Annotated in this window: 50 protein-coding genes, 2 tRNA genes and 1 pseudogene (1 of these 53 only partly in view); 19 read left to right on the top strand and 34 right to left on the bottom strand. The window is 71.3% G+C overall.

The annotated features are described in order from the left end of the window. The 8 genes from H505_RS0120955 to dacB form a co-directional block, all read right to left on the bottom strand. A protein-coding gene (locus H505_RS0120955) for a nuclear transport factor 2 family protein (RefSeq protein WP_034519016.1) crosses the window boundary here: on the bottom strand, nucleotides 1–186 show its 5' end (the start). Its footprint begins 252 nt before the window's first position; 186 of the gene's 438 nt are visible here — the first part of the coding sequence; its start codon is at nucleotides 184–186; its stop codon lies off the left edge, out of view. After that, a complete protein-coding gene (gene folP, locus H505_RS0120960; protein ID WP_051300961.1) occupies nucleotides 183–1,085 on the bottom strand; it encodes a dihydropteroate synthase in 903 nt (300 codons plus the stop codon). Before folP ends, H505_RS0120955 begins: the two co-directional genes overlap by 4 nt. 200 nt (nucleotides 1,086–1,285) lie before the next feature. Further along, nucleotides 1,286–1,900, bottom strand: coding sequence for a GTP cyclohydrolase I FolE (folE, locus tag H505_RS0120965; RefSeq protein WP_034519018.1), 615 nt, complete (start codon nucleotides 1,898–1,900; stop codon nucleotides 1,286–1,288). A gap of 5 nt (nucleotides 1,901–1,905) precedes the next feature. After that, nucleotides 1,906–3,924: an ATP-dependent zinc metalloprotease FtsH gene (gene ftsH, locus H505_RS0120970; RefSeq protein ID WP_026403553.1), complete on the bottom strand. Its 2,019-nt coding sequence runs from the start codon at nucleotides 3,922–3,924 to the stop codon at nucleotides 1,906–1,908. Between the two features lie 364 nt (nucleotides 3,925–4,288). After that, entirely contained in the window at nucleotides 4,289–4,852 is a 564-nt protein-coding gene (gene hpt, locus H505_RS0120975; RefSeq protein WP_026403554.1) for a hypoxanthine phosphoribosyltransferase, read from the bottom strand. A gap of 76 nt (nucleotides 4,853–4,928) precedes the next feature. Next, nucleotides 4,929–5,963 carry a tRNA lysidine(34) synthetase TilS gene (tilS, locus tag H505_RS0120980; protein WP_026403555.1) on the bottom strand — a complete coding sequence of 345 codons (1,035 nt, stop codon included), beginning with the start codon at nucleotides 5,961–5,963 and terminating at the stop codon, nucleotides 4,929–4,931. Continuing rightward, nucleotides 5,964–7,076 carry a zinc-dependent metalloprotease gene (locus tag H505_RS0120985; RefSeq protein ID WP_026403556.1) on the bottom strand — a complete coding sequence of 371 codons (1,113 nt, stop codon included), beginning with the start codon at nucleotides 7,074–7,076 and terminating at the stop codon, nucleotides 5,964–5,966. A gap of 201 nt (nucleotides 7,077–7,277) precedes the next feature. After that, complete coding sequence (gene dacB / locus H505_RS0120990) at nucleotides 7,278–8,597, bottom strand: D-alanyl-D-alanine carboxypeptidase/D-alanyl-D-alanine endopeptidase (RefSeq protein ID WP_245592591.1); 1,320 nt, start codon at nucleotides 8,595–8,597, stop codon at nucleotides 7,278–7,280. A 221-nt stretch (nucleotides 8,598–8,818) separates the two neighbouring features. Here dacB and H505_RS0120995 point away from each other — a divergent pair, with 221 nt between their 5' ends. Next, nucleotides 8,819–9,310: an inorganic diphosphatase gene (locus H505_RS0120995; protein ID WP_026403558.1), complete on the top strand. Its 492-nt coding sequence runs from the start codon at nucleotides 8,819–8,821 to the stop codon at nucleotides 9,308–9,310. Nucleotides 9,311–9,410: 100 nt separating this feature from the next. Here the strand turns inward: H505_RS0120995 and H505_RS0121000 are convergent, their stop codons facing one another. After that, nucleotides 9,411–10,664 carry an NlpC/P60 family protein gene (locus H505_RS0121000; RefSeq protein ID WP_026403559.1) on the bottom strand — a complete coding sequence of 418 codons (1,254 nt, stop codon included), beginning with the start codon at nucleotides 10,662–10,664 and terminating at the stop codon, nucleotides 9,411–9,413. 108 nt (nucleotides 10,665–10,772) lie between these two features. Then, nucleotides 10,773–12,098: an RNA polymerase sigma factor gene (locus H505_RS0121005; protein ID WP_026403560.1), complete on the bottom strand. Its 1,326-nt coding sequence runs from the start codon at nucleotides 12,096–12,098 to the stop codon at nucleotides 10,773–10,775. Nucleotides 12,099–12,286: 188 nt separating this feature from the next. Between H505_RS0121005 and H505_RS51800 the strand changes: the two genes are divergently transcribed. Next, on the top strand, nucleotides 12,287–12,865 hold the full coding sequence (locus H505_RS51800) for a MerR family transcriptional regulator (protein WP_051300962.1): 579 nt from the start codon (nucleotides 12,287–12,289) through the stop codon (nucleotides 12,863–12,865). After that, on the top strand, nucleotides 12,862–15,186 hold the full coding sequence (locus H505_RS43370) for a VIT domain-containing protein (RefSeq protein WP_051300963.1): 2,325 nt from the start codon (nucleotides 12,862–12,864) through the stop codon (nucleotides 15,184–15,186). The genes H505_RS51800 and H505_RS43370 overlap by 4 nt, the downstream gene beginning before the upstream one ends. 175 nt (nucleotides 15,187–15,361) lie before the next feature. Here the strand turns inward: H505_RS43370 and H505_RS0121020 are convergent, their stop codons facing one another. Further along, on the bottom strand, nucleotides 15,362–16,810 hold the full coding sequence (locus H505_RS0121020; protein ID WP_026403561.1) for an MFS transporter: 1,449 nt from the start codon (nucleotides 16,808–16,810) through the stop codon (nucleotides 15,362–15,364). Nucleotides 16,811–16,897: 87 nt separating this feature from the next. On the opposite strand from H505_RS0121020, the gene H505_RS0121025 reads away from it, so the two are divergent. Further along, nucleotides 16,898–17,278, top strand: coding sequence for a MarR family winged helix-turn-helix transcriptional regulator (locus H505_RS0121025; RefSeq protein WP_026403562.1), 381 nt, complete (start codon nucleotides 16,898–16,900; stop codon nucleotides 17,276–17,278). A gap of 25 nt (nucleotides 17,279–17,303) precedes the next feature. Next, a complete protein-coding gene (locus H505_RS0121030) occupies nucleotides 17,304–17,546 on the top strand; it encodes a hypothetical protein (protein WP_026403563.1) in 243 nt (80 codons plus the stop codon). 52 nt (nucleotides 17,547–17,598) lie between these two features. Here the strand turns inward: H505_RS0121030 and H505_RS0121035 are convergent, their stop codons facing one another. Continuing rightward, on the bottom strand, nucleotides 17,599–18,438 hold the full coding sequence (locus H505_RS0121035; protein WP_026403564.1) for an SDR family NAD(P)-dependent oxidoreductase: 840 nt from the start codon (nucleotides 18,436–18,438) through the stop codon (nucleotides 17,599–17,601). A gap of 76 nt (nucleotides 18,439–18,514) precedes the next feature. On the opposite strand from H505_RS0121035, the gene H505_RS0121040 reads away from it, so the two are divergent. Continuing rightward, nucleotides 18,515–18,946: a winged helix-turn-helix transcriptional regulator gene (locus tag H505_RS0121040; protein ID WP_026403565.1), complete on the top strand. Its 432-nt coding sequence runs from the start codon at nucleotides 18,515–18,517 to the stop codon at nucleotides 18,944–18,946. Nucleotides 18,947–19,088: 142 nt separating this feature from the next. On the opposite strand, the gene H505_RS0121045 is transcribed toward H505_RS0121040, so the two are convergent. Next, nucleotides 19,089–19,484, bottom strand: coding sequence for a MerR family transcriptional regulator (locus tag H505_RS0121045; RefSeq protein ID WP_026403566.1), 396 nt, complete (start codon nucleotides 19,482–19,484; stop codon nucleotides 19,089–19,091). 67 nt (nucleotides 19,485–19,551) lie between these two features. Between H505_RS0121045 and H505_RS0121050 the strand changes: the two genes are divergently transcribed. After that, the gene (locus tag H505_RS0121050; protein WP_026403567.1) at nucleotides 19,552–20,736 is read left to right on the top strand and encodes an MFS transporter; all 1,185 of its coding nucleotides are present in this window, start codon (nucleotides 19,552–19,554) and stop codon (nucleotides 20,734–20,736) included. A 46-nt stretch (nucleotides 20,737–20,782) separates the two neighbouring features. On the opposite strand, the gene H505_RS49100 is transcribed toward H505_RS0121050, so the two are convergent. After that, nucleotides 20,783–20,962, bottom strand: a complete 180-nt coding sequence (locus tag H505_RS49100; protein WP_084550604.1) for a DUF1737 domain-containing protein — start codon at nucleotides 20,960–20,962, stop codon at nucleotides 20,783–20,785. Nucleotides 20,963–21,279: 317 nt separating this feature from the next. Between H505_RS49100 and H505_RS0121055 the strand changes: the two genes are divergently transcribed. The 5 genes and pseudogenes from H505_RS0121055 (at nucleotide 21,280) to H505_RS52910 (ending at nucleotide 25,410) form a co-directional block, all read left to right on the top strand. Continuing rightward, complete coding sequence (locus H505_RS0121055) at nucleotides 21,280–22,269, top strand: D-isomer specific 2-hydroxyacid dehydrogenase family protein (protein ID WP_051300965.1); 990 nt, start codon at nucleotides 21,280–21,282, stop codon at nucleotides 22,267–22,269. Next, entirely contained in the window at nucleotides 22,266–23,306 is a 1,041-nt protein-coding gene (gene vanA, locus H505_RS0121060) for a D-alanine--(R)-lactate ligase (RefSeq protein WP_026403569.1), read from the top strand. The genes H505_RS0121055 and vanA overlap by 4 nt, the downstream gene beginning before the upstream one ends. Then, nucleotides 23,303–23,911, top strand: a complete 609-nt coding sequence (gene vanX / locus H505_RS0121065) for a D-Ala-D-Ala dipeptidase VanX (RefSeq protein ID WP_026403570.1) — start codon at nucleotides 23,303–23,305, stop codon at nucleotides 23,909–23,911. The genes vanA and vanX overlap by 4 nt, the downstream gene beginning before the upstream one ends. A 34-nt stretch (nucleotides 23,912–23,945) precedes the next feature. Further along, complete coding sequence (locus H505_RS0121070; RefSeq protein WP_157433077.1) at nucleotides 23,946–24,554, top strand: hypothetical protein; 609 nt, start codon at nucleotides 23,946–23,948, stop codon at nucleotides 24,552–24,554. Beyond that, nucleotides 24,554–25,410: pseudogene (locus H505_RS52910) on the top strand (UDP-N-acetylglucosamine--N-acetylmuramyl-(pentapeptide) pyrophosphoryl-undecaprenol N-acetylglucosamine transferase). Before H505_RS0121070 ends, H505_RS52910 begins: the two are co-directional and overlap by 1 nt. A gap of 91 nt (nucleotides 25,411–25,501) precedes the next feature. Here H505_RS52910 and H505_RS0121080 read toward each other — a convergent pair. The 4 genes from H505_RS0121080 to H505_RS43380 form a co-directional block, all read right to left on the bottom strand. Then, complete coding sequence (locus tag H505_RS0121080; RefSeq protein WP_281173474.1) at nucleotides 25,502–26,587, bottom strand: sensor histidine kinase; 1,086 nt, start codon at nucleotides 26,585–26,587, stop codon at nucleotides 25,502–25,504. Between the two features lie 10 nt (nucleotides 26,588–26,597). Next, nucleotides 26,598–27,293 (bottom strand): response regulator transcription factor, encoded by a 696-nt coding sequence (locus tag H505_RS0121085; RefSeq protein WP_026403573.1) that lies wholly within the window; start codon nucleotides 27,291–27,293, stop codon nucleotides 26,598–26,600. A gap of 199 nt (nucleotides 27,294–27,492) precedes the next feature. After that, nucleotides 27,493–27,568, bottom strand: a tRNA-Thr gene (locus H505_RS0121090). A 63-nt stretch (nucleotides 27,569–27,631) separates the two neighbouring features. Then, nucleotides 27,632–29,134 (bottom strand): alpha/beta hydrolase, encoded by a 1,503-nt coding sequence (locus H505_RS43380; protein WP_034519024.1) that lies wholly within the window; start codon nucleotides 29,132–29,134, stop codon nucleotides 27,632–27,634. Nucleotides 29,135–29,352: 218 nt separating this feature from the next. Between H505_RS43380 and H505_RS0121100 the strand changes: the two genes are divergently transcribed. Together H505_RS0121100 and H505_RS43385 are read left to right on the top strand one after the other, a co-directional pair. Then, nucleotides 29,353–30,393: a ferredoxin reductase gene (locus H505_RS0121100; protein WP_026403574.1), complete on the top strand. Its 1,041-nt coding sequence runs from the start codon at nucleotides 29,353–29,355 to the stop codon at nucleotides 30,391–30,393. An 11-nt stretch (nucleotides 30,394–30,404) separates the two neighbouring features. Then, nucleotides 30,405–31,490: a fatty acid desaturase family protein gene (locus H505_RS43385; protein ID WP_051300967.1), complete on the top strand. Its 1,086-nt coding sequence runs from the start codon at nucleotides 30,405–30,407 to the stop codon at nucleotides 31,488–31,490. A gap of 3 nt (nucleotides 31,491–31,493) precedes the next feature. On the opposite strand, the gene H505_RS0121110 is transcribed toward H505_RS43385, so the two are convergent. The 11 genes from H505_RS0121110 to topA all read right to left on the bottom strand — a co-directional run bounded on the left by H505_RS0121110 (nucleotide 31,494) and on the right by topA (nucleotide 44,019). Next, the gene (locus tag H505_RS0121110) at nucleotides 31,494–32,351 is read right to left on the bottom strand and encodes an SDR family NAD(P)-dependent oxidoreductase (protein ID WP_051300968.1); all 858 of its coding nucleotides are present in this window, start codon (nucleotides 32,349–32,351) and stop codon (nucleotides 31,494–31,496) included. Next, nucleotides 32,348–33,313 carry an alpha/beta fold hydrolase gene (locus tag H505_RS0121115; protein ID WP_026403576.1) on the bottom strand — a complete coding sequence of 322 codons (966 nt, stop codon included), beginning with the start codon at nucleotides 33,311–33,313 and terminating at the stop codon, nucleotides 32,348–32,350. Before H505_RS0121115 ends, H505_RS0121110 begins: the two co-directional genes overlap by 4 nt. 101 nt (nucleotides 33,314–33,414) lie before the next feature. After that, nucleotides 33,415–34,251: a PSP1 domain-containing protein gene (locus tag H505_RS0121120; RefSeq protein WP_199747910.1), complete on the bottom strand. Its 837-nt coding sequence runs from the start codon at nucleotides 34,249–34,251 to the stop codon at nucleotides 33,415–33,417. Nucleotides 34,252–34,300: 49 nt separating this feature from the next. Next, the gene (locus H505_RS43390; RefSeq protein WP_051300969.1) at nucleotides 34,301–35,308 is read right to left on the bottom strand and encodes a hypothetical protein; all 1,008 of its coding nucleotides are present in this window, start codon (nucleotides 35,306–35,308) and stop codon (nucleotides 34,301–34,303) included. A gap of 70 nt (nucleotides 35,309–35,378) precedes the next feature. Next, the gene (locus H505_RS0121130) at nucleotides 35,379–36,245 is read right to left on the bottom strand and encodes a fructosamine kinase family protein (RefSeq protein ID WP_026403578.1); all 867 of its coding nucleotides are present in this window, start codon (nucleotides 36,243–36,245) and stop codon (nucleotides 35,379–35,381) included. Further along, nucleotides 36,246–36,725 (bottom strand): low molecular weight protein-tyrosine-phosphatase, encoded by a 480-nt coding sequence (locus H505_RS0121135; protein ID WP_026403579.1) that lies wholly within the window; start codon nucleotides 36,723–36,725, stop codon nucleotides 36,246–36,248. 19 nt (nucleotides 36,726–36,744) lie between these two features. Further along, nucleotides 36,745–37,356 carry a permease-like cell division protein FtsX gene (locus H505_RS47880; RefSeq protein ID WP_026403580.1) on the bottom strand — a complete coding sequence of 204 codons (612 nt, stop codon included), beginning with the start codon at nucleotides 37,354–37,356 and terminating at the stop codon, nucleotides 36,745–36,747. Continuing rightward, nucleotides 37,353–37,898, bottom strand: a complete 546-nt coding sequence (locus H505_RS0121145) for a SigE family RNA polymerase sigma factor (protein WP_026403581.1) — start codon at nucleotides 37,896–37,898, stop codon at nucleotides 37,353–37,355. Before H505_RS0121145 ends, H505_RS47880 begins: the two co-directional genes overlap by 4 nt. Before the next feature lie 65 nt (nucleotides 37,899–37,963). Continuing rightward, the gene (locus H505_RS0121150) at nucleotides 37,964–39,112 is read right to left on the bottom strand and encodes a DNA polymerase III subunit delta' (protein ID WP_026403582.1); all 1,149 of its coding nucleotides are present in this window, start codon (nucleotides 39,110–39,112) and stop codon (nucleotides 37,964–37,966) included. 28 nt (nucleotides 39,113–39,140) lie between these two features. Beyond that, the gene (tmk, locus tag H505_RS43400) at nucleotides 39,141–41,273 is read right to left on the bottom strand and encodes a dTMP kinase (RefSeq protein ID WP_064743685.1); all 2,133 of its coding nucleotides are present in this window, start codon (nucleotides 41,271–41,273) and stop codon (nucleotides 39,141–39,143) included. 28 nt (nucleotides 41,274–41,301) lie between these two features. Next, complete coding sequence (gene topA / locus H505_RS0121160) at nucleotides 41,302–44,019, bottom strand: type I DNA topoisomerase (protein ID WP_026403583.1); 2,718 nt, start codon at nucleotides 44,017–44,019, stop codon at nucleotides 41,302–41,304. Between the two features lie 246 nt (nucleotides 44,020–44,265). On the opposite strand from topA, the gene H505_RS0121165 reads away from it, so the two are divergent. Beyond that, complete coding sequence (locus H505_RS0121165; protein ID WP_021596264.1) at nucleotides 44,266–44,451, top strand: DUF5703 family protein; 186 nt, start codon at nucleotides 44,266–44,268, stop codon at nucleotides 44,449–44,451. A 144-nt stretch (nucleotides 44,452–44,595) separates the two neighbouring features. Here the strand turns inward: H505_RS0121165 and H505_RS0121170 are convergent, their stop codons facing one another. Beyond that, nucleotides 44,596–45,927, bottom strand: coding sequence for a M20/M25/M40 family metallo-hydrolase (locus H505_RS0121170; RefSeq protein WP_026403584.1), 1,332 nt, complete (start codon nucleotides 45,925–45,927; stop codon nucleotides 44,596–44,598). A gap of 147 nt (nucleotides 45,928–46,074) precedes the next feature. Here H505_RS0121170 and H505_RS0121175 point away from each other — a divergent pair. Beyond that, nucleotides 46,075–46,160 (top strand) — tRNA-Leu (locus H505_RS0121175). 380 nt (nucleotides 46,161–46,540) lie between these two features. After that, nucleotides 46,541–48,472 (top strand): serine/threonine-protein kinase, encoded by a 1,932-nt coding sequence (locus tag H505_RS51805; protein ID WP_245592593.1) that lies wholly within the window; start codon nucleotides 46,541–46,543, stop codon nucleotides 48,470–48,472. Nucleotides 48,473–48,606: 134 nt separating this feature from the next. Here H505_RS51805 and H505_RS0121185 read toward each other — a convergent pair whose 3' ends face one another. Then, nucleotides 48,607–49,416, bottom strand: a complete 810-nt coding sequence (locus H505_RS0121185; RefSeq protein ID WP_051300971.1) for an FHA domain-containing protein — start codon at nucleotides 49,414–49,416, stop codon at nucleotides 48,607–48,609. 417 nt (nucleotides 49,417–49,833) lie between these two features. Here H505_RS0121185 and H505_RS0121190 point away from each other — a divergent pair, with 417 nt between their 5' ends. Then, nucleotides 49,834–51,051, top strand: a complete 1,218-nt coding sequence (locus H505_RS0121190; RefSeq protein WP_026403586.1) for a hypothetical protein — start codon at nucleotides 49,834–49,836, stop codon at nucleotides 51,049–51,051. Beyond that, a complete protein-coding gene (locus H505_RS0121195) occupies nucleotides 51,035–51,802 on the top strand; it encodes an alpha-ketoglutarate-dependent dioxygenase AlkB family protein (protein WP_026403587.1) in 768 nt (255 codons plus the stop codon). Before H505_RS0121190 ends, H505_RS0121195 begins: the two co-directional genes overlap by 17 nt. A 74-nt stretch (nucleotides 51,803–51,876) precedes the next feature. Here H505_RS0121195 and H505_RS0121200 read toward each other — a convergent pair whose 3' ends face one another. The 3 genes from H505_RS0121200 to H505_RS49110 form a co-directional block, all read right to left on the bottom strand. Further along, the gene (locus H505_RS0121200) at nucleotides 51,877–52,479 is read right to left on the bottom strand and encodes a hypothetical protein (RefSeq protein WP_245592594.1); all 603 of its coding nucleotides are present in this window, start codon (nucleotides 52,477–52,479) and stop codon (nucleotides 51,877–51,879) included. A gap of 189 nt (nucleotides 52,480–52,668) precedes the next feature. Beyond that, the gene (locus H505_RS0121205) at nucleotides 52,669–53,019 is read right to left on the bottom strand and encodes a hypothetical protein (RefSeq protein WP_157433078.1); all 351 of its coding nucleotides are present in this window, start codon (nucleotides 53,017–53,019) and stop codon (nucleotides 52,669–52,671) included. 308 nt (nucleotides 53,020–53,327) lie between these two features. After that, nucleotides 53,328–53,588, bottom strand: a 261-nt coding sequence (locus tag H505_RS49110) for a transposase family protein (protein WP_026403590.1), incomplete at its 5' end; no start/stop codon positions are given.

Raw genomic sequence — 53,588 nt, forward strand, 5'->3', positions numbered from 1 at the left:
CCACGACCGCAGCACCTCCTCGCGTCCGCGCAGCATGGTCCAGCCGGGGTGGACGCAGGAGACGCCCGCGGCGTGCGCGCCGTCCGCCCAGACGGCCGCCATGCGGTCGTAGTCGCCCGCCTCGAACGCGGCGTAGAACTCGGCGTGCACCTCGCCGACGTCCGCGCGGTTCACCGCTGGGTTCATGGCCGGTCGCTCCCGAGGTCGGTGCCAGGACGGTCGTCGCGGTCGGCGCCCGCGGCCCGCACGGCCGCCGCGACGCGCACGGCGTCGGCGTTCGGACGGACGCGGTGCACGCGCACGCACCAGCCGCCGGCGGCGGCGACGAGCGACGTGATCGCGACCGTGGCGTCGTCGCATTCGCCGAAGGGACGCGGCGTCCCGTCGGCGTCGGTAAGGAGCCTGCCGAGGAAGCTCTTGCGGGACGCCCCGACAAGAACCGGATAGCCCGTGCCCGTGAACGCGTCCAGATGGGCCAGCAGCGACCAGTTGTGCCCGGCCGTCGGGTTCTTCGCGAAACCGAGGCCCGGATCCAGGATCACCTTGGCGGGGTCCAAGCCTTCCTGCAGGACGACGTCCACGCGCTGCAGCAGCTCGTCGCGCACTTCGCGGACGACGTCCTCGTACACGGCGCGGGTCTGCATGTCGTGGCTGTGCCCGCGCCAGTGCATCACGACGTACGGGACGTCCGCGCGCGCGACGGCGCGGGGCATGTCGGGGTCGGCGAGGCCGCCGCTCACGTCGTTGACGAGCCGGGCGCCCGCCTCGATCGCGGCCTCCGCGACCTCGGCGCGCATGGTGTCCACGCTGACCGGGACGCCCTCGGCGGTGAGCGCCTCGATGACGGGCACGACGCGGCGCAGCTCCTCCTCGCGGGACACGCGCTGCGCGCCCGGACGCGTCGACTCGCCGCCCACGTCGACGATGTCGGCGCCCTCGGCGACCAGGTTCAGCCCGTGGTGGATCGCCTTCTCGCGGTCGAACCAGGCGCCGCCGTCCGAGAAGGAGTCGGGGGTCACGTTGACCACGCCCATGACGAGGCACCGCCCCGGCGCGGGCAGTCCTGGAACATCGGCAGCGGTCATGGCATCAACCCTATGTCGTGGTCTCGGTGTTTCGATCTCGCGCCCCGTCCGCCGTACCGCCCGCCGTCCCGCGCGGCGCGCCCGTCCCGCCCGTCCCGCCGGTGGACGGCCTCCACGCCTCCCCGAAAGCGCCGGAACGGGCCTCAGCTCGTCGCTGAGGCCCGTTCCGGCGTCGATGCGGACTCGGTATGGGATCGAGGTCAGGAGCGGCCCAGAATCAGGCTCATCGCCTCGGCGCGCGTCTCGGGGTGATCGCGGAAGTCGCCGCGGACGGCGGACGTCACGGTCCGCGCGCCCGGCTTGCGGACGCCGCGCATCGTCATGCACAGATGCTCGGCCTCGATCACCACGATGGCGCCGCGCGGCTCCAGGACGTTCATGAGCGCGTCCGCGACCTGGCTCGTCAGGCGCTCCTGCACCTGCGGGCGCCGCGCGTACACGTCCACGAGCCGGGCCAGCTTGGACAGACCGGTGATCTGCCCCTTCTGGTTCGGCGTGTAGCCCACGTGGGCCACGCCGTGGAACGGGACGAGGTGGTGCTCGCACACGCTGTACACCCCGATGTCCTTCACCAGGACCATTTCCTCATGGTCGGCGTCGAACACCGTGGTGAGCGCCTCTTCGGGACGCTGCCGCAGGCCGGCGAACTGCTCGGCGTACGCGCGCGCGACCCGCGCGGGGGTGTCGCGGAGCCCGTCGCGATCGGGGTCCTCCCCGATCGCGAACAGGATCTCGCGGACGGCCTTCTCGATCCTGCCCTGATCGAACCCGGGGGGCGCGTCGGGCAGGGGGGTGTCGTCGAAGGGATCGGTCAACGGGGTCAGCCTTCGCCCTTGAGCGGGTCGGTCGTCTCCGGGCTCGGCACGCTGCTCTGCCCGTTGCCCTGGCCGTTCCCCTTGGTGAGGTCGGTGACCTCCTGGGGGCCCATCAGGGCCAGCTCCTTGGCCGTCAGCACCGGCGGGCGGTCCGACGGGAGGCGCTTGCCGTACCCGGTGTAGGAGTTCTGGTGCGGCCGCTTCTGGATCGGCGCGAAGATCTCGAGGACCTGCTCCTTGGAGAGGGTCTCCTTCTCCATCAGGTTCACGACGAGCTCGTCCAGGACGTCCCGGTACTCGGTGAGGATCTCCCAGGCGGTGTCGTGCGCCGACTCGATGTAGCGGCGGACCTCGTCGTCGATCGCGGACGCGATGTCCTCGGAGTAGTCGCGCTCGTGGCCCATGTCGCGGCCAAGGAACACCTCGCCCTGGCCCGAGCCGAACTTGCGGGCGCCCAGGCGCTCGCTCATCCCGTACTCGGTCACCATGTTGCGCGCGATCGAGCTGGCCTTCTCGATGTCGTTCGCCGCGCCGGTCGTCGGCTCGTGGAACACGAGCTCCTCCGCCGTCCGGCCGCCCAGCAGCATCGCGAGCTGGTCGGTCATCTCCGAGCGCGTCGTGAGGAACTTGTCCTCCATCGGCAGGGTCATGGTGTAGCCCAGGGCCCGGCCGCGCGGCAGGATCGTCACCTTGTGCACGGGGTCGGAGTTCGGCAGCGCGTGCGCCACCAGCGCGTGCCCGCCCTCGTGGTAGGCGATGATCTTCTTTTCCTTCTCCGACATCACGCGGGTCTTGCGCTCCGGCCCGGCCATGACGCGGTCGATGGACTCCTCGAGGGTGTCCATGTCGATCAGCTTGCGGTCGAACCGCGCGGTCAGCAGCGCCGCCTCGTTGATCACGTTGGACAGGTCGGCGCCGGTGAACCCGGGCGTGCGCCGCGCGATGACGTCCAGGTCGACGTCCGGGGCGAACGGCTTGCCGCGCCCGTGCACGCGCAGGATGCCCTTGCGGCCCTCCAGGTCGGGGCGGTCCACGGTGACCTGGCGGTCGAACCGGCCGGGACGCAGCAGCGCCGGGTCGAGGATGTCGGGGCGGTTCGTGGCGGCGATCAGGATGACGCCACCCTTGACGTCGAAGCCGTCCATCTCGACGAGCAGCTGGTTGAGCGTCTGCTCCCGCTCGTCGTGGCCGCCGCCGAGGCCCGCGCCGCGGTGCCGTCCGACGGCGTCGATCTCGTCGATGAAGATGATGGACGGGGCGTTGGTCTTCGCCTGCTCGAACAGGTCGCGGACGCGCGAGGCGCCGACGCCGACGAACATCTCGACGAAGTCCGAACCGGAGATCGAGTAGAAGGGCACGCCCGCCTCGCCGGCCACGGCGCGCGCCAGCAGCGTCTTGCCGGTGCCGGGCGGGCCGTACAGGAGGACGCCCTTGGGGATCTTCGCGCCGATCGACTGGAACTTCGCCGGGTTCTGCAGGAAGTCTTTGATCTCCTCGAGTTCCTCGAGGGCCTCTTCGGCTCCCGCCACGTCGGCGAACGTGGTCTTCGGGGTGTCCTTGGTGATGAGCTTGGCCTTCGACTTGCCGAAGTTCATCACCCGCGAGCCGCCGCCCTGCATCTGGTTCATGATGAACAGGAAGATCAGCACGATGATGACGATCGGCAGGAGGCTGAACAGCAGGCTGACGAACATGCTCTGCTGCGGGACCTCGATGTCGTAGCCGCCGGGGAGGTTGTTCGACCCGGCCTGCTTCTGCAGCTGGTTCTGGAGCTCGAGCCCCTGGCCGCTGACCCAGGAAGCCTGCTGCTGCTCACCGCTCTTGAGCGTGACCTCGATCCGCTGATCCTTGTCGATGATCTTTGCGGACTTCACCTGGCCCTGGGCGATCTCCTGGACCACCTTGGAGGTGTCGACCTTCTCGTACGAGCGGCCGGGGTTGACGCCCCACATGACGAGGGCGACCAAGAGGCCGAACAGCAGGATCCACAGCAGCGGCCCGCGAAAATAGCGCTTCACGTCCATTTATCCGGTTACCCCTTCGGGGCCCGTCCCTCCTGACCAACGTCTGTGTGCGATCCTCGCCCGCCCCGGAGGACGGACGCCACTGCGACCAACGACGGTCCCGCCGTGGCTCCGGACCACCGTGGCGGTCCCCCTTCTACGGCTCCCCGGCCTTGGGGCCCGGGACATCGACGGTACACCGCTGGGAGCAGAAGACGCAGCCAGCGCTGTCTCCTGGCCCTTTCCCTATACCCGTCAACGACCCTTGCAACGATCCGTCACGGCCGCTTGTTCCCTGACGGGCCGTTCCTACCGGTTCTCCCGGTGCTTCCCACCTGCTCGCCGTTCAGGCCGCCGGGCCCCGCCGGGCCCCCTCCCAGGGACGTCAGGACCCGTCGCCGCCGTAGACGTGAGGCGCGAGCGTCCCCACGAACGGCAGGTTCCGGTACTTCTCCGCGAAGTCGAGCCCGTACCCGATGACGAACTCGTTGGGGATGTCGAAGCCGATGTACTTCACGTCCAGCTCCGCCTGGACCGCCTCCGGCTTGCGCAGCAGCGCGCAGATCTCCAGGGACGCGGGCTTGCGCGAGCGCAGGTTGCTGACCAGCCACGACAGCGTCAGCCCCGAGTCGACGATGTCCTCCACGATCAGGACGTGCCGGTCGAGGATGTCGGTGTCGAGGTCCTTCAGGATCCGCACGACGCCGGACGACTTGGTGCCCGACCCGTACGACGAGACGGCCATCCAGTCCATCGACGCCGGGGTGTGCAGCTCCCGCGCCAGGTCCGCCATGATCATGACGGCGCCCTTGAGGACGCCGACGAGGAGCAGGTCGCGGCCCGCGTAGTCGGCGTCGATCTGCCCGGCGAGCTCCCGTACCTTGGCCTGCAGATCGGCCTCCGGGATCAGCACCTTCGCCAGGTCGTCGCCCAGGTCCTTCTCGTCCACAACCCCACCCTCATCGTCGTGATCGCGTCCGCCCGGCGCACGGCCCGCGCCGCGGCGCACCGGGCGTCAGCCGGGTTCAGGCCGGGCCGAACAGCAGCTTCCCATACCGCCTGAAGGCCCTCAGACCCCCGGGCAGGTCCACGTGCCGCTGGCCGCGCCAGGCCGTGACCAGCCGATCCACCGCATCGACATGGACGGCCGCGAGCGTACCGGGTGGACTGCCCGCTTCGACCGCGGACGTCCGGAGTACGCGCGTCCGGACGGCTCTCGGCAGTTCCGCGAGCCCGTCCAGGCGCACGGCGACGGGGTACCCGTCCTCGGGGGCTCGCAAGTCCGCGTAGGCGCGTGCGGCGAGATCGTCCAGGACGTCCGCGTCTTCGCGCAGCATGCGCGCCGTGCGGGCGAGGGCCTCCGTTACCCCGGGGCCGAGCGCCTTCTCCAGGGAAGGCAAAGCGTCGTTGCGCACACGCACGCGCGTGTAGGCGGGGTCGTCGTTGTGGGGGTCGTCCCAGGGTTCAAGTTCCATCGCCAGGCAGGCCCGGCGCGTGGTCACCCGATCGAGGTCGAGGAGGGGGCGCAGGTAGCGCACGCCTGCGCGGCGGGTGAAGGCGGGCGGCATCCCGGAGAGCGAACGCGTGCCGGATCCGCGCGCCAGGCCGAGCAGGACGGTTTCGGCCTGGTCGTTCAGGGTGTGCCCGAGGAGAACCGCGGCGGCGTCCAGACGGCGTGCGGCATCGTCCAGCGCCGCGTACCGGGCGTCGCGGGCGGCGTTCTCCATCCCGCCCTGTGTCCCCACGGTGACGGCGACGGAACCCGCCGGGTCCAACCCCAAGTCGGCGAGCGTGCGCACCACCGCGTCAGCGCGCGCGCCCGATCCTTCTTGCAGCCCGTGGTCGATCGTCACGGCCCCCGCCGGGATGCCGAGCCTCGGGGCGACGAACGCGAGCGCCCCCGCGAGGGCGAGGGAGTCCGCGCCGCCGCTGCACGCGGCGAGCACCAGGCCCGCCGGACGTCCGGCGGCGCCGTCCGCCGCCCCTCCCGGCGGCGGCAGGTCGGCCAGCACGCGCCGCACCGCCAGGCGGACCGCCGCGACGGCCGGATCAGGACCCACTCAAGCCTCGTTCGCCTCCGGCGGGGCGGTGTCGATGGCGCGCGGGCCCACGACGCGGTCCATCCACAGTTCGGGTTCCTTGATCTCCAGGTGCGTGGGCAGGCTCTCCGGAGAATCCCACACCTTGTTGAAGCCGCTCATACCGGCCTCGGAGACGACCCGCCGGACGAACCGCGAGCCCTCCGCGTACTGCTTCATCTTCAGGTCGATGCCGAGGAGCCGCCGGATCGTCTTGTCCATGCGGCCGCCGCCCTCGCGGCGCCCCTGGAAGCGCGACCGGATCTGCTGCACGGACGGGACGACCTCGGGCCCGACGGCGTCCATCACGTAGTCGCCGTGCCCCTCGACGAGCGTCATCACGGCCGTCAGCCGGTCGAGGATCTCGCGCTGCTCCGGGCTCTGGATGGCGTCGATGAGGTTCGAGTCCCCGCCCCGGACGGCGTCCGCGACGGCCTCGGCCGCGTCCTTGATCCGGTCGAGCATGGCGCCCGGGTCGAGATCGGACGCCAGGAGGAACTGGGTCATCTGGCTCTGCACGTACTCGCGCAGCCACGGGACGCCCGTGAACTGCGCGCGGTGCGTCTCCTCGTGCAGGCACACCCACAGGCGGAAGTCGCGCGCGTCCACGCGCAGTTCCTGCTCCACGTGGACGATGTTGGGCGCGACCAGCGTGAGCCGCCCCGTCGGCGCGCGTCCGTCCGGGTCGGGCGGGAGGAACAGCTCGTACTGCCCCAGGACACGGCTCGCCATGTAGGCGAGGATCGCGCCGACCTGCGCTCCGGTGACGCGCGACCCGACCGCGTCCACGACCAGGTTCCCGGCGCCGCCGAGCGGCCCCGGGCCGCGCTTCTCGGTCATCTGCTCCATGAGCGGCTCGAGCACCACCCGGAAGCCGTCCACGTTCGCCCGGATCCAGCCGGGCCGGTCCACGATCGTCGCCGGGTCGGGATCGAGTTCGGAGGCCATGCCGGTGAACTCGCGCACGTGCCCGTGCGCCAGCTTGGACAGTTCGCGCAGTTCGGCGACGACCGCACGGGCCTCCGCGTGGCTGACCTGCGGTCCCGGACGGACGAGCCGGGTCCCCGCCTGGACCGCCACATTCCAGTCGATCATTGAGGCGCTCATGTACTCCACCGTACGTTTCGACGCGGCGCCGCAGCGCCTCTCCACGATCGTTCAACGAACAACCGTTCTGGTTATCTCCCGTGGCGCACTCCCCACACGCTCACGTCCGCGGAGACCGCCCGGACGGACGCACCGGAACGCCGCGAACCGACGCGGGCGGACACGGGCGGACACGGGCCGGCGCGGGGTTCAGCAGCCGCAGCGTGCGACCTCGGCGGCCAGCCGGTCGAGCGTCAGCGGGTTCACGTACCCTTTCCCGTCGCCCAGCATGAACGCGAACGCCAGCAGCCGGCCGTCCGCGTCCCGCACCATTCCCGCGAGCGTGCTGACGCCCGCGAGCGTCCCGGTCTTGGCCCGGACGACCCCGGCGCCCGCGCGGCTGGCCTGCCCGGAGTAGCGGGGCGGGCCGAGCGTGCCCGAGAAGCCGGCCACGGGCATGCCCGTGATCGTGGCGCGCAGGTCAGGGTGCTCCGCGTCGGCGGCCAGCGAGACGATCCGGGCGAGCGCGACCGGCGTGATGCGGTTCGCGGGCGACAGCCCGCTCCCGTCGTTGACCACGACGCCCTGCTCGACACCGAGCTCGGTCAAAACCTGCGTCACCGCCTGCGCGGCGCCCTGGAACGACGCAGGAAGGCCCTTGTTCATCGCCACCTGCCGTGCGACGGCCTCCGCCACATCGTTGTCGCTCTCCGTCAGCAGGTACTCCACGAGCACCGACATCGGAGGCGACTGCACGGCGCCCAACTGCTCCGCACCGCCCGTCCCGGTGACCTTGCGCCCGGGCTTGGCGGGAACCCCGTGCTTGGTGAGCAGCTGCGCGAACTTCGCCGCGGCCACGGCGGCCGGGTCGGCGACCCTGGTCCGCTTGGTCGGGTCCTGCGGCGCGGCCTTCCCCTTGTCCACGGCCAGGGCGGACACGGGAGCGACCTCGCCGTCGGGTATGTAGTTGGGCTTCCAGGTAGGCGCCGCTCCCGACCCCTGGTAAGCGGACGCGTCGAAGTCCACCCGTACCTGGCCGATCCCGGCCGTCTTCAGCGCCGCCGCGGTCTGCTTCGCGAGGTCGTCCAGTGACGCGAACGGCGGAGAGCCGCCCTCCCGGCCCGCCGGAAGCGCCGTCAGGGTAGGATCCCCGCCTCCGACCAGTACGATGCCGCCTCCGGCGCCCCGCACGACCCGCGTCGTGATCCGGTGCTCCGGGCCGACCGAGGCCAGCGCCGCCACCGACGTCGCCAGCTTCGTCGTCGAGGCGGGCGTGGCCGGCCGGTCGCCGCGGTGCCCGAACAGCGTCCGCCCGGTGGCGACGTCGACGACGACGGCGCTGAGGTCGGCCCCGGCGCCGCCGATCGCCCCGGACAGCCGTCCCGCCAGGACGGACGCGTCCGGCATCGGGCCCGTCCCCGGCTCGGCGGCGGAAACCCCGGCGGGGGACCCGGCCGAGACCCGGACGACGTCCCGCACCGCCACGCTCGGCGGCTGCGGGGACAGATGCCTGGCCGGTGTGAGTTTCACCACTGCGAACGCCGCGGAGACAGCGAAAACGTTAAGGAGGGACAGTGACAACAAGACGAGGGCACGACCCCGTCCGGACACGTCGCCGCCCCTCTCCCACTCAGCACTCACCAACGTGCGACATCCTTATATAAGGGAACACCCACACCGTGGGGGCCGGCCTCGCCCGCACAGACCCCCGAAAGACTATTCACTGCGACGCGCAGGGAGCGGAGGACACCTTGGATTTCGACGTCACCATTGAGATCCCGAAGGGTCAGCGGAACAAGTACGAGATCGACCACGAGACCGGTCGCATCCGCCTCGACCGCATGCTCTTCACCTCGACGCAGTACCCCGCCGACTACGGGTTCATCGACGACACCCTCGGCGAGGACGGCGACCCCCTGGACGCGCTCGTCCTGCTGCAGGAGCCGACCTTCCCGGGCTGCCTCATCCGCTGCCGCGCCGTCGGGATGTTCCGGATGACCGACGAGGCCGGTGGTGACGACAAGGTCCTGTGCGTCCCCGCCACCGACCCGCGCATGGAGCACCTGCGCGACATCCACCACGTCCCCGAGTTCGACCGCCTGGAGATCCAGCACTTCTTCGAGGTCTACAAGGACCTGGAGCCCGGCAAGTCCGTCGAGGGCGCGAGCTGGGTGGGCCGCGTCGAGGCCGAGGTCGAGATCGAGCGCTCCCGCAAGCGCGCGGTGGAGCAGGGCGGGCACTGAGCCCGCCGGGGGCCGGCCGCCCCGCCCGCGGTACCGCTCGTCGCAGGCGATCGAGGACCCTTCCGTACGGGACGCGCCCTACGGGAGGGTCCTCGGCCGTTCAGCCGGACGGACGGGTCGCGCCGATCAGGTCGCTCCGGTGCACGCCCGCCACGCGCACCCGCGCCCCCGTGTACGGCGCCTCCACCATGCGCCCCTCGCCGATGTAGATGCCGACGTGGTGGATGGTGTCCGGGTCGGACGTGTCGTGGGCGAAGAACACGAGGTCGCCGCGGCGCAGCTCGTCCAGGGGGACGTGCGGCCCGGACGTCCACTGCGTGCCCGTCCAGTGGTCGAGCCGTACACCGGCCTTGTCCCACGCGTACATCGCGAGCCCCGAGCAGTCGAACCCGCGGACGCCCGAACCGTGCTCGATGCCGTAGCTGGGGCCGTCCACGGTGCCGCCGCCCCAGGAGTAGGGCGTCCCGAGCCATCTGAGCGCCGCCCGCGCCACGATGTCGCCGCGTGCGGTAGTGGACGGGACGGCCCCACCCGAGTCGGCTGGCGCGGAGTTCGCCTTCTGTGCGGCCTGCTCCCCCAACGCGCGTTCCCGCGCGCGCTGTAGTTCGGCGGCGCGCGCTTCGGCGACCCCCAGACGACGTTCCAGTTCCCGTTTGCGGGCCTCGATGCGTTCGACGGACGCCCGCTGCCGTTCCACGGCGTCCTCTGCACGGCGCCTCGCCTCATCTGCACGGCGGGCCGCTTCGCTCTGCTTGGCCAGAGCGTCCTCCGCTTGGCGCCGGAACAGGTCCTCCACGTTCCTGGACGCCTCGACCCGGCGCAGCATCCCGGCCCGCTGCTCGGCCAGCATCCGGGCCATCACGGCCCGGTCCATGAACCCCTGCGGGCCGCCCTCTCCCGCCACCACCGACGCCAGCCGGTCCCGCCCGCCGCCGCCCCGGTACATCCGCGCCGCGTACGACGCGAGATCGGCGCGCGTCTCGCCGACCCGCCGCCCGGCGTCCGCCAGCCGCCGCCGCGCGTCCTGGTGGGCCGCGCGAGCGCGCTCCAGCATCACCCGTTCGCCGTGGTACCGCTCCACGGCGGCCTGCGCGTCCGCGACGAGCCGATGCAGGGCGCCGTCCGCCTCGGCCAGTTCGGCCTGCGTCCGGCCGACCTCCGCGGCGCGCTCCCGCACGTCCTGCCGGCTCTGCCGCACGTCCCGCGCCCCGGGCGGCGGCTCGGCCGGGGGCCGCGCGGCCGAGGCCGGGACCAGCCAGGTCAAGCCGATCGCGATGCCGGACGACAGAGCGGCCAGGCGCAGTCCGGTACCGCTGATCCGGAACGTGCCGCCGCGAAACTCCGTCGCGCTCATGATCACGTCCTCCCCCCGACGCGTGATGCGCAGCGCGAGCATTCGATCACGGATCGTAGTTCAGAAGATCGTCGGGAGGAACGTCCGGCGCCGCGTTGCGGCGGACCGTTACCCGGCCGGGGGCGGGCTTTGGTCGGACGGCGGCGGGGACGGCGGCTCGTCCGTCGGCGACGGCGGCGGCGACGCGGCGGGCGTGCCGCTCCCGGTCGGCGGCGGCTTCGGCGGCGCGGGCGCGGACGGGGACGTGCGCGGAAGCGGCCCGGCGGGACTCCCCGGAGGACGCGTCGACGCGCCCTGGACGGACCCCGAAGGCCCTGGAGTCCCTTCCTCGGCCAACGACCGGGGAACCGCCCCCGGCGTCTGCCCCTGGACGGAAGCGCCCGGCGACGTGCGCCCCGGGCCGGGCACCTTCCCGGACACGGCGTTCGGAGACGGCGAACCGTGCACGCGCCCCGGCCGGGGACTGGGGTTCGGACCGACGATCGTGTCCACCCTCTCCGCGTCACGCCCGTCCGTGTCCAACGACGCCCAGGCGAGGCCCCCGCCACCGAGCACGACGATCGTGGCGGCACCCAGAACGGCGCGCTTGCGCCACGCCCCCGCGGCGGCGACGCGCTTCCGGGCCGGACGCCCGTCCTGGAGCGGGAAACCCGCCGACGTGAAGCCCGAAAGGTTCGTGGCGACGAACAGCCGATACCCGACCAGTTCGGAATCCGTGAAGCAGCTCACCACGCGGAGACGGAGTTCGTCCGGCGGAAGGACGACCGGCAGCAGCCCGAACACCTTCGACGCCGACACCGCACGCGGACAGAACGGCTTGCAGTGCGCGCACGTCTCCGCATGCCTCAGCAATCGGCCGTCCACGTCCGCACCCGTACTTCTCTGCCTCAGCAGGGTGGCGCGTTCTGCGCATCCGTAGGGCCCTTGACCTTCGAGCATCTCGGCCGTCAGCGTCTGCTCAAGCTCCGCATGCGCGCGTTCGAGCGTCCCCTGCACGTCGCCCGGCGCGAGCCCCAGCACCGCGCCCAGTTCCGGGGCCGACAACCCGTGCCGCAGATGCAGATCCAGAACGTCCTGCGAGAGCGGCGAAAGCGCCTGCACGGCCTTCCAGGAGATGAGCCGCTCATCGACGTCCTCCTGGTCGTGGCTCGCGACCGGCGGATCGGGCGCACGGTCCTCCGAAGGCGGACGACGCGCGCACTGCATGCGCGCGATGGCGTACAGCCACGGGCCGAACAGTTCGGGGTCGCGGAGTTTGTCGATGTGCGCTTCCGCGGCGATGAAAGCGTCGCGCAAAGCGACCTGAGCGTCGTCCCGCGCCTGCGTCCGGAACCAGCAGTACGCGTACAGCCGGTCGCCGTAGGCGCGGTAGACCGAGGCCGGCGCGTCCGGCTCCCGCGCCCGCAGCGCCTCGACCAGTTCTCGGTCGTCCATGACAGAAAGGTAGGGGCTCCAAGACCGCTTTACCGGCAAATTCACATGATCGGACCCACTGCCGAACTCAATTCGATGACCATTATTCCTCCGCTTAACTTTTGCGGAGAAAGAAACAATCACCCCACTTTGTCCACTTGCTCGATTCCGATTTGACAGTGTCACGATGACAGTGTCATCATCGAGCCATGGACGACACCTGGACGATCGGCGAGCTGGCGGACCGCGCCGCGGCGGCCCTCGCGGCCGGCGGCGAGACGCCCGCCAACGGCCGGGTGCGCGACCTGCCGAACGAACGCCTGATCCGCTGGTACACCACGATCGGCCTCGTCGACCCGCCCCTGGGCCGCCGCGGCCGCACCGCCCTCTACGGCCGCCGGCACCTGCTCCAGCTCGTCGCGGTGAAACGCCGCCAGGCGGCGGGCCGCTCGATCGCCGAGATCCAGGTCGAGCTGGCCGCCGCCACCGACGAGTCGCTCGAACGCATCGCCGACCTGCCGGCCGCGACCGGCAACGAGCGGGAGCGCTTCTGGCGCGAACGCCCCGACATCTCCCACCGCCCCGCGACCGTCACCGGCTACGACACGCCCCGCCCGCCGGTCGTCCAGGGCGTCCGCCTCGGCCCCGACGTCACCCTCCTGCTGGAGGCGCACGACCTGACCGACGCCGACCTCGACGCCATCGCGTCGGCCGCCCGCCCGCTGCTGGAAGAACTGCAACGCCGAGGTCTCACCCGATCCGCCGCCCCTCCCCGGAGGTCCCAGTGACAGTGCGCATCCACGAACTGCCCGATCCCCCCGCGCCGGACCCCGAAGGCGGGCTCGGCGCGCTCACCACCGAGAAGGGCAACCTGCCGCTCGACACTGTCGGCGTCCACGCGACCATCACCGGCCACGTCGCCGGCATCGACCTCGTCCAGGGGTTCCGCAACCCGTTCGACGTGCCGCTCGAGGCGACGTACATCTTCCCCCTCCCCGACCGCGCGGCCGTCACCGCGCTCCGCATGGAGGCCGCCGACCGGGTCGTCGAGGGCACCCTCAAGGAGCGCGGCAGCGCCAGACGCGACTACGACACCGCGATCGCCTCCGGCCGGCGGGCCGCGATCGCCGAGGAGGACCGCCCCGACGTCTTCGCCATGCGCGTCGGCAACATCCAGCCGGGCGAGCGTGTCAAGGTCGAGCTCCGCCTGGCCCAGCCGCTCTCCCGCGACTCCGCCACCGAGGCGACCTTCCGCTTCCCCCTCGTCGTCGCGCCCCGCTACATCCCCGGCGCTCCCCTCGACGACGAGCGCGCCGGGCCCGGCACGTCCGACGACACCGACGCCGTCCCCGACGCGTCCCGGATCAGCCCGCCGGTCCTCCTGCCCGGCTTCCCCAACCCGGTCCGTCTGTCGATCGACGTCGACATCGACCCCGCCGGGCTGCCGCTCACTGACATCGCGTCGACCCTGCACGTCGTCGCCGAGGAGGGCGGCCGCGTCAGCCTGCGCCCCGGCGAGCGCCTCGACCGCGACTTCGTCCTCCGCCTCCGCCACGCCGAGCACGAGAGCGCGTCCCTCGCCCTCGCCCCGGACGAGACCGGCGACGAGGGCACCTTCACCCTCACCGTCCTCCCCTCCGGGGAGACGCGGCCCCGCCCCCGCGACCTCGCGCTCATCCTCGACCGGTCCGGCAGCATGCAGGGCTGGAAGATGGTCGCCGCCCGCCGCGCCGCCGCCCGCATCATCGACACCCTCCGCACCGAGGACAGGTTCGCCGTCCTCTCCTTCGACAACGTCATCGACACGCCCCGCGGCCTCGACCTCGCCCTCGCCCCGGGCACCGACCGCAACCGGTTCCGGGCCGTCGAGCACCTCGCCGGGCTCGAGGCCCGCGGCGGCACCGAGATGCTCACGCCGCTCCTTCAGGCGGGCGGCCTCCTCGACGACCCGTCCCGCGACCGGGTGCTCGTCCTCATCACCGACGGCCAGATCGGCAACGAGGACCAGATCCTCGCCCGCCTCGGCCCGCAACTCCAGGACGTCCGCGTCCACACCATCGGCATCGACCGCGCGGTCAACGCCGGCTTCCTCAACCGCCTCGCCGCCCTCGGCGGCGGCCACTGCGAGCTCGTCGAATCCGAAGACCGCCTGGACGAGGCGATGCGGGACCTCCACCACCGCATCGCCGCCCCCATCGCGACGAACCTCACCCTCGACGCCGACCTCGACATCGTCCCCGGCTCGGTGGCCCCCCGCCTCGGCTCCCTCTTCCCGGGCGTCCCCCTCGTGGTCTCGGGCCGCTACCGGGGCCGCCCCGGCGCCGTCACCCTCCACGGCACGAAACCCGACGGGACCGCTTGGACCCGGCACGCTCCCCCGGTCGAGACCACCGACCGCACCGCCACGGCCCTGTGGGCCCGCGCCCACCTCCGGGACCTCGAAGACCGCCACACCGTCGGCGAAGACCTCGAGCAACGCATCATCGACACGTCCCTGCGGTTCGGCGTCCTGTGCCGCTTCACCGCGTTCGTCGCCGTCGACTCCGAGGTCGCCGCCGACACCCGAGCCCCCCACCGGGTCGTCCAGCCGGTGGAGACCCCTTCAGGCTGGGCCGGCCAGGCGCCCCCGCAAACCGCCCGCCCGATGGCGGCCCGCTCCTACCGGCCCGCCGACTTCGACGACCACGACGACCTCGACCTCCCCGACTTCCTCCGCGCCGGCCCGTCCGGCGCCGCCCCCCCGGCCCCCAGACCCGCCGCCCCGCCCTACGGCGTCGAACGCGCCGTCTCCCGACGCGCCGCAGGCCGCCCCTCCGGCACCACCATCAAGGACGAGATCGCCCGCGCCCTGGAACGGCTCCGCGCCGTCCCCGACACCCCCCACGACCGCCGCACCCACCTCCTGAACGACCTGCTCCCCGCACTCGAATCGATCGTCCGGCGCATGGAGGCCCAGTCCCAGGACACCACCGCCCTCGCCGCCCTCCGCGACGACCTCCGCACCCTGGCGAGAACCCCCGACGCGGACGTCCAGGCCCTCTGGACCCGCGCCCTCGAAACCCTCACCGACTCCACCCCCCGCCGCCCCTTCTGGAAACGAGCGAAATAACCACCTGCGCCGCGCCGGTCGGCACCTCCCGACCGTCGCAACCCAACCGTCCACCTCACTCCGCCTCACTCCGCACACGGCCAGAACGACCGGAAAGACCGGACAGCCGGAGAGACCAGACAGCCGGAAAGACCGGATGCGGGTCCCTGCGGGACCCGCATCTCGTCCCTCTCCATCAAGGGCGGCTGGGGCGGGCGGCTCGGGGTCCGCGGGGCGTGCGGAACAGGGGGATCAGGTTGAGGGCGAGGCCGATGACGGCGACGCCGCTGACGAGGTTGACGCCCGGGTGGAAGCCGCCGAAGTCGCCGCCCTCGTGGGCGGCGCCGGCGACGAGGGCGGTGACGACGGCGAGGACCAGCGCCGCGCCGACCTGCCCGGACGTCTGCACGAGACCGGACGCGAGACCCTGTTCGGAGTCGTCGATGCCGTCCGTGGCCTGCGCCATGATCGAGCTGAAGCCGAACGCGAATCCGCCGCCCAGCAGAATCATCGTCGGCAGCACGGTGACGGTGTAGTGCGGGGCGGTTCCCGCGGTCGCGAGGAACCAGACGTAGCCGAGGCTCAGCGACGTCATCGAGCTGATGATCAGCGGCGGGGTGCCGTACCGGTCGATCAGCCGGCCGACGAACGGGGAGCCGAAGGCGACGATGAGGCCCCCCGGGAGAAGGCCGAGCGCCATCTCGAGAGGAGACCAGCCCAGGACGTCCTGCAGATACAGCGTCATCATGAACTGGAAGCTCAAGTACGACCCGAACAGCGCGACGATGCTGAGGTTCGCGCGGACAATCGTGCCGATGCGCAGGATCCCGAGGCGGACCAGCGGGTGCCGCACGCGGTTCTCGGTGACGACGAACCCGACGAGGAGCGCCGCGGCCGCGACGATGGACACGACGGTGAGCGGGTCCAGCCAGCCGCGTTCGGGCGCCGACACCACGGTGTAGACCGCGAGCAGCATCCCGCCGGTCAGCGTCACCGCGCCGACGAGGTCGTGGCCGCCGCCCGCGGCGGGACGGTCCCGGGGGATCAGCGCGATGCCCGCGACGAGGGCCAGCAGGGCCAGCGGCACGGGGGTCAGGAACGTCCAGCGCCAGCCGAAGCTGGTCAGCAGGCCGCCGAGGATCAGCCCGGACGAGTAGCCGCTGGCGCCGAACACGGAGAACACCGACAGCGCCCAATTGCGGGCGGGCCCCTCGTGGAACGTGGTGGTCAGGATCGAGAGGGCGGTCGGGGCGGTGAACGCCGCCGCGAGGCCCTTCACGAAACGGGTGACGATGAGCAGCGCGCCGTTGTCGACCAGGCCGCCCACCAGTGACGCGACGGCGAAGACGGCCAGCGCGATGAGGAAGACCCGGCGGCGGCCGAGGAGATCGGCGGTGCGGCCGCCGAGCAGCAGAAGACCGCCGTATCCGAGGACGTAGCCGTTCACGATCCACTGCAGCGACGTGGTCGACAGCCCGAGTTCGGCGCCGATCGACGGCAGCGCCACGCCCACCATGGACACGTCGAGCCCGTCGAGGAACAACACGGCGCACAGCACGGCGAGGACGCCCCACAGCCGGGGAGTCCAGGTCTGTTCGGCAGGAGCGCGCACGGCGGAGGCAGGTGAGGTCTCAGTGATGGTCACGCCGAGGGACAGTACATGCACACGCATCAAATGTCGACGCATAAAGTGCAGACGCATCTAATGCGTGTGCATGGTACGATCCGCGCCATGGAGTCGGAGGCCGCTCTCGTCAGCCGCTGGCGCACGCTGGCGACCTGCTACAACACCGTGGCGTGCAACCTCGACCGCGCCCTGCAGGACGCACACGGCCTCAGCATGAGCGAGTACGAGACGCTGGACCGGCTCGTCGAGGCGAACTGCGAGAAGCGCCGGATGCAGGACATCGCCGCCGACATGTACCTCAGCCAGAGCGCCCTCTCGCGGACGGTCGCCCGGCTCGAGAAGCACGGCCTGGTCGAGCGCACGATCTGCCCGGACGACCGCCGCGGCGTCTTCGTCCGCCTCACCGACGAGGGCCGCGAGCGGCACGCCGCCGCCCGCGGCACCCACCTGAAGATCCTCGGCGGTCATCTCGAACCGGCCCGCTGACCCGACGCCCCGGAGGCTCGCGACCATGGCGAACGAGATCGCCCGCTGGGACTGGCTGTACGAGTACGACGAGGAATCGTGCCGCGGCTTCGGGTTCGGACGGTTCGTCCTCCACGCCGACGGCTCGCTCCTACGCTCCCACGGCGAAAACAGCGAGACCTGGCGTGAGGTGTCCTGGTGGCCCGGCGAGACCGACCCCCACCGCGCCGCCCGCCTCCTGTGGCAGCGCGGCTACGAACTCAAGAACGGCCCGAAGCCCGCTTCCTGAACACCGCTCCCTGCGCGGCCCGACCCCTCGACCGCGACTCGCTTACCTGAATTCAGACCCGCCGCGACGCCTTCTGGAGCAGTTCCGCGGTGTACGTGGCGAGACGGGCGGCGTCGGCGGGGTCCAGGGTCTCGATGGACGGGTCGACGGTCTTACCGCGGTCGACGGCCGTGAGCGGGGCCGCGGGAGGCCGGTCGATCCATCCGTTGATCGGCCGGACCGAGTCGGCGACGGGACGGGCGAAGAAGCGCGCGAGCAGCTTGATCGCGTTCCGGACGACCGGGCTCGGGTGGCCGTCGGCCCCGCTCTTCGTGAATCCGGGGTGGTACAGCACGTATCGGACCTTGCTCTCCCCGCCGGCGAAGGCCGCGCCGAGCAGGTCGTTCGCGCGGCCGGCCTGTAGTTGCGCGCGCACCTGCCGGTAGCCGCGCGTCAACTGCGGATCGTCCCAGTGGATCCGTCCCGCGGTGTTGCCGACCCCCGCCACGTTGATGATCACGGGCTCCGGAGCGGCGTCGAGGAGCGGGCGGAGCCGTTCGCCCAGCAGGTAGCGGCTCAGGTAGTAGAGGGCGAACGTGGACTCCAGCCCGTCCGGGGTCTCTTTCCGTTTGGGGACAACGCGGTTGGCGAACAAGGCCAGCGCGTCGATCGACTGGTACTGCTCGGCAATGAGCGCGACGACCCTTTCGTTTTCGGCGATCGAGGAAAGGTCCGCCCGCAGGAACCGCATGTTCGGGTCGGCTGCCTCGTCCAGCAGGGCGCGTCCCCGCGCCTCGTTGCTGCCGATCACGGTGACGTGGCTGCCCCTGGCCGACTGCTCCAGGGCGACCGCGCGTCCCATTCCGGTGGTGCCGCCGCTGATGACGACGTTCTTGGACGGCTGGTCCGGCATGGAATCGCTCCTTAGGGTCGAAGGGGGCGGTTCCGATCATGGATCGCCCGGCCCGAGGACGAAAGAAGGCAGTTTCATGTCCGGTACGCACACCGGTGTTCCCTCGGTGCTGGCGCACGACCTGCCTCGGCCGGTGCCCGCCGCCGAGCTGGCCGCGTGCCCGGTCGGGGACGTGTTCCGGCGGATCGGCGACAAGTGGAGCATGCTCCTGGTGGTCCTGCTCGGCGGCCGCCCGCACCGCTTCAACGAGCTGCACCGCGCCGTCGAGGGCATCAGCCAGCGCATGCTGACCCGCACGCTGCGCGGCCTGGAGGCCGACGGGCTCGTCCGGCGCGACGTCCACCCGACGGTGCCGCCGAGCGTCGAGTACAGCCTGACGCCGCTCGGCCGCACGCTCCTGGAACCGCTGTCCTCGCTGGCCGACTGGGCCGTGCGCCACGAGGCGGAGATCAACGAGGCCCGCGCCCGCCACACGGACGCGGCTGCGCAAGAAGCCCCTCCCGAGTAATCGGAAGGGGCTCCGAGCCGGGGTCACCTGCCCTTCGGCGATACCCGGCTCCGAACTGCACTGCGGGCGTCGATGTCGTCGCCTTGCACCGAATCTCCGGTGCCCCGGTCGGGCCGGACGAAGCCGCAGACCGCGGCGGCGGTTACCGCGGGGGCGTCGCTTTGCCGAGCGCGCGTTCGGCGACGTCGGCGGGGGCGGCGGCGATGACGGTGTCGAGCGCGGTCCGGGAGATCTCCAGGTCGGTGATGGCCTGGGTAATCCGCTCGCGTTCCCTGCACAGGTCGGCGAGGAGGTCGGAGCAGGTCGGCACCAGGCGCTCGTCCTCGTCCCGCAGGCAGGGGAGGATCTTGGCGATGGTGGCGGTGCCCAGCCCGGCGGCGAGCAGGCAGCGGATGCGGCGCACGGTCTCCACGTCGGCCTCGCCGTATTCGCGGTAGCCGCTGGGGCGCCGCTCGGGCCGAAGCAGCTGCTGCTCCTCGTAGTAGCGCAGCAGCCGTTCATGGACGCCGGTCCTGCGGGACAGTTCACCGATCCGCACGTGGCCCTCCCCACCGATGCCTTGGCGACTTGACTCTCACATCGATGTGAGAGTTTAGCGTCCCGGCATGAGCAAGAGCTTCGCCACGCTCGCGGCCTTGTGCGCGAGCGTCTTCGTTGTCGGGACGGCCGAATACCTGATCGCGGGCTTGCTGCCCGAGGTGAGCGCGGACCTGGGGGTCTCGCAGGGCACCGCCGGGCAGGCGGTGACCGCCTACGCGCTGGGGGTGGTGATCGGCGGTCCCGTGGTGACCATCGCGACCGCGCGGCTGCCCCGCAGGGGCCTCGCGATCGGCCTGATGCTGCTGTTCGCCGCCGGCAGCGCGCTCAGCGCCCTGGCCCCGACGTTCACGATGCTGCTGGCCGGACGGGTGGTCTCGTCGCTCAGCCACGCCGCGTTCCTGGCGCTGGCGCTGGTGATGGCCACCAGCGTGGTGCCCGCCCACAAGACCGGTTCGACGATCGCCACCGTGGCCTCCGGCTTCACCGTGGCCACGTTCCTGGGGGTTCCGCTGGGGTCGCTGCTGGGACATGCCGCCGGGTGGCGCGCCCCGTTCGCGGTGCTCACCGCGATCACGCTGGCCGCCGTCGCGTTGCTGGCCCTGGTGCTCCCCCGGCAGCAGGCACCGGCCACGAGCCTGCGCGACGAGCTGCGCGTCGTGAGCCGCAAACCGGTGCTGCTGGCCATCGCCACCACCGCGGTCGGCCTCTCCGGTGTCGCCCTCGTGTTCACCTACATCGCGCCCCTGCTCATCCGCGTCACCGGCTTCTCCCCGGCCGCCGTCTCCGCGCTGCTGCTCGCCTACGGCGCCGGAAGCTTCCTTGGCAACCTGGCCGCCGGCAAGCTGACCGACAAGTCCATGACCGCGACCGTGCGGGGCGTGTTCGGCGGCCTGACCGGCGTGCTGGCGGCCATGCCGTTCGCCGCCGCCTGGCAGCCGACCGCCGTCCTCGCCGTCCTCGGCCTGGGTCTGCTCGCCACCGCCACCATCGCCCCGCTGCAGGGGCTGATCCTGCACCACGCCGGGACGGCGCCGAACCTGGCGGTCTCCGTCAACGTCGGCGCGTTCAACCTGGCCGCCGCCGTCGGCTCCGCCCTCGGCGGGTTCCTCGTGGCCGCGGACGCGCTGCGCTGGAACGGACTGGTCGGGGCCGTGCTGAGCCTCACCGGCCTCGGCCTGACCTACCTGCTCCTGCCCCGCGCCCGCACCACGTCACCCGCCGACAAGGCCGCGATCTCCACCGCCGCCTGAACGTCCGCCGTCGGCGACCCTGGCGGCGAACCGGCGGCAGAGACCATCAAGGCCGCGGTCGGACGAGCGCCTGGGCCACGATCACGCGATCCCCGTCGAACGTCAGCGACGGCGAGCCGTGCAGCTCGTAGCCGAGATCGAGTGCTTCGCTGACCCTTCGACAGAAACCCTCATCGTCGGGGCCAGTGAGAACGCGGTACCTGGGGAGGTCCTTCGTGTCTGGCATGCAGCAAGTGTAGGGAGCGGGACGGCCGTGGCCGGGCTACGAGACGGAACCGGACGCCCCGCACCGCGCGCCCCGGCGCCCATCCGCCGGAAGCCGCGGCCGGCCTCCCGCTCCTCTGACTCGGTCGTCCGAGGGAAGTAACCGAGTGCGCCCTGTCCAGGAGGTCCCCGGCACGGTCAGCTCAGGGCGGCATATCGTCCGCGTATCGAATATCGCGTACGTGCTGGCAACACGGCGCTGTCTTGACTTGAGACATGCCCTCCAGCGAATTGGGTTCGATCCACGGCGAAGCGACCACGGACCGTCGCGCCCGAACGATGGCCGAGCCGTCTTCCTCGTCCATCCCGACGACGGGAATCGCGGTCTTCGGATGCGGCCAGGACGAAGCCGACTTGTTCCAGCAGATGGGGGCACGCCTCGGATTGTCGCTCACCCTCATCGAGGCCGCCGTCTGCGAGACCAACGCTGAACTGGCACGCGGCAACCGGTGCGTCAGCGTGAACCACAAGACTCAGATCACCGATCCCGCACTTCTGGCGCTCAGCAAAACCGGTGTCGAATACATCTGCACCAGAAGCATCGGCTACGACCATATCGACCTGGAGTACGCCGAGCGCGTCGGCATCTCGGTCGGCAACGTCGCCTACTCACCGGACAGCGTGGCCGACTACACGTTGATGTTAATGCTCATGGCTTTGCGCCATGCGAAATCCACCATCCGCCGCACCGACGCTCATGACTATCGGCTGAGCAACGCTCGCGGCAAGGAGCTGCGCGACCTGACCGTCGGGGTGGTCGGGACCGGCCGCATCGGCACAGCGGTCGTCGACCGGCTGCGAGGCTTCGGCTGCCGCGTGCTGTCCCACGACAACCGATCTCGCGTCTCGACCGGCCACGTGCCGTTGGACGAGCTGATCGAACTGAGCGACGTCGTGACGCTCCACACCCCGCTCACGGCGGACACCCGCCATCTCCTCGATCGCCATCGCATCGAGCGGATGAAGCCCGGCGCGTACATCGTCAACACCGGTCGCGGACCGCTGCTCGATACCGAGGCCCTTCTCGCCGCGCTGGAAAGCGGCAGGTTGGGCGGCGCGGCACTGGACGTCCTCGAAGGCGAGGAAGGCATTTTCTATGCCGACTGCCGAAACAGGCATCTCGAGAACGAGGCCCTGGTGCGACTGCAGCGCATGCCTAATGTGCTGATCAGTCCGCACTCCGCCTACCACACCGACCACGCCCTGAAAGACATCGTCGAGAACACTCTCGCCAACTGCCTGAACTTCGAGAGCGGGGAAACAGCATGAGTAGATTGAAGGTCGGAGTCATCTTCGGAGGCGCGGGCGAGGAACACTTCGTCTCCATCAAGTCAGCGCGCGAGGTGGCAAGGAACCTCGACACCGAGAAGTACGAGCCTCTCTGGATCGGCATCACGGCCGACGGCGTATGGAAACTGTGCGACGGCCCCGCCGCGGACTGGGAGACCGGCGGCGCCCGTCCCGTCACGCTGTCACCTGACCGAAGCATGCACGGTCTGCTGGTCATGGGGCAGGAGGGGTACGAGACGGTGCGTCTCGACCTCGTCTTCCCCGTACTTCACGGCACGTTCGGCGAAGACGGCGCGATCCAGGGCTTGTTGGAGCTCTCCGGCATCCCCTACGTCGGCTGCGACATCCAGGGCTCGGCCGTGTGCATGGACAAGTCTCTGGCCTACACCGTTGCCAAGAGAGCGGGGATCGCCACGCCGAACTTCTGGGTCGTCGCGGAGGACGAGAAGGTCGATCCCGACCGTTTTCGGTATCCCGTCTTCGTGAAGCCGGCCCGTTCGGGCTCCTCGTTCGGCGTCAGCAAAGTCACCGACAAGAACGAGTTGACGAGCGCGCTGAGCGCGGCGCACCGGTACGACTCGAAAGCCTTGATCGAGGAGGCCGTGGCCGGGAGCGAGATCGGCTGCGCGGTCCTCGAAGAACCTTTCGGCCTGGTCACCGGCGAGGTGGACCGCGTCGACCTCTCGCACGGATTCTTCAGGATCCACCAAGAGGACTCGCCCGAGACCGGATCGGAGAACTCGACGTTCATCGTTCCCGCCGACATCTCCGACGACTCGCGGCGGCTCGTCCAAGAGACCGCCGAGACCATCTACCGCGCCCTGGGCTGCAAGGGACTTGCGCGCGTCGACATGTTCCTCACCGACGACGGCCGGGTGGTGCTCAACGAGGTCAACACCATGCCCGGCCTGACGTCCTACAGCCGCTACCCACGGATGATGGCCGCCGCGGGAATGCCGCTGTCCGACGTGATCGACCGGCTCGTCTCGATGGCACTGCACGGGAAGAAGCGGTGAACGACGACTTCGTCTACGTCGACGACCGGGTGCCGGGCGTCCGCTGGGACGCCAAGTACGCCACCTGGGACAACTTCACCGGCAAACCGGTGGACGGCTATCTCGCGAATCGCATCGTCGGCACTCGGTCCCTGTGCGCGGCCCTGGAGCGAGCACGCGAGAGGGCGGCCTCCCTCGGATTCGGGCTGCTTCTCTGGGACGGGTACCGCCCCCAACGCGCCGTCGACTGCTTCCTCCGCTGGTCGGCCCAGCCCGAGGATGGCCGGACCAAACCGCGGCACTACCCGAACATCGACCGGCACCAGATGTTCGAGCATGGATATGTGGCCGCGAAGTCGGGCCACAGCAGGGGCGGCGCCGTCGACCTGACCCTCTATCACCTTGCCACCGGTGAGCTTGCTCCCATGGGCGGCGGCCACGACCTCATGGACCCGATCTCACGTCATCGAGCCCGTGGAATCACGCCGACCGAGGCCCGAAACCGTGAGCACCTCCGTTCCATCATGGAGGACTGCGGATTCGATCGGTACGACTGCGAATGGTGGCACTACACGCTGAGAAACGAGCCTTATCCTGATGTCTACTTCGACTTCCCCATCACGTGATCGGAGTCTCCACTGCATCTCGCAGTGGGGACACTTGGAACGCAACGACGACGTCGTCATGCGGCGCACCGGCTTCTCGGGGCTCGAGGTCTTCTTGGGCGGAACCGCTCCATCGCGACTGCACGACTGGGCCTCCGACGGATACCGCTCAAGCGAGGAGTACCTGTTCTGGTCCCGCAAGGTCTGCGGTCTAGCGTGCCTGCAGTCGCTGCTCCAGGGGTGGACCGACATCCGGCTGTCGATGGGCGAACTCCTCTCGCTGGCCCTCGACTGGGGCTGCTACGTGGTGGACCCCTCCGGCAAGGTCCGCGGACTCATCTACCGGCCGTTCATGGCCTGGGTCAGCTCACAGTTCGGTTTCCACTGCGAACTGGTCGAACACACACCCATTCACGTATCGAGCAGAAAGGTACGACCCGGGCAGGCCATGATCGCGTCAGTATCACCCGAGATTCGGAACCCGGACACCCCCGCGCCCCAACGTGGAGGCCACCTCGTACTGGTCTATGCGACTGATGACGGTGTAGTGCGGTTCCATAATCCGTCGGGCTATTCACATAATTCAGACTCTGCATCATTGCCCATGCAGGTATTCGAGCGGTTTCACGCGAACCGCGGAATCTTGATCGGAGGGACATCGTGATGCCAGGCGAGCCGCCACCGCGCGTCGTTGTCGCCGGTGGCCACTCGGCAGGGCACATCGAGCCCGCGATGAACCTCGCCGACGCCCTGCGCCGTCTGGAGCCCACGGCCGAGATCACCGCCCTCGGCACCGTCCGCGGACTCGACACCACGCTCGTTCCCGCCCGCGGCTACCCGCTCGAACTCATCCCGCCGGCGCCGCTGCCGCGCAAACTGAACCGGGCTCTGCTGCGGACGCCAGGCTCGACCGGCCCGCCCTGCGCGACGCTGCCCGGCGGCGGTTCGGCCTGCGACCCGACGGGCCGGTACTGATGGTCACCGGCGGTTCGCAGGGCGCCCGGTCGATCAACACCGCGGTGTCCGGCGCGGCTGCGGCGTTCCGGGCGTCCGGCCTGCAGGTGCTGCACATCACCGGGCCGCAGCACATGGTCGAAGCGCCGGACCGCGGCCCCGCCGACCCGCCCTACGTCGTCATGCCCTACGTAGACGAGATGCAGTACGCCTACGCCGCGGCCGACTTCGTGATCTGCCGCTCGGGAGCGATGACGTGCGCCGAACTGGCCGCCGTCGGGCTGCCGGCCGCGTACGTCCCGCTACCGCTGCGCGGCGGCGAGCAGCGGCTGAACGCCGAGCCGGTCATCGCGGCCGGTGGGGCACTGCTCGTCGACGACGCCGACCTCGATCCGGCTTGGATCGAGACCACCCTGATTCCGGTCCTCACCGATCCCGAGCGGATCGCGAAGATGTCGGCCCACGCGCTGGCGGCCGGCGCACCGGACGCGGACGTCATCCTGGCCCGGCACGTGCTCACCGCGGTCGCGGAGCAACGGACTCTCGCCTCTCGAGGCTTGGATTGAACCATCCGGCTATGACCGACGGCCGGACTCGCACAGGTTCTACGAGCGACGCGGGTACCAAGCCGACCAAGCCGGAATCTCGTTTCGCTTCCTACGCGGCCAGCCGAGCTGTCGCGGGTAGGCGTACCGTGACGCGGAGCCCTCCGTCCGCGCGCGGGGTGAGCGAGAGCGTTCCCTCGTGCGCTTGGGTGATGCTCTCGGCGATCGCCAGACCGAGGCCGGCACCCACGTGGTCGCTGCGGACGCGTTCGGTGCCGCGCTGGAACGGCTCGGTGAAAGTGGAGACCACGTGCGGGCTGAGCTGCTCGCCGGTGTTCTCGACCGTGAGCACGGCAGCCTGGGAACCGACAGTGGTCCTGACCTGGACAGTGCCGTTTTCGGGCAGGTTATGCACGATCGCGTTGTGCACGAGATTCGTGGTCAACTGCAGCAGGAGCGCGTGGGACCCGATGGTCGGGGTGATGTCCCCGATGGTTTCGATGACGACGCCATGCTTCTCGGCGAGCGGGAGGAGCGTTTCGGTGGCTTCTTCCGCGATGAGCGATAGATCAACGTCTTCTCGGGCGAACGATCGCCGGTCGGTGCGGCTGAGCAGCAGAAGTGCTTCAGTCAGGTCGATCGCTCGGGCGTTGACGACGCGGAGGCGTTCGTCGAATTCATTGCCTTGCCGGCTCGGATCATTGCGAGCGACGTCGAGCATGGTCTGCATGATCGCGAGTGGAGTACGCAGCTCGTGGGAAGCGTTGGCTGCGAAGCGCTGCTGTTCGGCGACATGCGCTTCGAGCCGCGCGAGCATGCCGTCGAAGGCGTCGGCGAGCTCCCTGAACTCGTCCTTGCGCCCCTCCAACTCGATCCGGTGAGAGAGCGACCCCCTCGCAGCCATCCGCGTGGCATCAGTGATGCGGGTCAGCGGGACCAGCATCCGCCCAGCGAGAATCCACCCTCCGACGAGACCGAACACCAGCAGGAACCCCAGCACCAGTATCGCGGCCGGGACGAAGACGGTCGGGCCGAAATTGCTGGGGTCGAAGGCGCGCCGGAAGTCAGACAGATCGGGGACATGCAGGCCGTTCGACCTTCCTCGAAGGAGGAACGCCCAGACGGCGGCGAGCAGCAAGGCGCCCGCGATCATGAGGAATCCGACGTAGCTGAGAGTGAACTTGAGGCGGACGCTCACCCCGGGCGCCCTATCCACGTTCGCCTCCCTCGCTCCCGGCTTCCGGTCCCGTGTCGATGCGGTAGCCGACGCCGGGCACCGTGGCGATCAGCCAGGGTTCGCCGAGCCGCTTGCGCAGTGCGGATACCGTGATGCGCACGGCGTTCGTGAACGGGTCGGCGTTCTCATCCCAAGCCCGGTCCAGGAGCTCTTCGGAGCTGATCACACCGCCTTCGGCGGCCATGAGGACTTCGAGCACCGCGAACTGCTTCCGGGTGAGCGCGACGTACCGGCCGTCCCGATAGACCTCGCGGCGGAACGGGTCCAGCCGCACGCCGGCGAGCTCCCGCACCGGCGGCCTGTTGTGGGCACGCCTGCGGTCGAGAGCTCTGAGACGCAGTACGAGTTCTCGCAGCTCGAACGGCTTGGTGAGGTAGTCATCGGCGCCGAGCTCGAACCCGGAGGCCTTGTCGTCCAGCCGGTCCGCAGCGGTGAGCATCAGAATCGGCATGCCGCTGCCCGAAGCGACGATGCGTTCGGCGACCTCGTCGCCGGAGGGCCCGGGGATGTCGCGGTCGAGGACGGCGATGTCGTAGGGGTTGATGCTCAGCATCTCCAGGGCGGCGTCGCCGTCTCCGGCGATGTCGGCCGCGATGGCTTCCAGGCGCAGCCCATCGCGGATGGCCTCGGCCATGTAGGGCTCATCCTCGACAACCAGCACACGCATGCTCTCAATCGTAAGAGCGGGCGGATATCGCCGACGTATCGAAAACCGCGTTCAAGCCGGCAGCATGGCGCCGCCTCGGGCTGCCGTCACCGAACATGTCACCAGCGGCATAGGGCGGCGGCGAAGCGCCCGTCGCGGTCGGCGGCGTAGGTCCGGGACGGCAAAGCCCCCTTGCGATGATCGCAAGGGGGCTTTGAGGTGGAGCCGCCTATCGGAATCGAACCGATGACCTATTCATTACGAGTGAATCGCTCTGCCGACTGAGCTAAGGCGGCTTGCCGTGCGGGCACGGCGGGATGAAGTCTACCGGGTCTCGGGGGGTGCTTGCGCACCCGTTTTCAGCGGCACACGGTTCCGGTCTTCGGGGGCTCGGTGGTGACGAGGTAGCGGTCGGTGGCGCGGCTGATGCAGGGGTTCGCCTGGAGGTAGGCGGTGTGGCCGTCGCCGTCGAGGGTCAGCAGGACGCCCGACTGGAGCTGGTCGGCGAGGCGTTCGGCCCAGGCGTAGGGGGTGGCGGGGTCGCGGGTGGTGCCGATGACGACGATGGGTGCGGCGCCCTGGGCGGCGACGGGGGCGGGGGCCTTGTCGGTCTTGGCCGGCCAGTAGACGCAGGGGAGGCCGCCCCAGACGACGAACTCGCCGAAGAGGGGCGCGGAGCGCTCGGCTTTCGCGACGGCCTTCGCGTAGGCGTCGACGCTCGGGGGGTTGGGCTTGTCGACGCAGTTGACGGCCATGTTGGCGTCGGTCTGGTTGCTGTAGGAGCCGTCCTCGCGGTCGACCATCTGGTCGGCGAGGGAGAGAAGGACGGTGCCGTCGCGGTTCTGCACGGCCTGGGTGAGGCCCTGGCGGAGGGTGGGCCAGTACTCCTTGGCGTAGAGGGCGGTGGCGATGCCCATCGTGGCGAGGGACTCGGTGACCTCGCGGCCGTCGCCGCGGGCGGTGAGGGGTTCGCGGTCGGTTTCGGCGAGGAGCTTCTCGAGGTTCTTCGCGGCCGCGTCGGGCGTGTCGCCGAGGGGGCAGCCGGGGGTGGCGGTGCAGTTCTCGGCGAAGGCGCGGAACGCGGTCTCGAAGCCCTTCGCCTGCTCGACCAGGATGTCGGTCGCGGACAGGCGGGGGTCGACGGCGCCGTCGAGGACGAGCGCGCGGACGTTCTTCGGGAACTGCTCGGCGTAGAAGGCGCCGAGGTAGGTGCCGTAGGACGCGCCGTAGTAGGTGAGCTTGTCGTCGCCGAGGGCCCCGCGGAGGACGTCCATGTCGCGGGCGGCGTCGGCCGTGCCGACGTGCGGGAGGGTGGTCTTGGCCTTGGCGGCGCAGGCGTCCGCGAACTGCTCGCTGCGGGCGGCGAGGGTCGCGCGTTCGGCGGGGTCGTCGGGGGACGTGTCGGTGGCGAAGAACCGGTCGAGCTGGGCGGTGGTGTTGCAGCGGACGGGGCCGCTCTCGCCGACGCCGCGGGGGTCGAAGCCGACGATGTCGAAGCGGGCGCGCAGGTCGGCGCCGAACGCGGCGGCGGCCTGGCGGACGAAGCCGATGCCGGAGCCGCCGGGGCCGCCCGGGTTCGTCAGGAGCGACCCGATCCGCTCGGACTTGTTCCGGGCGGGCAGCCGGATCACCGAGATGCCGATCTTCTCGCCGTCGGGCTTGGCGTAGTCGAGGGGGACCTGGACGGTCGCGCACTGGAAGCCGCCGCCGCAGTCGCGCCAGTCGGGGCGCTGGTCGTAGTAGGAGCCGAGTCCCTCGGGGACGCGGCTCGCCATCGTCGCCTCGTCGGAGCCGCCGTCGCAGCCGGTGGCCAGCGCGAGGGTCAGGGCGATGGTCGCGCCGATGGTCTTCGCTGCCCGCACTCCGGCCCCCGTATCGTCGTCGCGGCTCGTATGCCGGTGCCTACGCTACGTCGACCGGAGGTCCGGGGCCACTTCTTCGCGCCCGGACATCGTCATTGCTCGATGGCACGGTTTCCGATGGTGTGATGCCCGTCGCTTTCGGCCGCCGGACCTTGAACGGCCGCGGACGGTTACGCGACCGTAGGTTACGCCTAAGTAGGTTCCGTTCGGGAGGCGACGTGACCAAGCTCTCGACGGCGGCGCGGTTGCTGACGACGCCGCTGCTGCCGGACGACTACCTGGGACTGATCAACCCCCTGTGGAGCACCGCCGAGCCGCGGGGGCGCGTGGAGGCGGTGCGGCACGAGGCCCCCGGGGCCGCGACGCTGGTGATCCGGCCCGGACGGGCGTGGCGCGGGCACCGGCCGGGGCAGTGGGTCCGGCTCGGGGTGGAGATCGGGGGCGTGCTGCACCGGCGGACGTTCTCGCTGTCGTCGCCGCCGCGCGCGGACGGCCGGATCACGGTGACGGTGAAGGCCGCGCGGGACGGGTTCGTCTCGAGCCACCTCGTGCACCGGGTCCGCCCGGGCGCGGTCGTCCGGCTGGGGGCGGCGGAGGGCGACTTCGTGCTGCCGGACAAGCTGCCGGAGCGGCTGCTGTTCGTGACCGCGGGCAGCGGGATCACGCCGGTGATGGCCATGCTGCGGCACCTCGCCGAGCGGGCGCCCGGCACGGACGCCGTGCTCCTGCATTCGGCGCGGACGGCCGACGACGTGATCTTCGGCGCGGAGCTGCGGCGGCTGGGGCACCGGCTGCCGGGGCTGCGGTTCCGCGAGCGGCACACGCAGGTCGAGGGCCGGTTCAGGCCGGACGACCTGCCCGCCGACTGGACCGGACGGGACGCCTGGGCCTGCGGCCCCGAGGGGCTGCTGGAGCGGCTCGCGGGGCTGTGGCGCGACGCCGGCGTCCCGGAGCGGCTGCGGGTGGAGCGGTTCCGTCCGGTGCTGGCCGCCGCGGGCGGCGCGGGCGGGGTCGTCCGGTTCACGCGGAGCGGCGTCGAGGTCGAGGCGGACGGCGGGACCCCGCTGCTGGACGCCGGGGAGGGCGCGGGCGCGCTGCTGCCGAGCGGCTGCCGGATGGGCATCTGCCACGGCTGCGTCGGGCGGCTCGCGGCGGGACGGGTGCGCGACCTGCGCACGGGACGGGTGCACGGGGACGAGGGCGACATCGTCCAGACGTGCGTGAACGCGGCCGCCGGGCCGGTGGAGATCGAACTGTGAGGAGCACGCCGATGACCACGAACGTGACGACCGCGGAGACCTCGTCCACCGGGCACCTGACGGACGCCGACCTGGAGGCGATCGCCCGGGAGCTGGACGCGCTCGGCGCGGAGATCACCGCGGACCTCGGGGAGCGCGACGCGGCCTACATCCGGCGGGTGATCCGCTGGCAGCGGGGCCTGGAGATCGGCGGGCGGGCGATGCTGCTGGCGTCGTCGCTGCCGCCCGCGTGGATCGCCGGGACCGCGACGCTCGCCGTCGCGAAGATCCTCGAGAACATGGAGATCGGGCACAACGTCATGCACGGCCAGTGGGACTGGATGCGCGACCCGAAGATCCATTCGACGACGTGGGAGTGGGACAACGTGTCCCCCGCCGAGCAGTGGAAGCACTCGCACAACTTCGTGCACCACACGTTCACGAACGTCGTGGGCAAGGACAACGACGTGGGCTACGGGATCCTGCGCGTGACCCCGGAGCAGAAGTGGCACTGGACGGCGGTCCCGCAGCCCGTCTACAACCTGCTGCTCGCGATGTTCTTCGAGTACGGGGTGGCGCTGCACGACCTGGAGATCGACAAGATCCGGGCGGGCCGGAACGATCCGGAGGAGACGCGGCGGAAGCTGCGCGAGATCGGCCGCAAGATCCGCCGCCAGTGGGGCAAGGACTACGTGGCGTTCCCCCTGCTCAGCGGCCCGCAGTTCCTGTCGACGCTGGCGGCGAACTTCACCGCGAACGTCGTCCGGAACGTGTGGGCGCACACGATCATCTTCTGCGGGCACTTCCCCGGGGACGTCGAGATGTTCGAGAAGGACCGGCTGGACGGCGAGTCGCGCGGCGAGTGGTACGTGCGGCAGCTCACGGGGTCGGCGAACATCACCGGCGGGCGGTTCTTCCACCTGATGACCGGCAATCTGAGCCACCAGATCGAGCACCACCTGTTCCCGGACATGCCGAGCAACCGGCTCGCGGAGATCGCGCCGCGGGTGCGGGAGCTGTGCGACAAGTACGGGCTGCCGTACCACGCCGGTCCGCTGTCGCGGCAGGTCACGAGCACGTGGAAGAAGATCTTCAAGTACGCGCTGCCGAACTCCTGACGGCTACTTCACGACGGCCGCGGCGTACGTCGGCGGGTCGCCCAGCATCCCGCGGTGCGAACGGGGGCGCGACCCGTCGACGTCGGTGACGCCGAGCTCCTCGCCGAGTTCGGCGCCGATGAGGACGCGTCCCGTCCACGCCATCGGGTCGGCCGAGCGGGCGAGGGCGTCGATCACCCGGCCGCTGAACTCGGGCGTCTCGGCGCCGGCGGCGAACGACTCGTACCGCTCGGGGACGCCGTCGAACATGGCGCGGTTGCGCTCGGTCTTCAGCAGGCCCATCCAGAGGGAGATGACGGCGACGCCGTAGGGCCGGAAGTCCTCGGCCATGTCGTGCGCCATCTTGTCCACGGCGGCCTTCCCGGCGCCGTAGGCGGGGCCGTGCATGTAGCAGCGGCCGCCGAACGAGGACGTGTTCACGACGAGGCCCCCGGCGTTCTTGATCAGCAGCGGGGCCGCGTAGTAGCTCGCGACGTACGCGGAGCGCATGCCGACGTCGAACATGCTCTGCAGGGCGAGGGGCTTCTCCCAGAACGGGCCGTCCCGGGTGAGGCCGTCGGGGATGGTGAACGCGTTGTTGACCAGGACGTGCAGCGCGCCGTGGTCCCGCTCGACCCGCTCGAACAGCGCCCGGACCTGCTCGTCGTCGGCGTGGTCGCAGATCACCGGGACGCCGGTGCCGCCGCGCCCGTCGATCTCCGCGGCGGTTCCGGCGACCGTGCCCGGCAGGTCGGCGTCGCCCTCGGCGCGCGTCCGTCCGGTCACGTACACGGTCATGCCGGCCGCGCCCAGGGCGAGCGCGATGCCCTTCCCGGCGCCGCGGCTGGCGCCGGTGACGACCGCCACCCGGTTCCCGGTCATGCGCCCCTCCTCGCGAGGAATTCCAGCATCGCCGCGGTGGTCTCCGCGGGCTTCTCCATCTGCATCATGTGCCCCGCCGCTTTGATCATCCGGACGTCCCGGACGTCCGCGTGGTGGTCGCCGAGCCGGTTCAGGGGGGCGTCGCCGTGCCAGCCCTCGAGGTCGGCGTCCTGCTCGCTGCCGATGAAGTAGTACGGCACGGTCGTCCGGGGCGCGTAGGACTTGCGCTCCTCCCACGCGATGTCCATGGCCCGGTACCAGTTGAGCCCGCCGGTGAAGCCGCTCCGGCTGTACTCGGCGACGTAGAACTCCAGTTCCGCCTCCGTCAGCCACGGCCACGGCAGCGGCGGCGTCTCGGGCAGGGCATCGATGTAGGACGTCCCCGGCGGTTTCTTCCACACGTCGAGGTAGTGGTAGTCGCTGGAGAGCGCGTAGAACACCTTGCGCAGGAACTCGCGGGGCGCGGCGGCGAGGTCGCGGTCGGCGGCGCCGGGCGCGGCGAAGTAGTGGATGTGGTTGAAGTGCCGTTCGGCCTGCCGCGCGGCGAGCGTCAGCGGCGACTCCCGCGACGGCGTGAAGAACGGGTTCTCGAGCGCGATGAGCGCCTCGACGCGCTCCGGGTGCCGGTGGGCGAGGTCGTACGCGGCGAACAGGCCGAAGTCGAGGCCGCTGAACACCGCCCTGTCCTCCCCGAGGTGGTCGAGGAGGCCGGCGACGTCGCCGACGATGCTCGCGGGCCCGTACGCGCGGTGGTCGGCGGGGCCGCTCGTCCCGCCCATCCCCCGCATGTCCGGGGCGACGACGCGGAACCCGGCGTCCGCGATCGGCCCGATCTGGTGCCGCCAGCTGTACCAGAGGTGCGGGAACCCGTGCAGGAGGACGACGAGCGGGCCGTCGCCCTGCTCCACGTAGTGGACGTCGAGGTCGTTGATGCGCGCGTACCGATGACTCCAGCCGGCCATGCCGTGGTCCCTCCGGTGCAGGTGCCGATCACCGGAATGTGCACGACGGCGCCGCCCCGCGGCAGTGCGGTGTCTCGCTCAGTGGGAACCCGCCCCCGGCCTCACCCTGCGGGCTCGCCGTCCTGGGGGTCGGCGTAGTGGGCGTCGTGTTGTTGGCGGGGGGAGCAGACGGAGGCGGAGGGGCAGGAGCAGCGGCGGGAGCCGACCTTCACGGTGACGCGGTCGCCGGGGACGTTGTAGCCGATGACCTGGCCCTCGCCCTCCGGGGTGCTGACGCGGGACCCGAGGCGCGGGGCCTTCTCCTTGAACTCCATGTAGAGCGGGTGCTCGTACTTGAGGCAGCACATGAGGCGGCCGCAGGCGCCGGCGATGCGGAGGGGGTTGACGGGGAGGTCCTGCTCCTTGGCCATGCGGACGGAGACGGGCTCGAAGTCCTTGAGGAACGTGGCGCAGCAGAGGTCGCGGCCGCAGGGGCCGATGCCGCCCTGGAGGCGGGCCTCGTCGCGGGGGCCGACCTGGCGGAGCTCGACGCGGGCCTTGAGGGTGCGGGCCAGGTCGCGGACGAGCGCGCGGAAGTCGACGCGGTGCGGGGCGGTGAAGTAGATCTTGACGACGTTGTCGGCGTCGAGGAAGTCGACGCCGATGACCTTCATCGGGAGGTCGTGGCGGCGGACGAGGCGCTTGGCGGCGGTGCGGGCCTCGGCGCGGCGGCGGCGGTTCGCGTCGTCGCGGGCGAGGTGCTCGTCGGTGGCGGGGCCGCCGCACTCGGGGAGGCCGTCGATGTCCTCGGAGACCCACTGCGGGGCCCACACGCACTCGGCGACCTCGTGGCCGGAGTCGGTGGGGACGAGGACCTTGTCGCCGACCTTCGGACTGTGCGGACCGGGATCGAGGTAGTAGAGGCGGCCGTATCTGGTGAAACTGACTGCCATCACCATGCCCACGGTTGCGCTCCGTTCGCCCGGTTCCGTGCGTCCACTTTAGGCGTCACCAGGCGGCGTCGGCGAGGTCCTTCCCGGGGAGCGGGTCGCCGGCGGGGGTGTGGACGTCGTCGGCGAGGGCCAGCAGCGCGCCGTTCTCGGCGGGATCGAGGGCCTTCAGCTCCGGGTCGCCCTCGACCGGGTGCTTCCAGATGACCTGCCCGGGTTCGCCGGACGCCGTGAACGCCTGCAGCACGAGGTTCGCGTCCTGGACGCGGCCGGTGACGATCGTGGAGCCGTCCGGGCGCAGGAACGCGGCGGACGTCCCGGACGGCAGCGTCGCGACGGCCTTGCTGGACGTGAGGTCGCCCGCGGGGGCGGCGGTGTCGATCGTCCGGATCTGGGGAGCGCCGGACGCCGTCCAGGCGAACGCCAGCGTGTCGCCCGACCAGGACAGGCCGCCGATGCGGCCGCGCAGCGTCGTGGGCCACGCCTTGCGGGCGCCGGTGTCCGGGTCGAGGACGGCGACGGTGCCGCGGGTGCCCGCGTAGGTGACGTACGCGATCCGGCCGTCGGCGGCGACGGCGAGGTCGGACCAGCCGGCGGACTCGCCCGGGGCGACGGCCTTCGGGAGCGGGGCGAGCTCCTCGACGCGGCCGTCGTCGTCGAGGGCGAGGCGCTGGAACGTCACCGTCCCGCCGCCGGACGACGCGACGACGTAGCTGCCGTCGGGGCCGGACGCGACGCGGGTGAAGCGGCGGCCGGGCGGCGGCGCGACGGGCGGGCCGGTGTCGGCGCCCGTGCCGCTGTCGCGGACGACGAGCGCGGAGCCGTCCGCGGCGACGCCGACGACGAACCGGGGCACGGTCGGCTCGGCGTCCGACGCGGCCTTCGCGCTGCGCGACTTCTCGGCGCCCTGGTGCCGTTCGAGCACGTCGAAGCCGCCGCCGACGACCAGCACCACGCCCGTCGCGACCCCGATCGGGAGGAGCCCGCGCCACGCCTCGCGCAGCCATGAGCCGCGCGCCGGTTCCTGGTGCTTCCCGTGCCTGCCGTCCATGGGGGTGACCCGCACCTGCCTCTCGTTGCCGGAACCCCTCGTTTCTACCGCATGAACGGGAGGGGGATACGCCGGAAATGGCCGTTCAGCCGAGCGCGGCGCGGACGGCGTCCATGAGGGACGCCCGGTACGAGGCGCCGAACAGCGCGACGTGGACGAGCAGGGGGTGCAGCTGGTGCAGGGGGACGCGGGCGCGCCAGCCGGGCGCGAGCGGTGCGGCCTCGTCGTAGGCGGCGAGGATCCGGTCCAGGAGCGGGGCGCCGAACAGGGCGAGCATCGCGAGGTCGGTCTCGCGGTGCCCGCCGTGCGCCGCCGGGTCGATGAGCACCGCGCGCCCGCCCGTCCACCGCACGTTGCCCGACCACAGGTCGCCGTGGATCCGGGACGGCGGCTCCGGCGGCCCCGCGAGGGACTCGATCCCGTCGATGACGCGCTCCACGAGCCGGACGTCGGCGTCCGCCAGGTGCGGCGCCGCGAGCGGGACGAACGGGGCGAGGCGGCGCTCGGCGTACCAGCGGGCCCACGGCCGGCCGTCGGGCGCGTTGTCGAGCGGGAGGTCGGCGATGAACCCGCGCCAGGGCGCCCCGTAGGCGTCCGGACGGGCCGCGGTGTGCAGGGCGGCGAGCTCGCGGCCGAAACGTTCGGCGGCGGCCGGGGCGGGCGGCGCGGACGGCAGCCACGGCAGGACGAGCAGGTGCCCGTCCGCCGCGACGACCTCGGCGACCGGGGCATCCGGGCCGGTCCCGCCCAGCCAGCGGAGCCCGGCGGCCTCGGCCGCGAACACCCCGGCGGACGGGGCGTCCGCGGCCCGCGCGAGGGCCTTCACGAACACGTCGCGGCCGTCGCCGAGGGACGCGCGGTGCAGCGTCCACGCGTGGCTCGCCCCGAGGTCGTCCAGCCGCGCGACGTCCGTCCCGAGGAGGCGTTCGAGCCGGTCGCGGACGCCCGGCACTCAGGCCGCCTTGAGGCCCGCGCGGATCTCGTCGAGGAGGCCGGGCATCGCGGCCTCCACCATCTCGAGGACGAGGTCGAAGTCGGCGCGGCCCCCGTAGTAGGGGTCGGGGACGTCGAGGTCGCCGCCGGCGTCCGGGTCGAACTCGCGCAGCAGCCGGACCTTCGCGCGGGACGCCTCGTCGGGGGCCATCGACCGCAGGGCCCGCAGATGGCCCTCGTCGAGCGCGAGGATCAGGTCGTACCGGGCGAACCAGAGGGGCTCGAACTGGCGCGCGACGTGCGCCGACCGGTACCCGGCGCGCCGCAGCGCCGCGACCGTCCGGTCGTCGGCGGGGCCCCCGACGTGCCAGTTGCCGGTGCCGGAGCTGTCGACCTCGACGTCCAGCCCCGCCTCCTCGGCGCGGTGGCGCAGGACGGACTCCGCCATCGGGGACCTGCAGATGTTGCCGGTGCAGACGAAGGTCACTCGGTACGGCATGCCCCCATGATGCCCGATGTCACTCCCGGTCCCGCTGGACGACCTGCTCGACGCCGGGGAGGCCGCGCACGGCGTCCTGCACGATGCGGGCGTTCTGCTCCGTGCGCCGCTCGTCGCCGGGGTCGCGCAGCCAGACGCGGTACGAGGCGGGGATGTCCCCCTCCTCGGCGTTGCCCGCGAAGTCGGACGACTCGGCGAACCGCTTCTCGAACCGCTCGAACGCCTCCCTCAGCGACTCGTAGTCGATCCGGGCGACGACGTCCATGCGGGACAGGACCCGCCTCACCTCCCGCCTCTGCTCCGGCGTCGCGTCCCGGCCGCCGCAGCGGGGCTCGGGGGACGTGCGGACGCAGAGGAACACGGTGAGGTGCGGCTCCGCCGACGCCGCGGCGGACGGCCCCGACGCGGCGCCCGGACGCACCGTCCCGTCCGTCCCGCCGAGGGCGCCGCCCGCGAGGGCGCCGCCGCCGGCCGCGGCGGCGATCGCCGCGGCGGCCGCCATCGGGACGACGCGCCGGAACGTCCGGGCGCGGCGCCGCTCGGCGAACCGCGGCGGGGGGACGTCCCCGGGCCGCACGGTCTCGGCCACCGCGTCCAGCGCGTCCTTGAGGCGCTCCTCGGTCCCGTTCACTTGTCCCCCTCCAGGATCCGGCCGAGCGCCGCCAGCGCCCGGGACGTGGTCGACTTCACGGTGCCGACGGTGACCTTCATCGCCTCGGCGGCCTCCGCCTCGGACAGGTCGCCGTAGTAGCGCAGGACGAGCGCCTCGCGCTGGCGGCGGGGCAGCCGGTGCAGCGCGTCCAGCACCTCCCGGCGGTCCTCGCCGATCATCGCCTCGGACTCGGCGGACCACACCGGCGGCTGGTGCAGGGTGCGGAACGGGCGGCGGCGGCGCCGCAGCGCCGTCCGCGAGCGGTTGAGGACGGCCGACCGGACGTACGCCAGCGCCCGGTCGCGGTCGCGGAGCCGCGGCCAGGCCGCGTACAGGCCGGCGAAGGCGTCCTGGACGACGTCCTCGGCGGTGCCCCGGTCCCCGACCATGATCAGGGCGAGGCGGGTCAGCCCCAGCGCGTGCCCCCGGTACAGGTCCGTCACCGCGGCGGACGCGTCCTCGCCGGACGCGTCCGCCGTCGTGCCCGCCCGTGGTTCGGCGAGCGCCGTGTCAGCGTTCATGTCCCAGAGACACCGCGGGCCCCCTCGGGTTGCCTCCGCCGCCGGTGCGGTGGCGAAAAGGGGCGTCAGCCGGTGCGCAGGGCCATCGTGAGGGCCTCGACGGCGAGCAGCGGGTTGACGTTCGCGTCGAGCCGCTCCCGGCACTCCATGATCGCGTCGAGGCGGCGGAGGGTGTCCTCGGGGCGGGTACCGGCGGCGGCCGTCCGCAGCTCGGGCGCCAGCTCGGTGTTGACGAGCTCGCTGCCCGCGCCGAGCTGCAGGGTGAGGACGTCCCGGTAGTAGGACGCGAGGTCGAGCAGCGCGCGGTCCAGCGCGTCCCGCTTCACCCGGGTCGCCCGGGACTTCTGCCGGTCCTCCAGCTCCTTGAGGGCACCGGCCGTCCCGCGCGGCATCCGGCCCTTCGCGCTCTCCCCGAGGGCCTGCCGCAGCTCCGCGGTCTCCCGCTCGTTCAGCTCCTCGGTCGTCGCCTTCGCCTCGGCCTCGGCGGCCTTCACCAGCGCGTCCGCCGCCATCGCCGCCGGGCCGACGGACGTCAGGCGGCGCGGCACCGCGAGCACCTGCGCGCGCCGCGCGCGCGCCTCCGGGTCGGTGGCGAGCCGCCGCGCGCGGCTGATGTGCCCCTGCGCGGCCCGCGCGACGACGTCGGCGGTCTCCCGGTCGACGCCGTCCCGCTGGACGAGGACGTCCGCGACCGCGTCGATCGGCGGCGTCCGCAGCGTCACGAGCCGGCAGCGGGACCGGATCGTGATCAGCAGGTCGTCCGGGGAGGGCGTGCACAGCAGCCACAGCGTGCGCGGCGGCGGCTCCTCGATGGCCTTCAGCAGCGCGTTCGCTGCGCCCTCGGTGGCGCGGTCGGCGTCCTCGAACAGGACGATCTGCCAGCGGCCCACGCTCGGCGACGAGCCCGCCCGCAGCACCAGCGCCCGCGTCTCCTTGATCCCGTACGACAGGCCGGACGGGCGGACGACCTCCAGGTCGGCGTGCGTCCCCTGGAGGACCTGGTGGCACGCCGCGCAGTACCCGCAGCCGCGCGGGACCTCGGTGCACTGCAGCGCCGCCGCGAACGCCCGCGCCGCCGCCGACCGCCCGGACCCGGGCGGGCCGGTGAACAGCCACGCGTGCGCGACGCCGGCCCCGCCGCCGGCGCCGTCCGCGGCGGCGGACAGCTGCGCGACGACCGGGTCCTGGCCGACCAGGTCGTTCCAGACGCTCATGGCCCCAAGGCTACGGGCCCGCCGGGGCTCACACGTCCCTGATGGCGGGGAACGTGTGCGTCGCGTCCTCGGTGCCGAGCGGGATCGGGTCGGGCAGGATCTCCCGGATGCGGTACTGGATCTCGCGGCTCAGCTCGGCCTGCGGGCGGGACGCGTCGAGCACCAGGTAGCGGTCGGGGTCGGCGTCGGCGAGCGCCCGGAACCCGGCGCGGACCCGCTCGTGGAAGTCCTGCGGCTCGGACTCGATGCGGTCGGCGGGCGCCGACAACCGGGCGAGGCCGGTGCGCGGCGGCACCTCCAGCAGCACGGTCAGGTCCGGGACGAGCCCGCCGGTCGCCCACTCGTTGACGCGGGCGATCTCCTCGACCGGCTGCTCCCGGCCGAACCCCTGGTAGGCGAGGGACGAGTCGATGTACCGGTCGCTGACGACGATCGCGCCGCGGTCCAGGGCGGGGACGATCACGTTCGTGACGTGGTCGGCGCGGTCGGCGGCGTACAGCAGGCTCTCGGCGCGCAGCGACAGGCCGGTCGTCTCGCGGTCCAGCAGCATCGCGCGCAGCCGCATGCCGATCTTGGTGGCGCCGGGCTCCTGCGTGGTGATCACGTCGTAGCCGTGGTCGCGGAGCCAGATCGCGGCGAGCCGGGCCTGGGTGGTCTTGCCCGCGCCCTCGCCGCCCTCGAACGCGATGAACACGCCCCGGTTGCGGACGGCCGGGGCCTCCTCCGGCTCGGCGGGCTCCTCGCCCGGCGGGACGTACACCTCGCCGCGCAGCGCGGCCCGCAGGTCCGGGACGAGCGGGACGCCGCGGCGGTCGTCCGCGCGGCGGTACGCGAGCAGGCCCGCGAGCAGCGCGACGACGGCGGCGACCAGCAGCGCGGCGGCCGTCCCGGCGAGGTCGTAGACGCCGCCGCCGAGGTCGAAGCGGGTGTCGCCAATCGCCCCGGCCAGCTGCGGGACGGCCGTGACCGCGACGAACGCGGTGACGAGCGCCACGGCGCGCGGGTACGCGGGGCTCGGCGCCTCCGCCGCCTCCGGGGCTTCCGGGGCCTCCGGGTCGGCGGGGGCCGCCAGGACGGACGTCCCGCAGGCCCACGCGGCGCCCGCGGCGACGCCCGCGAACGCGGTCGCGAACACCGCGACCGGCAGGTTGGCGACCAGCGCGGCCACGGCCAGCGCGAGCCCGCCCGCGACGACCGCGAGGCCCAGCAGGCGGCGGCGGCTGAACGGGCCGAGGACGCGCGGGCCGAGGAAGATCCCGAAGCCGAGCCCGGCGGTCAGCGCGAGCAGCACGGCGCCGTACCCGGCGTCGCCGCCGCCGAGCCCGGCCGCGTGCAGCCGGGCCGCGCCGACGACGGCCCCCGACACGAGGGCCGCGCCGGTGACCGCGGCGCCCAGGCCGCGCGGCGCGCCCGCCCGTCCGCCCCGGGCGATCAGCGCGAGCGGGGACGGGACGCGCACCGGCGCGGCGCCCGCGGCCTCCTTGATCAGCGCGACGGCGGCGGCGCCGAGCAGGAACACGGCGGCGTTCGCGTACAGGACGAGGTCGGTGCGGTCCCCGGCGCCGTCGAACAGCCCGGCGCCGAGCAGCGCGAGGACGGTGAACAGCGCGGCGGCGGCCGGCGCGGCGGCCGACACGGCGCGCAGCGCCGACCGGCGGGCGGCGGCCCGCAGCCCGGCGGTCCCGCCGCCCGGCGCGTCGTCCGGCAGCCCGTCCGGGACGAGCGCGGGCGGGGCCGCGAGCGCGAGCGGCGTCCACAGCAGGCCCAGCAGGCCCAGCAGGAACGCGGCGGCGAGCGTCCACGGGAGCGCGTCGAGCAGCGGCACGGTCAGGACGAGCGCGAACCGCAGGGCGTCGGCGGCGAGCAGCACGACGCGGCGGTCCGCGCGGGCGGCGAGCAGGCCCGCCAGCGGCGCGAGGAGCACCGCCGGGAGCAGCAGCAGCCCCAGGACGCCGCCGACGGCCTGCGCGCGCGCGGCGACGTCCTCGTCCTGCGTCAGCATGACGGCCGACGCCGTCAGGGCGGGCACGGTCAGCCACTGCCCGACCGCGGACAGCGCCAGGGCGAGCCGGAGCCGCCGGAACGGCCCGATCTCCGAGAGCGACGAAACGCCCGGCTGCGGCGCGGCGGGGTACGGCCGGGTGGCGTCCGTTCTGGTCATGTCCGTCAGAGTATCGGCGCCCTTGTCGCTATGACCCCGACTTCGCCGAGGACTTCGCGGACGACTTCGCCGACGTCCGCTTCCGGGGCGCCGCCTTCTTCTTCCCGCCCCCCGCGGCGACCTTCTCACGGCGCTCCGCGAGCAGCTCGGCGGCGCGCTGGATCGTGATCGACTCGACCTCGTCGCCCTTGCGCAGGCTCGCGTTCGTCTCGCCGTCCGTCACGTACGGGCCGAACCGGCCCTCCTTGACGACCACCGGCTTCTCGCTCACCGGGTCCTTGCCGAGCTCGCGCAGCGGCGGCGCGGCGGCGGCCCGGCGGCCCCGCTGCTTCGGCTGCGCGAACAGCTCTTTCGCCTGCTCCAGCGTGACGGTGAAGAGCTCCTCCTCCGACCCCAGCGAGCGGCTGTCCGTCCCCCGCTTGATGTAGGGGCCGAACCGTCCGTTCTGGGCCGTGACGGGCTCGCCGTCCAGCTCCCCGACGGTCCTCGGCAGCGACAGCAGCTTCAGCGCGTCGTCCAGGGTGATCGTGTCGAGCGACATCGACTTGAACAGCGAACCCGTCCGCGGCTTCGGCGCGTCCGCCTTCTTGGTGCGCTTCTTCTTCTCGCCCTCCGCCGGCGCCGGCGGCTCCGGCAGGACCTCCGTGACGTACGGGCCGAACCGTCCGCTCTTGGCCACGATCGTGTGCCCGGTCTCCGGGTCGACGCCCAGCTCCCGGTCACCGCTCGGCTGCGCGAACAGCTCCTCGGCCTTCTCCGCCGTCAGCTCGTCCGGCGCGATGTCCTCGGGGATGTTGACCCGCTGGCCGTCCCTGTCCAGGTACGGCCCGTAACGCCCGACCCGCACCATGATGTCGGTGCCTTTGACCGGGAACGAGCTGATCCCCTTGGCGTCGATGTCGCCGCTCTCGCCGACCAGCTCCTTCAGCCCCTCGGCGCCGTTGTCGCCGAAGTAGAACCGGTTCAGCCACGGCACCCGCTCGGCGTTCCCCCGCGCGATCTCGTCGAGGCCGTCCTCCATGTGCGCGGTGAAGTCGTAGTCGACCAGGTTGCCGAAGTGCTGCTCCAGCAGGTTCACCACCGCGAACGCCAGGAACGACGGGACGAGCGCCGTGCCCTTCTTGAACACGTACCCGCGGTCGAGGATCGTCCCGATGATCGACGCGTACGTCGACGGGCGCCCGATCTCCCGCTCCTCCAGCTCCTTGACCAGGCTCGCCTCGGTGTACCGCGCCGGCGGGCGCGTCGAGTGCCCCTCGGCCCCGATCTCGTCCGCCGTCAGCCGGTCGCCCTCCGCCAGGTTCGGCAGCCGCCGCTCCTGGTCGTCCCGGTCCGTCGACGGGTCGTCGGCGCTCTCCACGTACGCCTTCAGGAAACCGTGGAACGTGATCGTCTTGCCGGTCGCGCCGAACTCGGCCGTCTCGCCCCGCGTCGACTCCCCGGTCACCCGGATCGACACCGACTGCCCGGCCGCGTCCTTCATCTGGCTCGCGATCGTCCGCTTCCAGATCAGCTCGTACAGCCGGAACTGGTCGCCCGACAGCCCCGTCTCCGCCGGCGTCCGGAACGTGTCGCCCGCCGGACGGATCGCCTCGTGCGCCTCCTGCGCGTTCTTCACCTTCGACGCGTACACGCGCGGCTTGTCCGGCACGTACTCCCCGCCGAACAGCGACGCCGCCTGCCGCCGCGCCGCCGTGATCGCCGTCTCCGACAGCGTGATCGAGTCGGTTCGCATGTACGTGATGAAGCCGTTCTCGTACAGCTTCTGCGCCACCGACATCGCGTACTTCGCCGAGAAGCCCAGCTTGCGGCTGGCCTCCTGCTGCATCGTCGTCGTCCGGAACGGCGGGTACGGCTTGCGCGTGTACGGCTTCCGCTCGACCGACTTGACCTCGTACGGACGTCCGCGCAGCCGTTCGGCCAGCGCGCGCGCGGCGTCCTCATCGAGGTGCAGGGCGTCCCGCGTCTTGAGCGTGCCGTCGGACGCGAAGTCGCGGCCCTGCGCGACCCGCTTGCCGTCCACCGACACCAGCCCGGCCTTGAACGAGGTGGGCTCCTCGTCCTTGCCCGTCCCGAACCGCGCCGCGATGTCCCAGTAGTGCGCCGGGACGAACGCGATGCGCTCCCGCTCGCGCTCCACCACCAGCCGCGTCGCCACCGACTGCACCCGGCCCGCCGACAGCTTCGGCATGACCTTCTTCCACAGCACGGGACTGACCTCGTACCCGTACAGCCGGTCCAGGATCCGCCGCGTCTCCTGCGCGTCCACCAGCCGCAGGTTCAGCGTGCGCGGGTTCGCCGCCGCCTGCCGGATCGCGTCCTTGGTGATCTCGTTGAAGACCATCCGGTGCACCGGCACCTTCGGCTTCAGCACCTCCTGGAGGTGCCAGGCGATCGCCTCGCCCTCCCGGTCCTCGTCCGTCGCGAGGAAGAGCTCGTCGGCCTCCGCCAGCAGCTTCTTGAGCTTCTGCACCTGCTGCTTCTTGTCGGTGTTCACGACGTACAGCGGCTCGAACTCCTGCTCGACGTTCACACCGAGCTTCGCCCACGGCTCGCCCTTGTACTTGGCCGGCACCTCCGAGGCGCTCCCGGGCAGGTCCCGGATATGGCCGATACTGGACTCCACGATGTAGCCACGGCCGAGGTAACCCGCGATCGTCTTCGCCTTCGCGGGCGACTCGACGATCACCAGGCGGGTCCCGGCCCCGTTCTGGCCACTCTTCGCAGTGCCGTTCTTGGCTGGCACAGTCGCTCCAACCTCGCTGTCCTGGACTCAGGGTTTTCCTACACAGGCTTCCTACAACGTCGCGTGACGGCGCGTTCATGCCCGCGGGTCCCCGCCACCGATCCGATGGGCCCGCCCCGCCCGTCCCGGACGGCGCAACTCCCACCACCGCGCCTCCGACAGGATGACATGCCGAAGCCGCCCTCGCGGACCGGGTCGCCACCGTACGACGGCGACCCCCGGCCGGACCAGGTAATAATGGGGGCAATGGCGGAGTACACCTACCTCGTCCTCTCACTGCCGCGCGGCACCACACGCGACACCGCCCGGCAGATCCTCACCGAGCACGCCGAACGCGGCGGCTGGGAAATCGATCGTCTCCGCCTCTACCCGGACGGGCGGCGCCGTATTCAACTGCGCCGCAAGGTCATCCGCGCGGTCCGCACCTTCTGAGGCCGCCGGAGGCGGGCAAGGCTCCGCCCGCCCCGGTCCGCGCCTCCGGGGCGGGCAAAGCACGCGCGGCCCACACGGGCCGCGCCTACACATGGTGACCGTACCACCACACTTCGCATGCGCGGCGGTAAAATCCGGGGAAAGTCAGGCCCGATCAAGAAACGTGTCGAGGACCCGGACCCCGAACTTCAGCCCGTCCACCGGCACCCGCTCGTCGATCCCGTGGAACATCCCCGAGAAGTCCAGCTCCGGCGGCAGCCGCAGCGGCGCGAACCCGAAGCACCGCATCCCCAGGCGCGCGAACGCCTTCGCGTCCGTCCCGCCGCTCAGGCAGTACGGCACCGGCAGCGCCCCCGCGTCCTCCTGCAGCAGCGCCGCCTCCATCGCCGCGACCAGCGCCCCCTCGTACTCCGTCTCCAGCGCCTGGTCGTGATGGACGAACGAGCGCTCCACCCCGGGCCCCAGCAGCTCGTCCACCGTGGCGAAGAACTCGTCCTCGTGCCCCGGCAGGAACCGCCCGTCCACCTGCGCCGTCGCGCTCTGCGGGATCACGTTCGTCTTGTACCCCGCGTCCAGCCGCGTCGGGTTCAGCGTGTTCCGCAGCGTCGCCCCGATCATCCGCGCGAGCGGCCCGATCTCCTCCAGGCACGCCTCCGGCCGCTCCGGGTCGAACTCCACCCCGTACGCCATGCACGCCCGCTCGAGGAACGCCCGCACCGTCTTCGTCAACCGCACCGGGAACTCGTGCGACCCCAGCCGCCCCACCGCCGCCGCCAGCGCCGTCACCGCGTTGTCCGGATGCACCATCGACCCGTGCCCCGCGGTCCCCGCCGCGGTCAGGTCCATCCACGCGATGCCCTTCTCCGCGGTCTCGATCAGGTACATCCGCCGGTCACCCGGGACCGTCAGGCTGAACCCGCCGACCTCCCCGATCGCCTCCGTGCACCCCTCGAACAGCTCCGGATGCTCGTCCACCAGCCACTGCGCGCCCCACTTCCCGCCGGCCTCCTCGTCCGCCAGGAACGCGAGCACCACGTCGCGCGGGGGCCTGCGCCCCTCCCGGAGCCGCTGCCGCACGACCGCGAGGATCATCGCGTCCATGTCCTTCATGTCGACGGCCCCGCGGCCCCACACGCACCCCTCGGCGATCTCCCCGCCGAACGGGTCCCGCGTCCAGTCCTCCTTGCGAGCGGGGACCACGTCCAGGTGTCCATGCAGCAGCAGCGCGTCCCGCGAGGGATCCTCCCCCTCGATCCGCGCCACGAGGCTCGCACGTCCCGGATGACTCTCGAAGATCCGCGACTCCAGCCCGACTTCCGCGAGCCGCTCCGCCACGTACTCCGCAGCCGCCCGCTCACCGGGCCCCGAATGGTCCCCGGGGTTGCTCGTGTCGATGCGGATCAGCTCCTGGCAGAGCCGAACCACCTCGTCCTCCGCAGTCGCCGCCGCCCCTCGGCCGCTCGCAGTCGCCTGCACGTCCCTCACCCCCGGGTGTCCGCACGTCCGCCGTCCATGGTGCCCCCTCCCTCCCCGTCCCCGCGACTCCCGAACGGCGTCGCCGCGAGTCCCCAACCTTTGGTATCGTGAACCCCGCCGCAGCCGCAGGGCTGCGTGCGAACCCGGGTCCGGGTGGCGGAATAGGCAGACGCGCTAGCTTGAGGTGCTAGTGCCCTTCACGGGGCATGGGGGTTCAAGTCCCCCCTCGGACACAACACACCGCAGTGGGACAGATGAACATCTGTCCCACTGTTTGCTTTCCGGCCACCTCCCGCCGTGCGATCCAGACCGGCACCCCGGCAGCGTCCGCGCCCGAATGCGCGACCAACTGGACGAGTTGCCCGGATATGAGGACTTCCTCTCGTCCGCGAAAATGATCATGCGGCGCTAACGCGGAATCGATGCAGCCCCAGAGGGGCACCGCCGGGCCTCGAGCCCGAGCTCGCACGGGTTTCGGCCCGGCCGATTCTGCACTATGACACCGACCGCGATACCTGGCCTTCCGGGGAAATGGGGGACGACCTGGCGCACCGGCGCGGCTTTGTGACTATCGGTGATACGTGCGGTGACGTTATGAAATGATGAGCGGATCTTGCGGGACCCTCATTTGCGGGCTCCGGATAGCGCGCCGCCGATCGGACTGCGAGGGGGACATCTGAATATGCGACTGCTACGCCCGTCCGACCCTCGGATTCTCGGCCAGTACTCCTTGTTCGGACGGCTTGGAAGCGGCGGCATGGGCCAGGTCTACCTGGGACGTTCTCCCGGCGGGCGCCCGGTCGCGGTCAAAGTGATCCATCCGTCGGTCGCGGACGAGCCCACCTTCCGCACCCGGTTCCGGCGGGAGGTGGAGGCGGCGCGCCGGGTCGGCGGGTTCCACACCGCCCAGGTGGTGGACGCGGACCCCGAGGCGGATCCGCCGTGGATCGTCAGCGCCTACATTCCGGGCCCGTCCTTGCGGGACGCCGTGAACGAGCACGGGCCGCTGCCTCCCGCGAGCGTGCTGACCCTCGGCGCCGGTCTCGCCGAGGGCCTGTCGGCGGTGCACGCGTGCGGGCTGGTGCATCGCGATCTCAAGCCGAGCAATGTCCTGATCGGCGCCGACGGACCGCGCATCCTCGACTTCGGCATCGCCCACCTGATGGATGCGTCCGCGCTGACGGCATCGGGCACGGTGATCGGCACGCCCGCGTTCATGTCTCCCGAACAGGCGCGCGGGGACGACGACGAACTCGGCCCGGCCAGCGACGTCTTCGCCCTGGGCACGGTACTGGCGTTCGCGGCCACCGGACGCAGCCCGTTCGCCGCACCTTCGCTCGCGGCGGCGGTTTACCAGGTCCTGGACAAGGAACCGGACCTGTCCAGCCTGCCGGACCCGCTGCGCGGCCTCGTCGCCGGATGCCTCGCCAAGGCCCCGGCGGACCGTCCAGACCTGACCGAACTGGTCGAACGCCTGGCCCCGCACGCCAGGCCAGAGGATTGGCTGCCCGCGTCCATCGTCAAGATGATCGGCGAACACTCGCGGACGGCACCCAACGCCGCGGCGGCACGGAATCCCGGGACACCGCCCGAACCCGAGACGGTACAACCGGCCGAAACGTCGCCGGGGAACGCCGACCCGACCGTTCCCGACGAGACCAACGCGGATGCCCCGGCACAGAAAGCCGACACGCCACCCCGCCCCGGAACGGCGCAAGCCACGGCGCCGCAGGGGGACGCCGGTCCGACCGTCCCGGACGAGGCCGACGGCGCAACGGGCGTGTCCCGGCAGGCCGTGGTGAACACCGCCGAGGACCGCCGGTCGCCCGTCCGTCACGCGGCCGGGGGGCCGCCGGCCACGGACCCGGGGGCGCCCTCGGCCGCGCCACGGCGTCCGGAGAGCGGCAAACCCTCTCGGCGCAAGTGGCTGATCGCGATCTCGGCCTCCGCCGCGGCGGTCCTGCTCGTGACGTCCGGTGTGGTGGTCGCCTGCGCCCCGTTCGGGTCGGGACCGGACGCGAAGCCGCCGGTCCCGGTGGTGACGGCGGCCGGACCGCCCAAGGCGGCGGCGACGAGCGCCGAACCGACCAAGGCGGAGACGACGAGGACCGAACCGTCCGAGACGGCGACGCCCACGGCCACGTCCACCGACCCCAAGCGCACGCCGACCACGTCCTCATCCACGTCCGGGGCCACGTCCAGGGCCGGGGCCGGGTCCGGGTCGTCGAGGCGGCCGGCAGGGCCGGCCGTCGCCCTCAGCCGCGGCCGGACCGGCGACTACAACGAGCACTGCCAGGCGCCGGAGTGCGCGAAGATGCGCATCGTGATGACCGGCTTCGAGCCGAACACCGATTACCACATCGAGCCCGTCTCTCCCACCGACGACTACTCCAACCCCGGTGCGACGGTGACCACGAACAGCAGCGGCTACGAGGCCACGGAACGCTTCGACTACAACGGCGTGGGCGAAAAGGTCTACATCGTGGTAAGGAAGAACGGAACCGAGGTGGCCAGGTCCAACACCATCGTCTGGCCAAGCGGCTAATGCGGGACGATGGCGAACAATGGCGATCCGGCAGCGGAGCACGCCACTCCGCCGACGTCGTTCGTGCGCTTCGAATACGGTGGACGTCCCTGCCGGACGAGCCGAAAACGGGAGGGGCCCCGGCGGAACAGGCCCTAGCTGGGCTCCTCCAGCAGGTCGAGGTCCTCCGGGGTCAGGACCCCGCGCACCAGCAACGCGGTGATGAGGTTGTGGTTCAGCGCGTTGCCGATCGGCGGGGGGATCTCCTTTTCCAGCAGGCCGGCCACCCGGGAACTGTGCCTCTCGCGCACGTTCTTGACGAGATGCGAGGCCACCTTCCTCGTCCAGCCTCGCTGCGGTTGGAGATGGTGAAGTTCCTCTGCGACCTGGGACCACGTCATCGGTTGCGGATGCGCTTCCTGCCGTAGATAGCGCTGAGCGAGGCACACCAGCACCAGGCGTTCTTCCACCGAAAGGTTCCATGCCTTGGGGCTGTCGGTCTCGTCCTCGTGCACCGTCGATCCGGTCGACCACATTCCCCCGGTGGCGATCCGTACTTCAAGAAGGTGCTGCCGCCCCTCGGTCACGATGAACAGAGGCGCGTAAGTGGAAGGCAACTCTGCATACTGACCGCCGAGAACAATCTGCGAGTCGGGGAACCGAATCGCTCGCTTGCCGACGTTGCGCAGCACCCATTTCGAGCCTTCGCGCGTAATGGATCCGTGCCGACGGCTGACCTGCCGGTCGTCGGCACCGACACAGACGTGGACGTCGCGTTCGCTGCGGCCGAACAGCAGCGTGAAACCGGCGTCGGGCGCCACCCGCATACCGCCGTTCGAACCCATGACGAACAGGGTTCCCGCCGCCGCGGCCTGCGGAACTCCGCCGGCGAGACTGCCGAGGTCCTTTGGCAGCAGACTGACCTTCGAGCGTTCCAGGAAGCGTCCATGCGGATCTGTTGGCATATATCGGCTCCGTTTCCTCTGATGGCCGTCACCCGACCGTCGCCATGCTGCCAGCCGGCGTTCGCTTCCACCGAGCAATCCGAAAGCCGCCCCGCCCCGGTCCAGGATGCAGGGAGACCTCGGGACCCCTCCCGGCACGCCGATGTCATGAGTACGGCCTCGTAGCCGAGGACGTCCGCCGGCACCGGCGGAAGCGCCGAACCGCCTCGTAGGGATCGTCGGCGGGCTCCGGGGATGCAGCGCCATCTCGTCTGGCAGGACGTGGTCATCGTCGATCAGGTAGGGGGCCGCCATGCCTAGCCGCCGACCCCGACACGGGAACGGCGCACCCCAGCCACGCGACCAGCGTCAAGGCAAAGCATCCTAAAGGGTGATAATCTTGCATTCTCTGCAATGGGTGAATGACGGGTGCTCTCAATGGACGCGACGGAGTTGATGGAAGCCTGCATCGACGGTGCGAGCAACATATTGGTCGCACCTTCGGCGTTGCACGATGACGACCTGGTCAGGGATTTCTTCGGGGCTGCGATAACGCCCGATAGCCTCGCTTCTGGTTCGTCCGATCTCGCCGGGAAGACCGTCTACCTGTGCGGCGACATCTCTGGAATCGACGGACGTCGCCTGCAAGCGGCGGGCCGGGTGTTCGTCATTCGGGAGTTGTCACCGGGGTACCGGGAGGGTGTCGACGCGCCTTGGGGCGTCGTCGACCTCGGGCGAGTACCCATTCGCGTGCACGGCGCCGGCGTTTTCTACCGCCGCTTTTTCGACCCCGACGGCGATCACTTCAACCGGATCCGTGCGGAGCACGAATTCCAGGCGCTGACGGAGTCCACCAAGCCGGGAACGGCTCATCGGAGTGGGATCTACCTGACGCCCGTCACGCGAGACGGCGACGAGTTGCACTTCCGGCTGCTTCGGTGCTCCACCAATCTCTCGGGGCCGACCGAAGGGTTCGGGCCGACCGACACGCGCATCGTCGAGGCTCTGAACCGCGAGGCCGCCGCGGTCTTCCGGAACCACGCGCCGCTGAACCACGTCCTCGCACAGACGTACCACAACACCCCCGCCACGGCCGCGCGCAAGCAGGCGAAGGCGAGGATCTCGTCGCATGCCGACAAGACCAAGGACATGCCCGTCAACGGCGTCATGGCGTTCTGCACTTTCTATGACGGGCTCGACAAGCTCCACCCCCTGGCCGAGGACGCCTTCGACCTCGGTGTGAAGAGCACCAGCGGCCTGACCAGTCTCCGCTTCCGGCTGAAGGAGCCGTCCGAGGCGGCTTTGCCGGCGCAGTTCTCCGTGACTCTGTATCCCGGCTCCGTGTTCTTCATGCCGCTGTCCACGAACCGCCTGTACACGCACGAGATCCGGCCCTCGTCGTTGGACGCCGCCTTGCTTCCGACCCGGCTGGGATACGTGGTGCGCTGTTCCGGCACCGAGGCTGTTCACAAGGGCGGCCAGACGTTTCTCAAGAGGGACGGGGGCCTGGTGGGGTTGGAGCCGCCCACGCAGGAGGGCATGGACGAGCTGCGCAGGCTGTACGCCGAGGAGAACAAGACGTCGGCCTTCATCGATTACGGCGGCAAGTTCCTGTTCAGCATGAACACGGGAGACTACGTTGCCCCCCGAGCCTGAGATCGCGAACGAGATTCGCTCGTTCACGCTGCCGAGTGAAGAGAACCCGTTCGAGGAGCTGTCCGCGTCGATTCGCTGGGAGGACGTCGGGAAAGGACGGCTGGGCGCGGTACTCAGCCGGGTCGACGAAGCGGGCGGTGCGGCTCTTGTGCGCACCACCACGCGATACGGCTCTCCGGCGCAGCGTTTCCGGGCGGTGCATGAGGGGCTGGTGCAGCGGATCCAAGAACGTGCGGGGCTGACGGTCGGGTTCAACAACGCTCTCGTCGAGCGCTACACGAACGCCTACAAGACCATGGGCGCCCATTCGGACCAGGCTCTCGATCTCGCCGAAGGGTCGGCCATCGCGGTCTTCTCCTGCTATGAACGCCCGGACGCGGAGCCGTCGAGGAAGCTTATCTTCAGTCGGAAGGGGGGCGGGGAGGAGCGGTTCGAGGTTTCGCTCGGCCACAGCAGTGTCGTCTTGTTTTCGGTCGAAGCGAATCGGCGGCTCAAGCACAAGATCGTCCTGGATAAGTCCGTTCCGGGGGAAAACCCGTGGCTGGGCGTGACCTTCCGGACGTCGAAGACCTTCGTCCGCTATCGCGACGGGCACGCGTTCCTGCCGCAGGGTGCACGCCTCACGCCGGCCGATGAGGAGCAGGCGCACGAGTTCTACCGGCTCCGGCGCCGAGAGAACAACGAGACGGACTTCACCTACCCCCTGCTGACCTACACCATCAGCGAAAGCGACCTGCTCCCGCCCGTCTGACGCTGATCGCTCACGTCCAGCCCGAGTCCGGATCTCAAGCGGACGCTCACCGCCCGCGCTCCGGTGTCTTCCCCTCAGGAAATGTCCAGCACGCGGGCAAGCGCTGTGACGACCGGGCCGGTGTGGTCGGGAACGTAACGCGCCGCCCACGCTGCGGCCAGCCGGTGGAAGGCGATCAGGTCACGTTCCGCTTCGGCCAGCAGTCGGCGCAGCTCGGGGACGGACAGCTCGATCGTCGGACCGGCGTCGCGCTCGGCATCGACGGTCAGCCGGACGGTGTCGCCCTGCCGCTCGGCGTGCGGGGAGGGATCATGCCCCAGCCAACCGGTCGAAGCGCTTCCGTTGATGACCGTGAGCCATTCTCGCCATTCTTCTATGCCGCTGCAGCAGCCCGGCAACAGCGTCGTACCGGCCGCCGTGTCGGTGACCCGCATCCCGCCCGGTGCGAAGAGCGACTCCTCGGCGAGCATTCCGTGCAGGAAGACCCCGATCGGGTCACCGGTTCGCGGTTCGCCTTCCACGTCGTCGCTGTTCGTCTCGACGATCCGCATCACGGCTGTGCCGACCTCTACCGAGTCGAGCGCCCCATGGAGCGGCATGTAGCCGAAGGGCTCCGACCAGGCGACGGGCCAGAGGGTGAACTCCGTCGGCCCGTACATTTCCAGGACCGGCTGCATTGTGATCACCTGCGAAGTCTGCACGTGTCCGGGCGTCGGCGCTTCTCCATTTCGCGCGGAGGGGAGCTCATGCGGCCCCGGGCGCCTCGCACCCGGAGCACGGCCACTCCGCGGGGAACGCCAGCGGCCGCGGCGGACGGGTGCCCGTCCGCCGCGGCCCCGGCGACGTGTCCGGATGGAGCGCCCGGACTACACAAACCACGGATCCTTCGGAAAAGTCTGGGTGAGGCGGTCGCGGACGACATCGCGGACGTCCGCTTTGGCGTGCCGGACGATCGGGTCCCAGCAGTGTTCCCTGACCGCACGATGATTCGCCGCGTCCGGACACATCAGGACGGCGATGACCCGCACGGGCCACAGGAGCCGCTGCACGTCACCGCCTGCCAGCAGCGCCGCCAGGCTCCCGCCGCCCGATGCCGCGACGATGCTCGCGAGCACGTGGCGCCAGGCCCAGCCGACCGCTGACTCGACCACTCCCGCCCTCAGCAGCTCGGACGGCAGAGGCTCTTCGTATCGCTTCTGGAGCAGCGCAGCCTCCACTGCGCGGAAGATACGCCCCCGCATCTCCTCGTAGCGCGCGAGGGCGGCGGCGATCTGCGCCAGCAGTTCGCACCAGAAGTGCGTTTTTTCTCGCCCATGTTTGGAACTCGTCCATTCGGCGCGGGCCGAGGTGCGCGGCGACCTCGCGCAGCACCCTGCCGTGTGCTGGGGTGTCGGGGGCGTCCTCGAACGCCATCGCTTGGGCTTTCCCGGCGCACGCGAGCAGTTCGTGGTCTCGGTGCAGCCAGTGGACGACGTCCGCTTGGGCGCAGCCGATGGCGGCTTGGGCGATCGTCAGTGAAGCTTTTTCAACATGCGTTGAGCTCGCGGTTCTGGAGGACGTGGATGGCCTTGGCGAGGTGACCGGCCCGGTGGGGGCAACAACGTAGCTTCGTGAGGATCTTCCAGGTCTTGAGCTGGGCGTTGGCTCGTTCGCCCGGTCCGCGGAGCTTGGCGTGGGAGCGGTTGGCGTCCTTGAGTGGCTCGGGCTTGTTCTTGCCTCTGTAGGGCGTCTGGATGTGCGGATCGGCGCCGACGTAGCCCTTGTCGGCCAGGACCAGCAGCCCGGA

The organism is Actinomadura rifamycini DSM 43936 (assembly GCF_000425065.1).
Lineage (GTDB): Bacteria > Actinomycetota > Actinomycetes > Streptosporangiales > Streptosporangiaceae > Spirillospora > Spirillospora rifamycini.

Bases quoted from the DNA above. Each gene is read 5' to 3' on its own strand.
- H505_RS0120985 (WP_026403556.1), bottom strand. From the start codon at position 7,076: ATGATCGACTGGAATGTGGCGGTCCAGGCGGGGACCCGGCTCGTCCGT.
- H505_RS0121145 (WP_026403581.1), bottom strand. From the start codon at position 37,898: ATGAACGCTGACACGGCGCTCGCCGAACCACGGGCGGGCACGACGGCG.
- H505_RS0121110 (WP_051300968.1), bottom strand. From the start codon at position 32,351: ATGACCGGGAACCGGGTGGCGGTCGTCACCGGCGCCAGCCGCGGCGCC.
- H505_RS49100 (WP_084550604.1), bottom strand. From the start codon at position 20,962: ATGCCAGACACGAAGGACCTCCCCAGGTACCGCGTTCTCACTGGCCCC.
- H505_RS0121030 (WP_026403563.1), top strand. From the start codon at position 17,304: ATGGCGAACGAGATCGCCCGCTGGGACTGGCTGTACGAGTACGACGAG.
- H505_RS51800 (WP_051300962.1), top strand. From the start codon at position 12,287: ATGGACGACACCTGGACGATCGGCGAGCTGGCGGACCGCGCCGCGGCG.
- H505_RS0121200 (WP_245592594.1), bottom strand. From the start codon at position 52,479: ATGCAGCCGGTCCTGGAAATGTACGGGCCGACGGAGTTCACCCTCTGG.
- tmk (WP_064743685.1), bottom strand. From the start codon at position 41,273: ATGACCAGAACGGACGCCACCCGGCCGTACCCCGCCGCGCCGCAGCCG.
- H505_RS0121165 (WP_021596264.1), top strand. From the start codon at position 44,266: ATGGCGGAGTACACCTACCTCGTCCTCTCACTGCCGCGCGGCACCACA.
- H505_RS0121085 (WP_026403573.1), bottom strand. From the start codon at position 27,293: ATGCGTGTGCTGGTTGTCGAGGATGAGCCCTACATGGCCGAGGCCATC.
- H505_RS0121150 (WP_026403582.1), bottom strand. From the start codon at position 39,112: ATGAGCGTCTGGAACGACCTGGTCGGCCAGGACCCGGTCGTCGCGCAG.
- ftsH (WP_026403553.1), bottom strand. From the start codon at position 3,924: ATGGACGTGAAGCGCTATTTTCGCGGGCCGCTGCTGTGGATCCTGCTG.
- H505_RS43385 (WP_051300967.1), top strand. From the start codon at position 30,405: ATGACCACGAACGTGACGACCGCGGAGACCTCGTCCACCGGGCACCTG.
- H505_RS0121035 (WP_026403564.1), bottom strand. From the start codon at position 18,438: ATGCCGGACCAGCCGTCCAAGAACGTCGTCATCAGCGGCGGCACCACC.
- H505_RS0121005 (WP_026403560.1), bottom strand. From the start codon at position 12,098: ATGGACGACCGAGAACTGGTCGAGGCGCTGCGGGCGCGGGAGCCGGAC.
- H505_RS0121185 (WP_051300971.1), bottom strand. From the start codon at position 49,416: ATGCCAACAGATCCGCATGGACGCTTCCTGGAACGCTCGAAGGTCAGT.
- H505_RS0121000 (WP_026403559.1), bottom strand. From the start codon at position 10,664: ATGAGCGCGACGGAGTTTCGCGGCGGCACGTTCCGGATCAGCGGTACC.
- H505_RS0121055 (WP_051300965.1), top strand. From the start codon at position 21,280: ATGGCCGAGCCGTCTTCCTCGTCCATCCCGACGACGGGAATCGCGGTC.
- vanA (WP_026403569.1), top strand. From the start codon at position 22,266: ATGAGTAGATTGAAGGTCGGAGTCATCTTCGGAGGCGCGGGCGAGGAA.
- H505_RS0121040 (WP_026403565.1), top strand. From the start codon at position 18,515: ATGTCCGGTACGCACACCGGTGTTCCCTCGGTGCTGGCGCACGACCTG.
- H505_RS0121025 (WP_026403562.1), top strand. From the start codon at position 16,898: ATGGAGTCGGAGGCCGCTCTCGTCAGCCGCTGGCGCACGCTGGCGACC.
- H505_RS0121190 (WP_026403586.1), top strand. From the start codon at position 49,834: ATGGACGCGACGGAGTTGATGGAAGCCTGCATCGACGGTGCGAGCAAC.
- folP (WP_051300961.1), bottom strand. From the start codon at position 1,085: ATGACCGCTGCCGATGTTCCAGGACTGCCCGCGCCGGGGCGGTGCCTC.
- H505_RS0121120 (WP_199747910.1), bottom strand. From the start codon at position 34,251: ATGGTGATGGCAGTCAGTTTCACCAGATACGGCCGCCTCTACTACCTC.
- H505_RS0121050 (WP_026403567.1), top strand. From the start codon at position 19,552: ATGAGCAAGAGCTTCGCCACGCTCGCGGCCTTGTGCGCGAGCGTCTTC.
- H505_RS0121115 (WP_026403576.1), bottom strand. From the start codon at position 33,313: ATGGCCGGCTGGAGTCATCGGTACGCGCGCATCAACGACCTCGACGTC.
- H505_RS0121135 (WP_026403579.1), bottom strand. From the start codon at position 36,725: ATGCCGTACCGAGTGACCTTCGTCTGCACCGGCAACATCTGCAGGTCC.